Source organism: Campylobacter sp. US53 (genome assembly GCF_004378995.1).
Classification (GTDB): domain Bacteria; phylum Campylobacterota; class Campylobacteria; order Campylobacterales; family Campylobacteraceae; genus Campylobacter_D; species Campylobacter_D jejuni.
Genome location: NZ_RYYH01000008.1, coordinates 1 through 57,671, shown reverse-complemented (window position 1 = coordinate 57,671; position 57,671 = coordinate 1). Strand labels below are relative to the sequence as shown.

At 30.5% G+C, this 57,671-nt stretch carries 53 protein-coding genes, 1 other RNA gene and 1 pseudogene (1 of these 55 running past the window's edge); 30 read left to right on the top strand and 25 right to left on the bottom strand.

Translation table 11 applies throughout. The features are described 5' to 3' along the window. From rpmA to aspA, 9 genes are all read right to left on the bottom strand, one after another. Window positions 1-97: the 5' end (the start) of a 50S ribosomal protein L27 gene (gene rpmA, locus ELQ05_RS06810; protein ID WP_002800974.1), read on the bottom strand. 158 nt of this gene lie to the left of the window's left edge; the window shows 97 of its 255 coding nt (coding positions 1-97); its start codon is at window positions 95-97; its stop codon lies beyond the left edge, outside the window. A gap of 10 nt (window positions 98-107) precedes the next feature. Beyond that, complete coding sequence (gene rplU / locus ELQ05_RS06805) at window positions 108-416, bottom strand: 50S ribosomal protein L21 (RefSeq protein WP_070316460.1); 309 nt, start codon at window positions 414-416, stop codon at window positions 108-110. Window positions 417-574: 158 nt separating this feature from the next. Then, a complete protein-coding gene (locus ELQ05_RS06800) occupies window positions 575-1,765 on the bottom strand; it encodes a CsgG/HfaB family protein (protein WP_088303766.1) in 1,191 nt (396 codons plus the stop codon). A gap of 9 nt (window positions 1,766-1,774) precedes the next feature. Further along, window positions 1,775-3,127: a hypothetical protein gene (locus ELQ05_RS06795; protein WP_134224915.1), complete on the bottom strand. Its 1,353-nt coding sequence runs from the start codon at window positions 3,125-3,127 to the stop codon at window positions 1,775-1,777. An 81-nt stretch (window positions 3,128-3,208) separates the two neighbouring features. Further along, window positions 3,209-3,832, bottom strand: a complete 624-nt coding sequence (lpoB, locus tag ELQ05_RS06790; RefSeq protein ID WP_002851945.1) for a penicillin-binding protein activator LpoB — start codon at window positions 3,830-3,832, stop codon at window positions 3,209-3,211. Window positions 3,833-3,855: 23 nt separating this feature from the next. Beyond that, window positions 3,856-4,224 (bottom strand): YcfL family protein, encoded by a 369-nt coding sequence (locus ELQ05_RS06785; protein WP_002934140.1) that lies wholly within the window; start codon window positions 4,222-4,224, stop codon window positions 3,856-3,858. Between the two features lie 9 nt (window positions 4,225-4,233). Continuing rightward, window positions 4,234-5,595 (bottom strand): COG3014 family protein, encoded by a 1,362-nt coding sequence (locus tag ELQ05_RS06780; protein WP_070316456.1) that lies wholly within the window; start codon window positions 5,593-5,595, stop codon window positions 4,234-4,236. 107 nt (window positions 5,596-5,702) lie between these two features. Continuing rightward, window positions 5,703-7,040 (bottom strand): anaerobic C4-dicarboxylate transporter, encoded by a 1,338-nt coding sequence (locus tag ELQ05_RS06775; protein ID WP_070316455.1) that lies wholly within the window; start codon window positions 7,038-7,040, stop codon window positions 5,703-5,705. A 15-nt stretch (window positions 7,041-7,055) separates the two neighbouring features. Further along, entirely contained in the window at window positions 7,056-8,462 is a 1,407-nt protein-coding gene (gene aspA / locus ELQ05_RS06770; protein ID WP_002894249.1) for an aspartate ammonia-lyase, read from the bottom strand. Between the two features lie 272 nt (window positions 8,463-8,734). On the opposite strand from aspA, the gene ung reads away from it, so the two are divergent. Next, window positions 8,735-9,430: a uracil-DNA glycosylase gene (ung, locus tag ELQ05_RS06765; protein ID WP_070316454.1), complete on the top strand. Its 696-nt coding sequence runs from the start codon at window positions 8,735-8,737 to the stop codon at window positions 9,428-9,430. A gap of 119 nt (window positions 9,431-9,549) precedes the next feature. Beyond that, the gene (locus ELQ05_RS06760; RefSeq protein ID WP_070316453.1) at window positions 9,550-10,245 is read left to right on the top strand and encodes an aspartate/glutamate racemase family protein; all 696 of its coding nucleotides are present in this window, start codon (window positions 9,550-9,552) and stop codon (window positions 10,243-10,245) included. A 193-nt stretch (window positions 10,246-10,438) separates the two neighbouring features. Here the strand turns inward: ELQ05_RS06760 and cydB are convergent, their stop codons facing one another. Genes cydB through ELQ05_RS06745 form a run of 3 tightly spaced genes read right to left on the bottom strand, consistent with a single transcriptional unit; the run spans window position 10,439 to window position 13,359 of the window. Then, on the bottom strand, window positions 10,439-11,563 hold the full coding sequence (gene cydB, locus ELQ05_RS06755) for a cytochrome d ubiquinol oxidase subunit II (protein ID WP_070316452.1): 1,125 nt from the start codon (window positions 11,561-11,563) through the stop codon (window positions 10,439-10,441). Then, window positions 11,563-13,125, bottom strand: a complete 1,563-nt coding sequence (locus ELQ05_RS06750) for a cytochrome ubiquinol oxidase subunit I (RefSeq protein WP_002893388.1) — start codon at window positions 13,123-13,125, stop codon at window positions 11,563-11,565. The genes cydB and ELQ05_RS06750 overlap by 1 nt, the downstream gene beginning before the upstream one ends. Next, complete coding sequence (locus ELQ05_RS06745) at window positions 13,126-13,359, bottom strand: DUF4492 domain-containing protein (RefSeq protein ID WP_002851632.1); 234 nt, start codon at window positions 13,357-13,359, stop codon at window positions 13,126-13,128. 112 nt (window positions 13,360-13,471) lie between these two features. Between ELQ05_RS06745 and cdtA the strand changes: the two are divergent. From cdtA to ELQ05_RS06690, 11 genes and pseudogenes are all read left to right on the top strand, one after another. Beyond that, window positions 13,472-14,275: pseudogene (cdtA, locus tag ELQ05_RS06740) on the top strand (cytolethal distending toxin subunit Cj-CdtA). After that, complete coding sequence (cdtB, locus tag ELQ05_RS06735) at window positions 14,272-15,069, top strand: cytolethal distending toxin nuclease subunit Cj-CdtB (protein WP_070316451.1); 798 nt, start codon at window positions 14,272-14,274, stop codon at window positions 15,067-15,069. Before cdtA ends, cdtB begins: the two are co-directional and overlap by 4 nt. A gap of 10 nt (window positions 15,070-15,079) precedes the next feature. After that, window positions 15,080-15,649 (top strand): cytolethal distending toxin subunit Cj-CdtC, encoded by a 570-nt coding sequence (gene cdtC / locus ELQ05_RS06730; RefSeq protein WP_070316450.1) that lies wholly within the window; start codon window positions 15,080-15,082, stop codon window positions 15,647-15,649. 171 nt (window positions 15,650-15,820) lie between these two features. Beyond that, a complete protein-coding gene (locus tag ELQ05_RS06725) occupies window positions 15,821-17,503 on the top strand; it encodes an L-lactate permease (RefSeq protein ID WP_134240040.1) in 1,683 nt (560 codons plus the stop codon). Window positions 17,504-17,622: 119 nt separating this feature from the next. Beyond that, window positions 17,623-18,363, top strand: a complete 741-nt coding sequence (locus ELQ05_RS06720) for a (Fe-S)-binding protein (RefSeq protein WP_079862111.1) — start codon at window positions 17,623-17,625, stop codon at window positions 18,361-18,363. Then, window positions 18,360-19,799 carry a LutB/LldF family L-lactate oxidation iron-sulfur protein gene (locus ELQ05_RS06715; RefSeq protein ID WP_070316447.1) on the top strand — a complete coding sequence of 480 codons (1,440 nt, stop codon included), beginning with the start codon at window positions 18,360-18,362 and terminating at the stop codon, window positions 19,797-19,799. Before ELQ05_RS06720 ends, ELQ05_RS06715 begins: the two co-directional genes overlap by 4 nt. After that, a complete protein-coding gene (locus ELQ05_RS06710; RefSeq protein ID WP_070316446.1) occupies window positions 19,792-20,448 on the top strand; it encodes a lactate utilization protein C in 657 nt (218 codons plus the stop codon). Before ELQ05_RS06715 ends, ELQ05_RS06710 begins: the two co-directional genes overlap by 8 nt. A 178-nt stretch (window positions 20,449-20,626) precedes the next feature. Then, on the top strand, window positions 20,627-21,241 hold the full coding sequence (locus ELQ05_RS06705; RefSeq protein ID WP_079862110.1) for a bacteriohemerythrin: 615 nt from the start codon (window positions 20,627-20,629) through the stop codon (window positions 21,239-21,241). 184 nt (window positions 21,242-21,425) lie between these two features. Beyond that, entirely contained in the window at window positions 21,426-22,073 is a 648-nt protein-coding gene (locus tag ELQ05_RS06700) for a hemerythrin family protein (RefSeq protein ID WP_002871084.1), read from the top strand. Between the two features lie 2 nt (window positions 22,074-22,075). Continuing rightward, a complete protein-coding gene (locus ELQ05_RS06695; protein ID WP_070316445.1) occupies window positions 22,076-22,684 on the top strand; it encodes a bacteriohemerythrin in 609 nt (202 codons plus the stop codon). A gap of 60 nt (window positions 22,685-22,744) precedes the next feature. Continuing rightward, the gene (locus ELQ05_RS06690) at window positions 22,745-22,930 is read left to right on the top strand and encodes a hypothetical protein (protein WP_052793667.1); all 186 of its coding nucleotides are present in this window, start codon (window positions 22,745-22,747) and stop codon (window positions 22,928-22,930) included. Here the strand turns inward: ELQ05_RS06690 and ELQ05_RS06685 are convergent. The 3 genes from ELQ05_RS06685 to ELQ05_RS06675 form a co-directional block, all read right to left on the bottom strand. Beyond that, window positions 22,927-23,958, bottom strand: a complete 1,032-nt coding sequence (locus tag ELQ05_RS06685; protein ID WP_070316444.1) for a Cj0069 family protein — start codon at window positions 23,956-23,958, stop codon at window positions 22,927-22,929. The two genes, ELQ05_RS06690 and ELQ05_RS06685, sit on opposite strands and share 4 nt — an antisense overlap. Window positions 23,959-24,036: 78 nt before the next feature. Next, window positions 24,037-24,933, bottom strand: coding sequence for a signal peptide peptidase SppA (gene sppA / locus ELQ05_RS06680; protein ID WP_070316443.1), 897 nt, complete (start codon window positions 24,931-24,933; stop codon window positions 24,037-24,039). Then, window positions 24,921-26,150 (bottom strand): metal-dependent hydrolase, encoded by a 1,230-nt coding sequence (locus ELQ05_RS06675; RefSeq protein WP_070316472.1) that lies wholly within the window; start codon window positions 26,148-26,150, stop codon window positions 24,921-24,923. Before ELQ05_RS06675 ends, sppA begins: the two co-directional genes overlap by 13 nt. Window positions 26,151-26,241: 91 nt before the next feature. Between ELQ05_RS06675 and aroQ the strand changes: the two genes are divergently transcribed. The 10 genes from aroQ (at window position 26,242) to mnmA (ending at window position 34,175) form a co-directional block, all read left to right on the top strand. Further along, window positions 26,242-26,721: a type II 3-dehydroquinate dehydratase gene (gene aroQ / locus ELQ05_RS06670; RefSeq protein ID WP_002852001.1), complete on the top strand. Its 480-nt coding sequence runs from the start codon at window positions 26,242-26,244 to the stop codon at window positions 26,719-26,721. A 2-nt stretch (window positions 26,722-26,723) separates the two neighbouring features. Beyond that, on the top strand, window positions 26,724-27,197 hold the full coding sequence (folK, locus tag ELQ05_RS06665; RefSeq protein WP_002851803.1) for a 2-amino-4-hydroxy-6-hydroxymethyldihydropteridine diphosphokinase: 474 nt from the start codon (window positions 26,724-26,726) through the stop codon (window positions 27,195-27,197). A gap of 9 nt (window positions 27,198-27,206) precedes the next feature. Continuing rightward, window positions 27,207-28,661: a flagellar biosynthesis protein FlhF gene (gene flhF / locus ELQ05_RS06660; protein ID WP_070316442.1), complete on the top strand. Its 1,455-nt coding sequence runs from the start codon at window positions 27,207-27,209 to the stop codon at window positions 28,659-28,661. After that, the gene (gene flhG, locus ELQ05_RS06655) at window positions 28,654-29,520 is read left to right on the top strand and encodes a flagella biosynthesis ATPase FlhG (protein ID WP_002854691.1); all 867 of its coding nucleotides are present in this window, start codon (window positions 28,654-28,656) and stop codon (window positions 29,518-29,520) included. The genes flhF and flhG overlap by 8 nt, the downstream gene beginning before the upstream one ends. A gap of 18 nt (window positions 29,521-29,538) precedes the next feature. Then, the gene (locus ELQ05_RS06650; RefSeq protein ID WP_002854547.1) at window positions 29,539-29,895 is read left to right on the top strand and encodes a hypothetical protein; all 357 of its coding nucleotides are present in this window, start codon (window positions 29,539-29,541) and stop codon (window positions 29,893-29,895) included. Continuing rightward, a complete protein-coding gene (locus tag ELQ05_RS06645) occupies window positions 29,876-30,568 on the top strand; it encodes an RNA polymerase sigma factor FliA (RefSeq protein ID WP_002883199.1) in 693 nt (230 codons plus the stop codon). The genes ELQ05_RS06650 and ELQ05_RS06645 overlap by 20 nt, the downstream gene beginning before the upstream one ends. Continuing rightward, window positions 30,568-31,647: a flagellar motor switch protein FliM gene (fliM, locus tag ELQ05_RS06640; RefSeq protein WP_002851710.1), complete on the top strand. Its 1,080-nt coding sequence runs from the start codon at window positions 30,568-30,570 to the stop codon at window positions 31,645-31,647. Before ELQ05_RS06645 ends, fliM begins: the two co-directional genes overlap by 1 nt. After that, window positions 31,644-32,486, top strand: coding sequence for a flagellar motor switch protein FliY (gene fliY, locus ELQ05_RS06635; protein WP_052799639.1), 843 nt, complete (start codon window positions 31,644-31,646; stop codon window positions 32,484-32,486). The genes fliM and fliY overlap by 4 nt, the downstream gene beginning before the upstream one ends. Window positions 32,487-32,553: 67 nt before the next feature. After that, window positions 32,554-33,159 (top strand): TIGR00730 family Rossman fold protein, encoded by a 606-nt coding sequence (locus tag ELQ05_RS06630; protein ID WP_070316441.1) that lies wholly within the window; start codon window positions 32,554-32,556, stop codon window positions 33,157-33,159. Beyond that, window positions 33,159-34,175, top strand: a complete 1,017-nt coding sequence (gene mnmA / locus ELQ05_RS06625; protein WP_002933919.1) for a tRNA 2-thiouridine(34) synthase MnmA — start codon at window positions 33,159-33,161, stop codon at window positions 34,173-34,175. Before ELQ05_RS06630 ends, mnmA begins: the two co-directional genes overlap by 1 nt. 27 nt (window positions 34,176-34,202) lie before the next feature. Here the strand turns inward: mnmA and ELQ05_RS06620 are convergent, their stop codons facing one another. Together ELQ05_RS06620 and ffs are read right to left on the bottom strand one after the other, a co-directional pair. Then, window positions 34,203-36,011, bottom strand: coding sequence for a DASS family sodium-coupled anion symporter (locus tag ELQ05_RS06620; RefSeq protein ID WP_070316440.1), 1,809 nt, complete (start codon window positions 36,009-36,011; stop codon window positions 34,203-34,205). 190 nt (window positions 36,012-36,201) lie between these two features. Beyond that, window positions 36,202-36,299: signal recognition particle sRNA small type (ffs, locus tag ELQ05_RS06615), an RNA gene on the bottom strand. A 191-nt stretch (window positions 36,300-36,490) separates the two neighbouring features. Between ffs and ELQ05_RS06610 the strand changes: the two genes are divergently transcribed. Further along, entirely contained in the window at window positions 36,491-37,168 is a 678-nt protein-coding gene (locus ELQ05_RS06610; RefSeq protein WP_070316439.1) for a hemerythrin family protein, read from the top strand. Window positions 37,169-37,170: 2 nt separating this feature from the next. Further along, window positions 37,171-39,042: a flagellar assembly protein A gene (locus tag ELQ05_RS06605; RefSeq protein ID WP_134240042.1), complete on the top strand. Its 1,872-nt coding sequence runs from the start codon at window positions 37,171-37,173 to the stop codon at window positions 39,040-39,042. A 3-nt stretch (window positions 39,043-39,045) separates the two neighbouring features. Here the strand turns inward: ELQ05_RS06605 and ELQ05_RS06600 are convergent, their stop codons facing one another. The 4 genes from ELQ05_RS06600 to ELQ05_RS06585 are packed head-to-tail and all read right to left on the bottom strand — an operon-like array spanning window position 39,046 to window position 43,847. Further along, window positions 39,046-40,683: a flagellar hook-basal body complex protein gene (locus ELQ05_RS06600; protein ID WP_134240039.1), complete on the bottom strand. Its 1,638-nt coding sequence runs from the start codon at window positions 40,681-40,683 to the stop codon at window positions 39,046-39,048. 3 nt (window positions 40,684-40,686) lie between these two features. After that, entirely contained in the window at window positions 40,687-41,547 is an 861-nt protein-coding gene (locus ELQ05_RS06595) for a flagellar basal body rod modification protein (RefSeq protein ID WP_070316438.1), read from the bottom strand. A gap of 53 nt (window positions 41,548-41,600) precedes the next feature. Then, a complete protein-coding gene (locus ELQ05_RS06590) occupies window positions 41,601-43,508 on the bottom strand; it encodes a flagellar hook-length control protein FliK (RefSeq protein WP_134240038.1) in 1,908 nt (635 codons plus the stop codon). Window positions 43,509-43,523: 15 nt separating this feature from the next. Beyond that, complete coding sequence (locus ELQ05_RS06585) at window positions 43,524-43,847, bottom strand: hypothetical protein (protein ID WP_126263497.1); 324 nt, start codon at window positions 43,845-43,847, stop codon at window positions 43,524-43,526. A gap of 134 nt (window positions 43,848-43,981) precedes the next feature. On the opposite strand from ELQ05_RS06585, the gene typA reads away from it, so the two are divergent. From typA to ELQ05_RS06570, 3 genes are all read left to right on the top strand, one after another. Beyond that, window positions 43,982-45,790, top strand: coding sequence for a translational GTPase TypA (gene typA, locus ELQ05_RS06580; RefSeq protein ID WP_088303839.1), 1,809 nt, complete (start codon window positions 43,982-43,984; stop codon window positions 45,788-45,790). Continuing rightward, complete coding sequence (locus ELQ05_RS06575) at window positions 45,790-46,437, top strand: poly(A) polymerase (RefSeq protein WP_088303838.1); 648 nt, start codon at window positions 45,790-45,792, stop codon at window positions 46,435-46,437. Before typA ends, ELQ05_RS06575 begins: the two co-directional genes overlap by 1 nt. Window positions 46,438-46,615: 178 nt before the next feature. Continuing rightward, entirely contained in the window at window positions 46,616-47,650 is a 1,035-nt protein-coding gene (locus tag ELQ05_RS06570) for a c-type cytochrome (protein WP_096702926.1), read from the top strand. Between the two features lie 24 nt (window positions 47,651-47,674). Here the strand turns inward: ELQ05_RS06570 and ELQ05_RS06565 are convergent, their stop codons facing one another. Next, entirely contained in the window at window positions 47,675-49,024 is a 1,350-nt protein-coding gene (locus ELQ05_RS06565) for a DUF2130 domain-containing protein (RefSeq protein WP_134240037.1), read from the bottom strand. Between the two features lie 104 nt (window positions 49,025-49,128). Here ELQ05_RS06565 and ELQ05_RS06560 point away from each other — a divergent pair, with 104 nt between their 5' ends. After that, on the top strand, window positions 49,129-50,331 hold the full coding sequence (locus ELQ05_RS06560) for a multidrug effflux MFS transporter (protein ID WP_134240036.1): 1,203 nt from the start codon (window positions 49,129-49,131) through the stop codon (window positions 50,329-50,331). Then, window positions 50,328-51,029 (top strand): SIMPL domain-containing protein, encoded by a 702-nt coding sequence (locus ELQ05_RS06555; RefSeq protein ID WP_002842934.1) that lies wholly within the window; start codon window positions 50,328-50,330, stop codon window positions 51,027-51,029. Before ELQ05_RS06560 ends, ELQ05_RS06555 begins: the two co-directional genes overlap by 4 nt. Before the next feature lie 82 nt (window positions 51,030-51,111). Here ELQ05_RS06555 and ELQ05_RS06550 read toward each other — a convergent pair whose 3' ends face one another. Genes ELQ05_RS06550 through ELQ05_RS06540 form a run of 3 tightly spaced genes read right to left on the bottom strand, consistent with a single transcriptional unit; the run spans window position 51,112 to window position 57,497 of the window. Then, window positions 51,112-52,275: a protein kinase family protein gene (locus ELQ05_RS06550; RefSeq protein ID WP_134240035.1), complete on the bottom strand. Its 1,164-nt coding sequence runs from the start codon at window positions 52,273-52,275 to the stop codon at window positions 51,112-51,114. Further along, window positions 52,275-56,039, bottom strand: coding sequence for an Eco57I restriction-modification methylase domain-containing protein (locus ELQ05_RS06545; RefSeq protein WP_134240034.1), 3,765 nt, complete (start codon window positions 56,037-56,039; stop codon window positions 52,275-52,277). Before ELQ05_RS06545 ends, ELQ05_RS06550 begins: the two co-directional genes overlap by 1 nt. Window positions 56,040-56,099: 60 nt before the next feature. After that, complete coding sequence (locus ELQ05_RS06540) at window positions 56,100-57,497, bottom strand: PD-(D/E)XK nuclease family protein (RefSeq protein ID WP_134240033.1); 1,398 nt, start codon at window positions 57,495-57,497, stop codon at window positions 56,100-56,102. Window positions 57,498-57,671 lie beyond the last annotated feature (174 nt).

The following is a 57,671-nucleotide window of genomic DNA, read 5'->3' as shown; positions in this document are numbered from 1 at the left end:
CTCTAACAAACTCGCCACCAAATTTTTTAACACCTAAACGACGACCTATAGAATCGCGGTTATTTTGAGTTGAACCTTGACCTTTCTTGTGTGCCATTCTTTACTCCTTAAGCTTTGATATCTTTTACTACAACGCGAGTAAATTGTCTTCTAAAACCGCGTTTGAGTTTAGAATCTTTTCTGCGTCTTTTTTTGTAAATCACAACTTTTTTATCTTTTCCGTGATTGATCACTTCCAAAACAACTTTTGCACCTGCTACGAAAGGCGCACCTACCTTTAATTCTTTATCATTGATAGCAAGAACTTTGCTTACTTCAATACTTGCTTTGCTTTCAGCTTCAAAGTGATCTAGTTTTAGCTCATCGCCAACACTTACTTTGTATTGCTTTCCGCTGTGTTTGATAATAGCATACATTGCTTTTCCTTATAAATTGGTAGTACCATAAAGCACCGCAATAACGGATTTAAAAGCTTTAGTGGTTTAATAAAATTTCGATTTTACAAAATTTTTCTTTAATTTTTGATGAATTTAAGAAAGGATTTAGAGTTTGAGAAAAATCAAACTCTAAAAATTTAAAAGCCTAGATTTACTCCGCCGCCTTCTTGGGTTTGATAATTTGCATCACGACCTATAGTGTAGCCATTTCCACTATTGCTACCAATTAAAGGTCTACAAATATCGCCCACTTTTACACTACCTTCTGTGATTTTTGCATAAGAAAGTTTAGGGCTTGTGCGAGTGATTTCAATACTTCCTGTTTTGCTTTCTACTCTTCCTGTATTTTCTTTTGTATAAGTATCTTTTATAGCCTTGCCAAGAGCAAAACATTCATAAACATCACCTTGATTTAAGCTTTGAGAAAATACCACTTCATTGTTTTCAACAGCTGCAATCTTTAAAGGATAAATTGCATTTAAAATATCTCCTGCAATACGATTTGCAATTTGTTTGAGTGCAGCTTCATTGCCACTAAGACTATTGTCTTTAAGATTGACTTTCATACTTAAAGTATTAGAAAATTTAATTTGTCTTGTAGCAAATAAAAGCACACGATAATCTACGATAACTTCAATTTCAGTTTTGCTTTTTCCTGTTAAATTGCTTGTTTTTTGTTTACCTTCAAGTCCTGAAATAGAAAACAATAAAATATAATCTGTTGCTAACACATTTTTAAGTTTATAAACTTCATCGCTAGCTGCGTCGCCACTTTTGATTAAAGCTTTTTCCATTTCATAATAGCCACTAGAATCACGGTCTAAAACATTAAATTTACGACTTTGCAATAAATCAGAAATGATTTTTTGTTGCAAAGCTGAGCCTATACCTCTTTTTGCAGCATCTGGAGTAGAATCAAAAACAGTAATACTTCTTCTATTATCTGCACTTAAACCTGGAGCTTGATACTTTTTTGTTGTTGTGGTTTTTTTAATCACAACTTTAACATTAAACCCGTCATTGGTTTGGATTTTAGAAATCACTTCATAAGAGTCAAAACTACCTTTTGTAGCACGACGAATTTCATCATTGAAGCTTTTTTCTAAATTTTGTCCATTTTTGTCTTTTGTACTTTTAGTTTTAAAATTTGTACTTTGACTTAAACTACCACCATACATACGAGATATGGCATCAGCTAAAGCTTTACCCACGGCTTGTTCGTAAGTAACACCATAACCTTCTCCTTGTGCTTGTTTTGTCGTGCTAGTGGTGACAACTTTAGCATTTAAAAATGCAAAAAAAACTAGTGATACAAATAAAACTCTCATTGATTTTCCTTAAAAATCATCTACATCAAGGTTTGATGAGTGTTTTACACTAGGTATAACTTTTTTTGGTGTGCTAGATTTTGGTGTTGCCCCATAGTTTGGATCAAATCTTTTATTAGCAGCTTCTATACTGCCCATAGAATAATAACGTATCGCACCTACTACTCTATAATCCCCCTTATCCACACTCCAAATTCTAGCATCTTCAATTCCTAATAAACTCATACTTGAATCAGCACTGAAATCTTTTGACATTTCTTTTATTAATGAAGTTTGAGGTCCTGTTTTTTTTGTATTGTAATTAGTAGTATCTCCTTGGGCAACAGCTTTAATCATAGCTTTTTTTATTTTTTCTTTTGTTGAGCTATCTTTAATGTTTGCTGATACCGAAGAAGATAAAAACGATGATATGAAAGCATCTGCTCTGCCTTTAGCACGCTCTTCTTCCTCTTCTTGATAATCTGCATTCATTCCTTCTTCTTTTATGAAAGAAGACATACCATAAGCTAAAATTGCTGGACGACAATTTTCATTAAAAAAGTATTTTATACCCAAATGAGAAAGCAATGCATCATCATCCATAGCATCAGCTATATCATCAGGATTTTTGCATTGTTCTTTTTTATCTGTAGGTTTTGATTGATGTCCTTGTTTTAAATCTCTAGCAAGTTGTAAAGAATTTGGCGTAGTATAAGCTAAAACACCTACTTGATAGCCATCTTCATCATTTACTATAAAAGTTTCATAAGGAATTAATCCTGTAATTTCATCCATGGCAGTTTTTGTAAAACCTTGATTATAAGTGTTTTCAAAAATTTTATCTTCAAGTTCTGCTACAAATTTAGAATCTTGTTTTTCAGGTGGTAGTTTTTGCGCAAATTCAGATATAAGCTTACCTATAAAATCAAAAATTTTATCCGCATCTGCTTGTTTTTCTTGTAATTTTTTTAGTTCTACATCTGCTTTTTTTTGCATTTCTTGATTTAATTTATCATCAGGAATGGTTTTATGAAAATAAGATAAAGTTTCTTTAACAGCAATTATCCCTGCTTTTGATAAAACCATATTAGCTTTAAGCTTTAAAACAGCTTCGGAATAAGCAGTTGCTAAATAATCATAATATTGCGAATCATCAGGTCCTACATCAATAGAAGCTTTTGCAGTATAAACTACAGCTTCAGGATTTTTTCTTTTAAGAGCTTTGCTCGCTTTATTCATAAGATTTGATAAATTCTCTGTTTTAGGTTTTGTAACTGGTGTTTGTTCTGTTTGTTCTGGCTCAATAATTTCTACAGGCTGGGAACCTTGTGCATAAAGTAAACTTGCCATAACTAAAGAGCCGATAAATAATATTTTTTTCATTTCGTATCCTTTTAAAAATCATAAAAAAAGCCCAAGCTAAACACTTGAGCTAAAAATTTTATTCATAAATTAATTTTTATTTTACCAAGTAACTGATTTACTAGAACCGGTTTTATCGATAGTTTGTTCATCTTCCCAATAAACTAAACCTGATGTTAAATCAGTAAGTCTTAGTAAGAAAAAGTATTCTACTTGAGTTTTACCATTGCTAAGTTTTACATTATCTTGTCTAATTTTACCCGCAAGAGAAAAATCAGGCGATACCAATGTCCCTTTTTTTGCTATGGTTTTTTGATTAAACTCATCATTATCTCTTAATTCTCTTACATCTTCACTCATGCTATCAAGTGCTCCGCCTGCAGCAACTGCTGAAGTTAGAACAAATTTACCTGATTTTCTTAATGCAGAAGTGATTTTTGCGGTAAGTTTTTCAGTATCGATTCTTTGCGGGGTATCATTCACAACCCTACCAATAGCAATAACCTTTCTTGTACCTGGTTTAATATTTGCAAAAGCAGGATCGCTTAACATACTATTTATCATAGTTTCAGCTGCACTTTCAAAATCTTGTCTATCAAGACCCAAGGTTAAAGCATCGCCTTTTTTCACCTGACTTGCCTTTCCATCTGTATAAGCTGTTTGTGCACAACCACTAAAAAGCAAAGCTCCAATAAGAGCTGTTCCTAAAATTTTTGTTTTTTTCATGATTTATCCTTCCCAAAATGAGATTAATTTTTTACTTTAATTTCTAATCTAAAATCCTTCGCTCTTGTATCAGATGCAAGCTTACGAAGAATCACCTCTTGTCCTGCTGGAATTCTAAGGGCTTGATAGTCCTCATTTAAAACATCTCTTAGCACAAAACCATCTTTATCTAACCAATCCACTTTATAAATTAAATCTTTAGCAAAAGTACTGCGTAAAATCACTTCAAACTCTAAATAACCATTGCTATTTATACGCTTTTGAAACTGTTTGACTAAACTTTTTGGTAAATTTGAACCTAAAATTACAGTATTTTGATTTGAATTTATTTGATAACTTGGTGCACAAGCACTAAGTAAAAACATTAAAATAAATAAAATAATTTTTTTCATCTTTTAGCCTTATTTTTCCATGATAGCAACACTTGCAGGTAAATACGGAGCAAAAGAACGCACTATCACAAGAGCATTTTTATTTTTATCCAATGATTTTTGAAACAAAATATTGCCTTGTGGATCTTTGATTTCCAAATTTCCGTCGTTTTCTATTATTGCTATGGCAATACTTTTTGGCAAACCTCTCCAAGAACGCACATCAGCTTTGTTGGTTGCAGCAGTTGCTACTGCTGTTGCAAGACTTAGCCATCCACCTGTAGAGTCATTATTTGCAACAGCTACATTTAAAGTGGTTTTAATTATAGTTTGAGCTAAGGCTTTAGCAATCATTACAGGCATATTTATTTTAAATTCAGTAGCGACAATATTGTCTAAATCTACAAAATCATTTGTATTTTGACCATTTATATTTAAATTTGCAAAAGAAGCTTCCCTTTTTTTCAAGGTTTGTAAAGCAATATTTGTGCTAATAATTTTTTTATCCACTATAAAAGGTAAGGTTAAAGCAAATTCATCCTTAACTACACCAAATCCATTTTCATAAACTACAAAAACATATTTTTTAGCTTTTTTGACTTTTATTTTTGTGGCATATTCTTTAAAAATTTTAGCCTCTTTTTTGATAGTTTTATTTTTTGGATAAATAATAGCTACTTCTCTAAATAAATCTGCAGCTTTTCTATAATCTTTATCCATAAAGAAAAATATTGAAGCAAGATAAGTCGCATAAGGATTTATGAAATTTTTTGTTGTATCAAATTCTTTAAATAAGTTGTCATATTGCTCTTCTATAACTTTTGAATTTTCATTCATATTTTTATCATAATTTTTATCTTCTTTTGCCTTATCTAAATCAGCACGATTTTTTTCAATTTCTTTAGCAAAATATTCTTTTGCCTTATCTTGACGCATTAAAGCACGATTAAACTCAACTCTTGCATTTTCATAATCATCTTCTTCCATATAGTTTAGAGCTTTATATATATTAACCATAATTCTTTCATATAAAGAACCATCATAATCAACTATAGTATCATTAAGCAAGGTTGTACCAACAAATTTAGCTGCTTTAGAGCCTACATTTTCTAAATCCACATCATATTTATAAGATTCTTCCGCAGCATCAAAAAATACATTACTTTTGTTAAAATCACTACAATTTCTAGCAATCAAACCTGCATTTAATCCTGTATAAATGACATCATCATTTTTTTTAATTTTTTCTAAATTTTGATTGAAAAAATCATCACCACAATATTTTTGTGTTAAAGCATTTTCAAATGTTGTATTTTGTTTAACCTGATTAACACAGGCTGTTAAAAAAAGGCAAACAATACCTGAAAAAATCAACCCAACTTTTATCTTCATTAAATTCCTTTCTTAAAGAAAATTAAAAATGAATATTATAGCGTAGTATATACTTAAAAACTAATGAAAAAATTTTAACCCTAGGAGAGAAAAACCTAGGGTTTGATTTAAATAAGCATAGGAGCTAATACAAAGCCTAATGCTACAGCAATTGCAATAGCTAAAACTCCTGGTATAAAGAAAGAGTGATTAAATATAAATTTACCAATTCTAGTCGTTCCTGTATCATCCATTTGCACAGCACCAAGTAAGGTTGGATAAGTTGGAAGCACAAAAAGTGCCGAAACTGCTGCAAAACAAGCTACAAGCATATAAGAATCATGCGGATTTGCTGCTGAAATTCCTAAAGCGGTGATAATTACAGGTACAATGGCCTTTGCAGTTGCTGCTTGAGAATATAAAAGCATACTTGCAAAGAAAAATGCAACTGCTAACATAGCAGGGGTTTGTTTAACCCAGTCGCCTGCTACTTCTTTAATAGAAGCTTCGTGTCCTGCAACAAAAGTATTTCCAAGCCATGCTACACCAAAAACGCAAACACAAGCAGTCATACCGCTTTTAAATACACTAGTGTCAAGAATTTTACCTGGTTCAACTTTACAAAGCCAAGTGATCAAAGTTGCTGCAGTAAGTAAAAAGCTCATAATAGCTGCATCTCTTGGAACCACAACAGGATCAATCCATTTAATATTGCTTGAAATTGCAGTTGCATAAAGTACAACTGCCAAAACAGTGATCAAGAAAATTCCTACTGAAAGTTTAGCACCTGGTTTATCTTCACCATGTAAAATAGATCTTGCATCTTTAACAAGTCCTGCTTTTAAGCGTTCTTGATAAACACTATCTTTGCTTAAATCCATAGGAGTGATTAAACTCACTATAAAAGCTGCAAGTATGCAAGCTATAAAAGTTGTACTGATCCAAATTCCAATTAAAGTTGGATAATTCCATCCAAGCGGCTCTAAAACTCCGCTCATATAAACCACAGCTGCACTCACAGGAGAAGCAGTGATTCCAATTTGCGAAGAAACAACCATTAACGAAAGCGGAACACTAGGTTTTATGTTTTGAGATTTTGCAACATCGACTACAACAGGCATTAAAGAAAATACTGCATTTCCTGTTCCTGCTAAGATTGTAAGCAACCATCCACAAGCTGGAGCTAAATAATTTATAAATTTAGGGCTTGATCTTAAAATTTTTTCTGTCACCCTTACCATATAATCAAGTCCACCTGCTTGTTGCATAGCAGAAATTGCTGCAATAGCTGCAGCAATAATTAAAATAACATCCCAAGGAATATTACCAGGTTTCATACCTAAAACAAGTCCTAGTATAACTACGCCTAATCCTCCAGCATAACCTATAGCAATACCGCCTAAACGAATACCGATAAAAATCGCCCCAAGAAGGACGATTACTTGCAAAATTATCATTATATCCATATTAAATCCTAAGTGCTATTTTTTAGCTTCCATGTGAGGATTTAGCATATTTGATGGAGTTAAAATTTCATCAATTTGTTCTTTACTTAAAAGCCCTCTTTCAAGTACAATATCAGCCACTCTTTTTCCAGTATTCATTGCCTCTTTAGCTATAGAGGCTGAATTTTCATAGCCAATATAAGGATTTAAAGCTGTTACTATACCTACTGAATTATAGACAAAGTCTGAACAAATTTTTTCATTTGCAGTAATACCATCTATACATTTATCAGCTAAAGTATACATTGCTTTTTCTAGCATTACAATAGAATTAAATAAGCTATACGCTGCAACTGGTTCAAAAACATTAAGTTGTAATTGTCCACCCTCACAAGCAAAAGTTACAGTTACATCTGCTCCGATAACAAAATAACAAACTTGATTAACTACTTCAGGAATAACAGGATTTACCTTACCTGGCATGATAGAACTACCTGGTTGCATTTTTGGAAGATTAATTTCATTAAGACCACATTTTGGACCACTACTTAAAAGTCTTAAGTCATTACATACTTTAGAAAGTTTTGTTGCAACACGTTTTAAAACACCTGAAATTTGTACATAAGCTCCCGTATCTTGAGTCGCCTCAATCAAATCCTCAGCCACAGTATATTCAAAACCTGTCACTTCTCTTATTTTTCTTTCTACAACCTTGGGATAATCAGGATGAGAATTAATTCCCGTTCCAATAGCAGTTCCACCCAAATTGATCTCTAAAATCAATTTTCTAGCTTCTAATACTCTTTGTATATCTTCACCTATCATTACAGCAAAAGTTTTAAATTCGCGACCTAAAGTCATAGGTACAGCATCTTGCAGTTGGGTTCTACCCATTTTAAGAACATCTTTAAATTCTTCAGCTTTTCTCTCATAAGCTTTTTTTAGATGTTCCATAGCTTTTGCCAAATCACTTAAATAATCATGCAAGGCAAGGTGTAAAGCTGTAGGATAAGCATCATTAGTACTTTGGCTTAAATTAACATGATCATTTGGATGAAGATATTGGTATTCACCTTTTTTATGACCCATAAGTTCAAGCCCTATGTTTGCTATAACTTCATTAGCATTCATATTTGTACTTGTTCCAGCACCTCCTTGGATCATATCTACTACAAATTGATCATAATACCCGCCTTCTAAAATTTTATCGCACGCTTTAATAATCGCATCTTGAATATTTTTATCCAAAAGACCTAATTCATGATTTGCCATAGCTGCAGCTTTTTTTACTCTAGCCAAAGCTCTAACAAAGCGAGGAAAATCTTTTAATCTATCATGAGAAATATCAAAATTTTCAACAGCTCTAAAAGTTTGCACTCCATAATAAACCTCATCAGAGATTTCTAATTCCCCAATAAAATCATGTTCTTTTCTTGTTCCCATTTTGAACCTTTCATAAAAATATTTTAATTTAAAATCAAAAATTTTTGATTTAAATCATAAAATAATGATATTGCATTTTTAGTTAATAATTGGTTAATAAATAAACTACTTTCAAATACAATAAATTAAGTATTTTTATATCCTAATTATGTCTTTATATTTAATTTTTATTAATATAAAAAATTTTATTTACTTCAAAAAAAATTAATATATTTTTGTAAGCTTTTTTGTTAGAATAAAAATTTTTAATAATTTAAATAATTAGGAATAATATGGAAGAAATTACAATAAACATAGATAAGATTAAAATAAATGATGGCTGGAAAGAATTTTTAAGAGACGAATTTCAAAAAAAATATTTTCTAGAAATCAAAAAACAATACCTAAATGCGATTAATCAAAATATAGTTATTTATCCGCCTGCGAATTTAATCTTTAATGCTTTTAATTTATGTCCTTTAAAAGAAATTAAAATTATTATCCTAGGACAAGATCCCTATCATCAACCAAATCAAGCAATGGGGCTTAGTTTTTCGGTTCCAAAAAATATAAAAATCCCACCAAGTCTTAATAATATTTTTAAAGAATTGCAAAATGATTTAAACATCACTCCAGCAAAAAGCGGAGATTTAAGCTCTTGGGCAAAACAAGGAGTTTTGCTCTTAAATTCTATTCTTAGCGTTGAAGCAAATAAAGCAGCTAGCCATAGTTCGTGGGGTTGGCAAGAATTTAGTGATGCTATAATACATAAATTAAGCAATGAAAAATCAGGACTTGTTTTTATGCTTTGGGGAAATTACGCAAAAAACAAGGAGATTTTGATTGATAATACTAAGCATTTGATTTTAAAAGCAGCCCACCCAAGCCCTTTAGCTAGAACAGGATTTTTAGGTTGTAAGCATTTTTCAAAGGCTAATGAATTTTTAAAAAAAGTTGGTAAAATTCCTATAGATTGGAAAATAGTTTAAAAAATTATTTTAAATTTTAATAAAAATATTAAAATATATTTATTTATTTAAAAATAAATCATATTTCTATGAAATATATTGTAATAAAATAACTCAAAAATTAATTCTTAAGGAGAAAAATGAAAACCATTGGTATTATAGGCGGAATGAGTTTTGAAAGTACTATTACTTATTATAAAACAATAAATCAAGCTATAAATGATAAATTAAAATCTTTAAATTCTGCAAAAATTTTACTTTACAGTGTTAATTTTGAAGAAATAGAAAATTTACAAAGCCAAGATAAATGGCAAGAAGCTGCACAAATTTTAAGTCAGTGTGCTAAAAAATTAGAACTTGCGGGGGCTAGTTTTATAATAATTGCAACTAATACTATGCATAAGGTTTTTGATGAAATTCAACAAAACATAAATATCCCTATTTTACATATTGCAAAAAGCTCTGCTAAGGCTTTAAAACAAGAAAACATACAAAAAATTGGTTTATTGGGTACTAAATACACAATGACTCAGGATTTTTATAAAAAAATGCTGATTGAAGAAAATATTAGCGTTATTACTCCTAGTGATGAAGATATAAAAATCGTTAATGATATTATTTTTAATGAGCTTTGCAAAGGTGAAATCAAGCAAGATTCTAAAGAAAAATATTTAAATATTATAAATAAACTACAAGAAAAAGGGGCAAAGGGAGTGCTTTTAGCTTGCACTGAAATTGGTTTATTAATATCCAAAAATGATACAAATATTAAAATTTTTGACACAAGCCTTATTCACGCCCTTGATGCTGCTAATGAAGCTTTAAAAGATTTATGATTAAAAGATGCCCAAAAATGGGCAAATTGCAATATTTTGAAAAGATTTATACTTATATCGGTTTAAATCTTATCTTGCTTTATAGTTTGCTATCTTTTTCTAATTGATTGATATTTAGCATTATAAATTTATAGCTTAGATAAATTACTAAAGGCCAAGCCAATAAAAACAAAGCATGTAACATTTTTTCTCCTTAATATGCGTGATCATCGTTTGCGATTTCTTCGCGTGTGATTTTTACTTTATCCATTGCATTCCAAACATAGATAATATAAGCTAAAACAAAAGGTACAAGTAAAGACACATAAGCCATGACGCTTAGAGTATAATAGCTTGAACTTGCATTTTTTAAAGCTAAAGAACTTTGCAAATCACTTAAAGATGGGTAAAAAGCACTTTGACCTAAACCAATGCTTGATAATAAAGCAAAAACCGTTAAAACCGTTCCAAGTCCTAGGATAAAAATAGCTTTAGAGCAACCTTTTGCTCCTTGAACCATACCTAAAAGCACTAAAATCACACCGATAGCAAGCAAGATAGCAAAAATCATTTGATTTAAGAAATTATATAAATACAAATTCGCACTCATGCTTACAACCCCATTGGCATCTACGCTAAAACCATCTTTTAAAAAAATCCACGCTAAAAAACCTAAGAAAAAAGGTAAAAATAAAATACTATTGATCATAAGTTTTTTCATAGCTCTTATTTTGATATTCTCATCATTGATATTGTTCATAAAATACGCTGCGCCTAAAAGTCTTGCTAAAAATACTAAAGCTAAGCCTAAGAGATAATTAAAAGGATTGAGTAAAAGTTCTAAGCCGTGCAAAGGGTTTTGCCAAGAAACAAAATTATGCTCATTTAAGATAAATTCAGAACCGCTAAAAAAGCTACTTACTGCAACTCCGATTAAAAATACACCTAAATAACCATTGATTTTAAGAAAAATTTCATAGGTTTTAGAGCCATAAACATTATTTTCTTTTTTGCGATATTCATAAGCCACAGCTTGTAAAATAAAACAAAATAAAATACAAAGCCAAGCCCAATAAGCCCCGCCAAAACTTGTACTATAAAAAAGTGGAAAAGCTGCAAAAGCTGCTCCGCCAAAAAGTACGAGAGTCGTAAAACCAAGCTCCCATTTACGCCCTAAAGAATTGACTAGCATGGTTTTTTCAAGCTCATCCTTGCTAAGCTCATCGATTAAAGTTTGTCCACCTTGGACAAAAAACATAAAAACTAAAAGTCCGCCGAGCAAACTTAAAATCAACCACCAATAAATTTGCAAACCTTCAAGTTCTAAACCAAAAAACATTATTTTTCTCCTTTGCCCATAAGTGGAGTATGTCCTGCATGTGCATCAAAACCTTTTTTAATCTGAGTAAGTATGATTTTAACTTCTGCAATCAATAAAGCTGTAAAAAGTACTGCAAAAATCCAAAATGAAATTTGAACATTGATTTTTCCAAGTTGCGTTGCTGCGATATGTACAGGGAGTAAGTCTTGAATTGCCCAAGGTTGTCTGCCTACTTCAGCAACAATCCAGCCTGCTTCAGCGGCGATATAACCCAATGGAATGGATAACAAACACACCCAAAGTACTTTTCTAAATTTCTCAATATCATTTGCCATAGTAAGATAAAGTGTAACGATGAAAAGTAAAAAGAAAAAACTTCCTAAAGCAACCATGATGTGAAAGCTATAAAAAGTTAAAGCCACAGGCGGAATAGTATCACTTGGTTTTTCTAAATATCCATAACCAAAATCTTTAAAATGAGTTTCTAAAATGGATTTGTGATTTGCCATAGCTATTGTATCATTGTTTTCTTTAGCAAGTTTATAGTCTTTTAGAGCTTGTATAGCGATTTTTCCTCTATCGATACGATTTTGCATAGGTTCTATACCTTTGCTTTCATTTCCATAGATCAAATCTTCAATTCCTGGAACAAAAGAATTTGGATCACGGTTTCCTAGTATAGAAAGAGCGTAAGGTATAGTAATGTCAAATAAAAACACACTTTCGTTATTATCTATGGTTTTTTTAGGGTTTAAAATTCCAAAAGGCACAAGCCCTGCACGATGTTCGCCTTGATAAACCCCTTCCATAGCTGCAAGTTTCATAGGTTGAGTTTGAGTTACACGATAAGCACTTTCATCTCCACTGAAAAATAAAAAGATTGAACAAACCAAACCAAAACTAGCTCCTACAACTAAGCTTTTTTTAGCCTCGATAATATGGCGTCCCTTTAACATAAACCAAGCTGAAATTCCCATTACAAATAAAGCTGAAATCACATAACCACTGCCTATGGTATGTAAAAATTTTGAAATAGCTACAGGAGAAAGTGCTACTTCAAAAAAGCTTTGCATTTCATTTCTTGCTGTATCAGGGTTAAAGCTCATTCCTACAGGATATTGCATCCAACCATTTGCTACTAAAATCCAAAAAGCAGAAAGATTGCTTCCTATAGCCACACACCAAGTTGAAAGCAAATGAAAACCCTTACTTACTTTATCCCAGCCAAAAAACATAACTGCAAAAAAAGTAGCCTCTAAGAAAAATGCCATAATACCTTCAACCGCCAAAGGTGCGCCAAAAATATCGCCCACAAACCAGCTATAATTTGCCCAGTTTGTTCCAAATTCAAATTCCATTATAATACCTGTAGCTACACCGATAGCAAAATTTATGGCAAATAATGAAAGCCAAAATTTGGTGATTTTTTTCCATCTTTCATTTTTAGTTTTTACATAGATAGTTTCCATGATAGCAATCATAAAAGACAAGCCTAAGGTTAAAGGCACAAACAAAAAATGATAAAGTGCAGTTAAGGCAAACTGCGCTCTTGACCAATCAACGCTACTAAGTTCGTTCATTTATTTTCCTTCGAGTGTAAGATTTTTGAGTACAAAAGTGCTTTTTTCTTTGTCGCTTTTAAAAATAGAATTAAAATTTACATCAAAAACAAAAAGTTTTAAAATCACAAACATAACAAAAAGTTTGATAAAGATAATTTTCCAAAGGGTCTTTCCAAGAGTTAAATTTTTAAAACCTTCTTTGTAAAAATTAAAAATTTGAGAGATGCTAAAATATAAGTGTTTAAGATACATGTAAATTCTACCTTTAAAAACAACAAAATAAAACATTTTTAAAAAGCGGAAAATTATAATGAAATTTATGTTATTATTTTCTTAAAAATTTAAATACATATCAAGGTTTTTAATGCAAAAAATTATAGTTTTTATTTTATGTTGTTTTATGACTTTTTTCTTTATGCATGTTCTTCTAAATTTGAAAATGTAAATCCTTTGGGGCGTTCATTTGGAGAATTTGAAGATACTGATCCTTTAAAACTAGGACTTGAACCTACTTTCCTACCAATCAAGAAATTCCAAGTTTAATTAGCGGTGCTGATTTAGTACCTATTACTCCTATTACCCCACCTTTAACTAGAACAAACAATAGTGCCAACAATAATGCAGTAAATGGAATCAATCCTCGCTTTAAAAACGAAGCTTTTAATGATGTTTTAATTTTTGAAAATCGCCCTGTGGTTTCTGATTTTTTAACCATTTTAGGCCCTAGCGGAGCAGCTTTAACGGTTTGGGCTTTAGCACAAGGAAATTGGATTTGGGGTTATACTTTAATCGATAGCAAAGGATTTGGCGATGCTAGAGTTTGGCAACTTTTGCTTTATCCTAATGATTTTGCAATGATTAAAAATGCCAAAACCAATACTTGTCTTAATGCTTATGGGAATGGAATTGTCCATTATCCTTGCGATGCAAGCAATCACGCACAAATGTGGAAACTTATCCCTATGAGCAATACAGCGGTTCAAATTAAAAATTTAGGAAATGGAAAATGCATACAAGCACCTATTACAAATCTTTATGGTGATTTTCATAAGGTTTTTAAAATTTTTACTGTAGAGTGTGCAAAAAAGATAATTTTGATCAACAATGGTTTTTAACTACTCCGCCTTTTACCGCAAAACCTTTATATCGCCAAGGAGAGGTGCGATGAAAAAAATTATATGTTTATTTTTATCTTTTAACCTTGCTTTTGCGAATTTAGAAAATTTTAATGTCGGCACTTGGAATTTGCAAGGCTCATCCGCAGCCACAGAAAGCAAATGGAGTGTTAGTGTAAGACAACTTGTAAGTGGAGCAAACCCCTTAGATATCTTAATGATACAAGAAGCAGGAGCTTTACCAAGAACAGCCACTCCAACAGGACGCCATGTGCAACAAGGTGGAACACCTATTGATGAATATGAGTGGAATTTGGGAACTCTTTCAAGGCCTGATAGGGTTTTTATTTATTATTCTCGCGTTGATGTAGGAGCTAATCGTGTAAATTTAGCTATAGTTTCAAGAATGCAAGCTGAAGAAGTGATTGTTTTACCTCCACCTACTACAGTTTCAAGACCTATTATAGGAATTCGCAATGGAAATGATGCTTTTTTCAATATCCATGCTTTAGCCAATGGAGGAACAGATGTAGGAGCAATTATCACGGCCATAGATACACATTTTGCAAATATGCCTCAAGTTAACTGGATGATAGCAGGGGATTTTAACCGTGATCCTTCTACTATAACAAGTACAGTGGATAGAGAATTAGCAAATAGAATTAGAGTGGTTTTTCCAACTACCGCAACTCAAGCAAGCGGAGGGACTCTTGATTATGCAATTACAGGAAATTCAAATAGACAACAAACCTATACTCCACCGCTTTTAGCGGCGATTTTAATGCTTGCAAGTTTAAGATCTCATATAGTTTCGGATCATTTTCCAGTAAATTTTAGAAAATTTTAGGACATTTAATATGAAAAAAATTATTACTTTGTTTTTTATGTTTATAACTTTAGCCTTTGCAACTCCTACTGGAGATTTGAAAGATTTTACCGAAATGGTTTCTATAAGAAGCTTAGAAACAGGAATTTTTTTAAGTGCCTTTAGGGATACCTCAAAAGATCCTAATGATCAAAATTGGAATATTAAAGAAATTGTTTTAAGCGATGGGTTAAAACAAAAAGATAAATTAGCTGATGAACTTCCTTTTGGTTATGTGCAATTTATAAATCCAAAGGAAAGCGATCTTTGTTTGGCCATCTTAGAAGATGGAACCTTTGGAGCAAAATCTTGTCAAGATGATCTAAAAGATGGTAAATTAGAAACTGTATTTTCTATAATGCCAACAACAACTTCAGCTGTGCAAATTCGTTCTTTAGTTTTGGAATCTGATGAATGTATAGTAACTTTTTTTAATCCAAATATTCCTATACAAAAACGCTTTGGAATAGCCCCTTGCACCCTAGATCCTAATTTTTTTGCTGAAGTAAATGAACTAATGATTATAACCCCACCTTTAACAGCCGCTACCCCTTTAGAATAAGATTTTTATCTTGTTCTATTTTTATATTTATTTAATATTTATGATATTACTAAAATACACAAAATAATTAATAACAATACAATGTAATTTACTTTACTCTATAATTTTTTTATTTTAATTTAATTTTTTGTTACAATAAATTTATACATAATAATTATCAAGGAGGAAAAATTGGAGCAAATTTTAACATGGCAACAAATTTATGACCCTTTTTCAAACATTTGGCTAAGTGCTTTAGTAGCATTTTTACCTATACTATGTTTTTTAGTTTGTTTGGTTGTTTTAAAACTTAAAGGCTATCAAGCAGGTTTTTTAACTGTTATACTTGCTACTTTGGTAGCTTTATTTGCCTATAAAATGCCTTGGAATTTAGTGGGTGCAAGTTTTATTCAAGGCTTTACAAATGGTATGTGGCCTATAGCTTGGATTATCATCGCGGCAATCTTTCTTTACAAACTTTCTATCAAGTCAGGTTCTTTTGAAATCATTAAAAAAAGCGTGATGAGTATTACTCCAGATCATAGAATTCAAGTGATTTTAATAGGTTTTTGTTTTGGTTCATTTTTAGAGGGTGCTATAGGTTTTGGTGGTCCTGTGGCTATAACTGCTGCACTTTTAGCAGGACTTGGCTTGCGTCCTTTGCAAGCTGCAGGGCTTTGTCTTATCGCAAATACCGCTCCTGTTGCTTTTGGTGCGGTGGGAATTCCTATCATTGCTATGGCAAATCTTGTCGGCATAGAACAGCATTCAGTTTCTGCCATGGTAGGTAGAATGCTAGTTCCTTTAAGCCTTACTATACCTTTTTTCATAGTTTTTTTAATGGATGGATTTAAAGGCGTTAAAGAAACTTTTCCAGCTATTTTAGTTGCGGCGCTAAGTTTTACAACTACTCAATTTTTAAGCTCAAATCACTTAGGAGCAGAATTGCCTGATATTATTTCAGCTGTAGTTTCTTTAGCGGTTACAACTATATTTTTAAAATTTTGGAAACCAAAAAATATTTTTAGATTTGACAATGAAAGCAATTTCACTCAAGATAACACACTAAACTTTAATCAAATTCTAAAAGCTTGGTCGCCTTTTATTTTACTCATTGTTTGTATTATCATTTGGACACAACCTTGGTTTAAAGCTCTCTTTGATAAGGACGGAATTTTAAGCTATACAAGTATTACTTTACAATTTAGCAATATCACAGCTGGAATTTTAAGTCCTTCTATCACAGGCATAGGAGAAGCTAAACCTTTATCTTTGGCCTTAGGTGTAGATTTAATCAATGGAAAAACCGTAGCTCAAGCAGGAACAGCGATTTTACTTGCAGCTTTTTTGACTATAGCTATTTTAAAAATCAAAGCCGAAGATGCAGCAGAATGCTTTTGGGCTACTTTAAAAGAAATGGCCATACCTTGTATCACCATAGGTTTGGTTGTGGCTTTTGCTTTTATTTCTAAAAATAGCGGTATGAGTACTACTTTAGGACTTGCTTTTGCACACACAGGCGATGCTTTTTCTTTCTTTTCGCCAATCATTGGTTGGATAGGAGTATTTTTAACAGGCTCTGATACAAGCGCTAATTTACTTTTTGGAACCTTGCAGCAAGTAAGTGCTCAAAAACTAGGTATTAGTGAAGCTTTATTTTTAGCGGCTAATTCAGTAGGTGGAGTCGTTGGAAAGATGATCAGTCCACAAAGCATTGCTATAGCTTGCGCGGCGGTTGGACTTGTAGGAAAAGAATCTGATCTTTTCAAATTCACATTAAAATATTCTGTAGCTTTTATTGTTTTAATAGGAATTTGGACTTGCATTATAGCTTTTTTCTTACAAGGAATCATCCCTGAAGTTATAGTGAAATAATTAAAAATTTAAGTTTTATTTCAACAAATATTCGTTTTTAGAATATTTGTTGGAAATTTTACTTTGCTTTTATTTTTACAGGATTAGAATATTTATCCTAAATTATCCCAAAAGGAGAGATGATGAAAAAGGTGTATTTTTACGCCACATGCTTAGGAACCGCTGCTATGCAACAAAGCGTTTTAAATGCAATAAAACTTTTAAGGCGTGAAGGTATTGAAGTGATTTTCAAAAAAAATCAAACCTGTTGTGCTCAACCTTCTTTTAACTCAGGTTATTTCGATGAAAGTCGTGAGATTGCTTTATATAATGTAGATTTATTTGATAAAGATTATCCCATCGTTGTGCCAAGTGGTTCTTGTGCGGGTATGATGAGTCATGACTATAAAGAACTTTTTAAAAACAGACCCGAATTTTCTAAAGTCAAAGATTTTAGCTCTAGAGTTATAGAACTTTCACAATACCTTGATGAAGTTTTAAAAGTAGATTATGAAGATAAAGGTGCACCTATAAAAGTAACTTGGCATTCTAATTGCCATGCTTTAAGAGTGCAAAAAAGTATACAAGCAAGCAAGAATCTTATCAAAAAACTAAAAAATGTGGAATTAGTAGAACTTCAATACGAAGAAGAATGTTGTGGTTTTGGTGGAACCTTTTCAGTAAAAGAGTCTGAAATTTCAAACGCTATGGTAAGAAGTAAAATCAAAGATATACAAAATAGTGGTGCAAAATATCTCATCAGTGGCGATGGAGGTTGTCTTTTAAATATAGATGGTACAATGAAAAGAATGGGTTTAGATATAAAAGGCATACATTTATATGACTTTTTACTTAAACGCTTAGAAGGAGAAAGACTATGAGTCAAAAAATTCCTCACGAACAAATCGTTCAAATTAAACTCAATGACAAACAAATGCAAGAAAATTTAATGACTGCCATGCATACTTTACAAAAAAATAGACTCAATGTTATCGATGCTAGATTTAAAGATTGGCAAGGTTTAAGAGCTAAAGCTAAACAAGCTAAAAACAATGCCTTAATGAGTTTAGAAGAAAGGCTTTTAGAATTTGAAAAAAATGCTACAAAAAATGGCATTAAAGTGCATTGGGCAAGTAGTGATGAAGATGCCTGTGAAATCGTCTATGAAATCATGAAAGAAAAAAATATTACCAAGCTTTTAAAAGGTAAATCTATGGCAAGTGAAGAAATAGGCCTAAATCACTACCTAGAAAAAAAAGGTTTAAAAGCCATAGAAACCGATCTTGGAGAGCTTATTTTACAGCTTAATGAAGAGCCTCCTTTACATATAGTTGTACCTGCTATACATAGAAACCGCCATGAAATCGGAGAAATTTTCAAAGAAAAATTAGGAGCAAATTTAGAAAACGATGAACCTGAAAGTTTAAATGCGGTAGCTAGAGAACATTTAAGAAAAGATTTTGAAGGCTTAAAACTTGGACTTAGTGGAGTCAATTTTGCCATGTCAAGAGAAGGAGCTTTTTGGCTTATAGAAAATGAAGGAAACGGTAGAATGTGCACTACAGCACCTGATATTCATATCGCACTTTGTGGCATAGAAAAAGTCATGGAAAGCTTTGAAGATGCGGCTACTATGGTTTCTTTACTCACTCCTTCAGCCACAGGACAATTTATACCAACTTATAACAATATCATTACAGGCCCTAGAAAAAATGGGGATTTAGATGGTCCTAAAGAAGTGCATGTGATTTTATTTGATCACAATCGCTCTAAAATGTTAGCTCATGAGGATTATTATGAGGCTTTGCGTTGTATTCGATGTGGGGCTTGTATGAATTTTTGCCCTGTTTATGATCAAATCGGCGGACATGCCTATCAAACCACTTATCCAGGACCTATAGGAGAAGTAATCAGTCCTAATATTTTTGGTATAGATCATACAGGAGATATTTTGAATTTCTGTTCACTTTGTGGGCGTTGTTCTGAAGTTTGTCCAGTGCAAATTCCTTTGGCTGATCTTATTCGCAAATTAAGATGCGATAAAATAGGACAAGGTAAAAATCCACCTTTAGGAGCAAACAAAGTTCATTACAATGCCCTAGAAGCCTTTGCTTTTAAACAATTTAAAAATATCGCAACCAATGGCGATAAATGGCGTTTTTCACTTTCAAAAGCACATTATTTCAACTGGGCAGTGCAAAATTTCGCAAGCGTTTTGCCTGTGATTAAAAAATGGTACGCTTTTAAAGAATTACCTCAAATTAAAATGGATCTTTATAAAGAAGTGCAAAAACTAGAAGGAGTAAGCTATGAGTAAAATCGATGAAATTTCAAGCAAAAGTAAAGCAAGTATTTTAGAACATCTTAAAAAAGCTTACAAAGAAACAGACTTTACGCGTATTGAGAGTATAGATCCTGTAGAACATATCCAAACCACCCAAGATATGCTTGCAGAAATGAAGCAAAAAATGAGCGATAACAAATACATCGTTGAAAATGCCACTAAAGATACCTTAGAAGAAAAAATCAATGAAATTGTCGCAAAATATGGCTTTAAAAGTATGATTTATGGGGCGGATTTAAATTTAGATTTAGAACAAATCAAGGCAGAAAAGAAGATTTGCTTTGATAAAGAAATCGAAAATCTAAGATCTGAAGTTTTTCATAGTGATTTTTCCATTATTCATGCAAGAGCAGGAGTAAGCTCTCACGGAGTTGCACTTATACCTTCAAGTAAAACCCAACCTAGAATGCTAAGCCTTGCACCTAAACTTTGCATAGTATTACTTAAAAAAGAAAATGTTGTTAAAAGTCTTAGCGAAGCTTTAAATTTAGTAAAAAAAGAAAATGAAATTTTACCTACTAATATCTTATTTATAGCAGGGCCTTCAAGAACAGCAGATATAGAACTTATCACTGTTTTTGGTGTTCATGGGCCACAAATTGCACATATTATTATTTACTGATTCTAGTTTAGAATCAGTAAGTCTTAATTTTTAATATTAATTATATATATTTTTTATACTATACAAATATAAATAAAATAAATAATTTCTAATTAATAATATTTTAATAAAATATAATGTAATATTTCACTCAAATATATTAAATTAATTTTAAATACAAAAATTAAAGAAGGTGCTTTTGGATAAATTAATTCCAACTTGGAATGAAAAATACAGTATTCATGATACAATGATTGACATTCAACACCAAAAGCTTTTTGAACTTGCGGGTAAGGTAGAATATTTGATTGATAAACCCGTTTATAAGGATGAGATTAAAAATTTACTTGCTGAATTTTTTAATTATATGAAAGATCATTTTTATCAAGAAGAGCGATACATGGAACTGATTAAATATCCAGATATTGAAACACATAAAAAAATTCATAAACATATTATCCAATCCATGATAGAACTGATTAAAAATATTAAATCCGCTAATGATTTAAAAGAAAAACTTTATTTAGCTGTTAAAAAATGGCTTTTAGAACATATACTTTATGAAGATATGAAAGTTGAACAATATAGAAGATCTTCTTTAGCTTCTGAAGATGATAAAGAGGTAAGCTTTGAAGAAGAAGGCGATGAAGAACTTGAAAATGCTGTTTATCTTTATATTTGCAAGTGCTCAGGTGCTATCCATGATGTGCCTTTTGGAATTCATGAAAAAATCAAATTACAAGGTAAGAAATTCAAATGTAAAAAATGTAGAGAAGCTTTAGAATTTTATAAGGTTTATTCGGAGGGGTTTTAAAAAATATTTCAACTAAATTTTATTAATTAAAAAAGCCATTAATATATAAAAAATAGAAACTTTTTATATTTAATACTATTTATATCTTATTTAAAAATATTAAGTTTTTATTTTATTTTAAATTTAAAATGTGTAATATATCATTAATAATATATATTAAACTTTTGTTTTGGAAGTAAAGATCTTGGATAAATTAATTCCTGTTTGGGATGAAAAATATAGTATCAATGATGAGAAAATAGATGCTCAACATCAAAAACTTTTTGAACTTGCAGCAAAAATAGAAAATGCGGTTTATAAATTTGTTCAAAGAGATGAGTTAAAAGAAATTTTAACAGAACTTTTTAACTATATGAAAGAACATTTTAGTAATGAAGAAGATTATATGCAAGAAATTCATTATCCTTATTTAAATGAACACAAAATCATGCATAAAAATATCATTCATGATATGTCTTATCTTATACAAAACATAAAAACCACTAATGATTTAAAAGAAAAACTTTATACTATAATGTCAGAGTGGCTTTTAGAACATATATTACATCATGATGTTATGATAGGAAATTGGCTTTCGGATCAAATTTTAAGCAAACAAGAAGAAGAGCTTGAAAAAATCAATGAAGAAATATTATACGAAAACACTCCAACAACTCCTACCGCCAAACAGGTAAAACATAAAGAATATGAATTTATCTATTCTTGCCCTTGTAGAACAAATCACATACTTTCATATACAGAACATCTTGACATTCTTTGTCATAAAAAACAATTAAGATGTAAAAAATGTCAAAAAAATTTATTCTACGTTAAAAGTGAGTTAAAGGATTAAAAATGTTTCCAAAATGGGATGATAACTATAGCGTTCATAATGCAAAAATAGATGAACAGCACAAAAAACTTTTTGAACTTGCAGGTAAAGTAGAGTTTATGTTTGATAAACCTGTTTACAAGGATGATGTAAAAGCTTTATTGGCTGAATTTTTTAACTACATGAAAGATCATTTTAATGATGAAGAAAAATACATGAAACTTATAGGATATCCTGACTTAGAAGAACATAAAAGAATTCATAAAGAAATCATTCAATCCATGATAGATCTTATTAAAAATATAAAGTCCACTAATGATTTAAAAGAGAAGCTTTACACAGTTTCTAAAAAATGGCTTTTAGAACATATACTCTATGAAGATATGAAGGTTGAACAATACAGAAGATCTTCTTTAGCTTCTGAAGATGATGGGGAAGTAAGCTTTGAAGAAGTTAAAGAAGAAAAAGATGATGAAAATGCAGTTTATCTTTATACATGTGAGTGTGTGGGACAAATGCATGATGTGCCTTTTGGAATTCATCAAAAAATTCAACTTAAGGGCGTAAAATTCAAATGTAAAAAATGCAAAGAAGCCATACAGTTTTATAAAAAATATTCAGAAAATTTCTAATTAACTATTTATGCGTTAAAATAATAAATAAAGTATAAGTTAGACAAAGAAGGAAATTTAATGGATAAAAAAATAAAATATTTTATTTTGGATAAATTTAACTATTCCTATCCTATACTAACCAAAGATACAAAATGCTCATTTTGTGAAAATTTTTTCCCGATAGAATATAGCTCAAACTTAAAAACAATAGAAAAAGAATGTCCATTTTGCAATAATAAAATGGACATTAAACTTAAAGACTAAGCCTTAGTTTTACTTACAATATTAATAATATTTGAAGCTACTTCATCAGCAAGTTCTAAATGAGAAGTAAAACCTACACAAGAACAATTAATCTCACCTAAAACATATTTATCATTGCCCTTTTCATCAGTATCTAAAATAAAATCAGCCGTCCAAATCAATGGTAAGTCGTAATTGCCTAATTTTTCCCTTACCTTAGGAAGCTCGCCTAAAAACATATCCACCAAAGTTTTCCAATCTTCTGGCTTATCATAGCGATATTTTGCCCCACTAAAAAGCGTAGCAGAAAAAGCATCAGCATCTTCGGCTGGTTTTTTATGCACTACATTTACAGGGGTGTTATAAAGCATTAAAAGTCTGATTTCACCTTCTTTAATGCGCGGTAAAAAAGTCATATCCACAAGCATACCATTATCACCTATGATATATTGCTCACAAAAATCCATAAATTCCCCAAGCTCTCTATGTTCTACATGATTATCCTTAGCTTCTGTGCATTTGATTTTTGTGTTTAAAGGCAAACTATCTCCACTAACATTATCCTCTACACTCACACGCCAAATTCCCTCTCCTGTAGAGCCACGATTTTGTTTTAAAACCCTTTCACCTTTAGCCAAACTTTTTGGAAAATTTTCTTTAAAAGTCTTAATATCATAGTAAGCATAAGTATCGCTTGGAACAAGATCAGTATCTGCTAATTTTGTAAGTGCATCTTTAGCGCCATAACCTATCATAGCATCAGGATGAGGCATGCCTACAAGCTTATCGGTACAAAGTTTTCTTAACATATCAAAATACTCATTTTCTTCTTTAAGATTGCCAGGATTGATGCGAGAAACATAACCATCAAAATTTTCTTTCACATATTTGTAAATTTCATCTTTTTTACCCACTTCAAAAAAAATCACCTCAGCATTCCAACCCTTAGCTTTTAAGGCATTTACCATAGGCATGGTATCTTTTCTATAGCCATCTTCACCTTTATCACTCCCACCTTTAACTTCGAAAAAAACAATATTTTTTTTCATTATTTTACTCCTTATCTAAGATATAAATAATTATTGCATAAAAATATTACAAAAATTAAATAAAAATATTTATATATTTTATCTAGCGTTTATAAAACTGCTATTAGTCTTATAAGCGATTTCGATTAAGCTTTTACTTATCAAGCTTGATGTTTGTCCTTCTAGGCGATTAAGAAATTTATCAATCTTATCTTCTTCTTTCCAAGCAGGATTTGAAACATTAGCAAGTTTTTCAAGCTCCTTTTTAGCATTTTCATAATTACTAAGCTCATCTATAAGACCAAGCTCCTTAGCTTTGGCAGCTAAAAATACTCTTGCATTTGCCCATTGATCTTTTTTATTAAGATCTAATGCTCTTTCCTTGGCAACAAAACCTGTAAAAAGATCATAACTTTGATCAATTAAACCCTGTAAAAAATTTCTTTCATTCTCATTCCAAGCTCTTGCAAAAGTTCCAGCACTTTTAAATTCACCCGCTTGAATAGTTTGTTCTTTAATACCGAGTTTATTAGCCAATCCGCTTAAATCAGCTCCTTGCATAATCACACCGATAGAGCCTATAAAACTTGCTGGATTGGCTAAAATTTTATTTGCTCCAACTCCTGCTAAATAACTTCCACTTGCCATAGTTCCGCTTGCATAGACAAGCACAGGCTTTTTAATTTTTAAATCCTTTATAGCTAGAGCTAGTTCCATACTAGGAGCAAAAGCTCCACCAGGAGAGTCTATAACAAAAAGCACTCCTTTAATATTGCTATCATTTTTAGCATTGATAATTTTTTCCAAAACCGCAGAGCTGTCAAAAATTTCACCCTTTAAATCAATGCGTTCTAAATTTGCAAGATTGGAGCTTGAATTTGCACTAGGCATTAAAATCCATATAACAATCAACAATAAAACAAAGGTTTTAAAATAAGTATTGATAAATTTTATACCGCATCCTAAAGCCTTAAAAAATGATTTTAAAATTTGCATTCTTTTCCTTTTATAAATAATTTATCCACTTCCTTAGCATTTAAAATAAACTGCAAAGGAGCTTGCTTTTTATCACATTCTCCTAGCTCAAATACGCTAAAATCAGCAATTTTACCTTTTTTAAGCTCTCCTAAATTTAAATTTAAAGCCCTTGCAGGATAAAGCGTTGCCATTTGCAAAAGCTTAGAAGCTAACTCCAATAAATCAAAATTCTTATGTATAAGCAAATTCGCGCGCATTTCATCAAGTAAGGACAATGAAATATTTGAGCTAAGTCCATCGGTTCCTAAATGAATGTTTAATCCACTTTTTAAAGCCGTTTTTAAATCTAAGCTTTTTTGACTTAAAAGGCGATTTGAAAATGCACAGTGTGTAATAGAATGTAAATTTTTATCTAACCATTCATATTCTTTTAGATAAACACAATGCGTAAAAAGAGTCCTTGCTCCTTTAAAGAGTTTAGCAAAATCCTTTGGTGTATAAAGAGGCTTAGGATGAAGTGTGAAATTTTCAAGCCATTTTTTAAAACCCCCTTTAAACTCTCTAAGCCAGATATTTTCAGCCTTACTTTCTAAAAAATGCGTACTAACTAGTAAATTTTGCTTTTTAGCTAAATCAAGAGCAAAATAAGCCAAACTAGGATGAGTTGAATAAGGAGAATGAATCGAAATTGCTGGGATAAAAAAATCATTTTTAAATTTCGAAGAATTTTCAAATCTTTTTAAAAATTCTTGTTTTTTATCTTCAACTTGATTTTCATTTGTACCCAAAATTTCATTAAAAAATACTATACGCATACCCTTTTGACTAGCCTTTAAACAGGGATCTAAATCACTCCCAAAACTTGAAATTTCACCTATAGTACCTATACCGCTTTTTTGCATTTTTTTAATACTTTGAAGTATTAATTCTTCTTTGGCCTGTGCATTTAACATGGAACGAGAATTTATAACACTTTTAAGCCAAATTAAAAATTCTCCAAAATGTAAAGTTGTTGAATTTGCACTAAATTCTAAGTGTGTGTGAGGATTTATAAAAGCAGGTAAAATAACCGAATTTTTAGGTGTTTTAATGATTTTAGCCTTGGGATATTTTTTTCTTAAATTATCCAATTCGCCCAATTCTAAAATTTTATCTTCAAAAACAAAGGCTTGATTTTCTAGTATTGTAAAATCTTCATCGCATAAAAAAAGATATCTTGCAGCAGCTATAAACACGATTTTCCTTTCAAAAATTACATTGTAGCAAAAATTTATTTTTAAAATGTTATAATAAAAGGTTAAAAAATAAATTTTTAAGGTTAAATCCATGAAAATAATGATTATCCAAGGCCCAAATGTTAATATGCTTGGCGTAAGAGAAGTGGGAATTTATGGTGCTATGAAAATGGAAGAAATTCATGAGCAAATGAAACTTGCAGCATCGCAAAACAATGTAGAACTTGACTTTTTCCAAAGTAATTTTGAAGGTGAAATCGTAGATAAAATTCAAGAATGCCTTGGAACAGTTGATGGAATTATTATCAATGCAGCAGGCTATACTCATACTTCAGTAGCTATTCGCGATGCTATTGCAGCAGTAGCTTTACCTACAATTGAAGTACATATTAGCAATGTTTATCGCAGAGAAGAATTTCGTCAAAAAAGTCTTATAGCACCTGTATGTTCTGGAACTATTGTTGGTTTTGGTCCTTTTGGCTATCACTTGGCTTTAATGGGTATAATTCAAATTTGCGAACAAATAAAAAATTTGCGCGCGATGCAACAAGCACAACAAACGAATAAATAATAATGCTAAAAATTCAAGGAGTAAAACACTTTGAAAAAAGTCGTTTTTTTCCTTTTTTTAGTCAAAATATACGATCTTTTAAATATTTAGCTCTTATAGGCTTAGGAAGCAATATAGAGCCCGAAAAAAAAAGATTTGATATGCTTTTTCGAGTAATGATGGATGATAAAAGATTTAAAATTTTATCCACATCTCCTATGTTGATAAATGAAGCCTTTGGTTTTAAAGAGCAAAAAGATTTTACCAATGCTGTTATGTTGATACAAACTAATTTGCATGCACGAGCACTTTTGAAAGTTTTACTTTATTATGAAGTAAAATTTAAACGCAAGAGAACTTTCAAAAACGCTCCTAGAACGCTTGATTTAGATCTTTTATACTTTTCACAAAAAGTCAAGCGTGATAAGTGGTGTGAGGTGCCTCATAAAGGGGCTAAAGAAAGAGTGAGTGTAATTTTGCCTTTAGGCATGATATAAGGAATATAAATGGGACAACTTATACATACTTTTACTGTTGAAGATACAGAACAAATTATACCCAAAGTAAAAGAAGATTACGGAGATAAAGCTTTAATTATAACAAATAAACAAATTCGTCCTAAAACCTTAAATCGCAGTGCGCTTTATGAGGTTATGGTAGCCATAGAAGAAAGCGACTATGAAGAACACTTAAAAAAACAAGGAAAATCTTTACCTGCAAAAAAAAGCTCGCCAAAACCATCTTCTACCTCTCTTGCAGAAGAAAAAATTAGATCTCAAATCCCTCAAGAAGATGAAGATGTAGTCTTGGATTTCTCAAACACTCGCTTAAATACACATTTAAACACTGTAAAAAACAATGGCTTAACTAAAAAAACCCATCAAGATTTTCCACAAAACAAAATCAACCCTCATCAAAATAAGACTCTAGGCTTTGATGATTTTAAAGAAAAACTAAGTGAAGTTAGCAATGAAATTTCTAAAGTCACAAACACACCTTTAGAAAATTACACCCCTAATCCAAATTATAATAAAAAAATAGAAAATTTTGAAAAGCAATTTGAAAAACAAATCAACAAGCTTAACGATAAAATAGATCTTCTTGCAGATATGATGTGGGACGATAAAGCTGAAGCTAGAAAAAATCTTATGATACCTCCTGAATTTGCAAGTATTTATAAACAAGCCAAAGAAAGTGGAATGCTTGAAAATCATCTAGAAGCGATTATGAAAGCAACTATAGAAAATATGCCAGCTGCTATGAAAACCAACAAAGATGCGGTTCAAAGATATTTTCACTCACTTTTAAGAAATATCTTGCCTTGTCGCGTTGAAAGCGATATAAAAAAACAAAAAATCATGATGCTAGTAGGCCCAACAGGAGTCGGAAAAACAACAACATTAGCTAAGTTAGCTTTTCGCTATGCTTATGGAGATAAGCGTTATAAAACAGGTATTATTACGCTTGATACCTATAGAATCGGTGCGGTTGAGCAACTTTTTCAGTATGCAAAAATGATGAAACTTCCTATTATTGATAGCATAGAACCAAAGGATTTAGATGAAGCGATAAAAAGCTTAAATAATTGCGAAGTAATTTTAGTTGATACTATAGGAAATTCACAATACGATCAAAGCAAACTTGCTAAAACTAAAGAATTTTTAATGCACTCAAATGCAGAAATTGATGTAAATTTAGTGGTTTCTGCAAACACCAAACATGAAGATTTAATGGAAATTTATAAAAATTTTTCATTCTTAAATATTGATACTTTGATTATTACTAAATTTGATGAAACAAAGGTTTTTGGAAATATCTTCTCTCTTATTTATGAAACGAATATTCCTCTAAGCTTTTTCTCTACAGGACAAGAAGTGCCAGATGATTTAGAAGTAGCCAATAGTGATTTTCTAGTTCATTGTATTTTAGAAGGGTTTAATAAAGGAAAAAATAATGAATAACCAAGCAAATAAACTTCGCAATCTCATGAGTCAAAATGGAACCAAAAAATCCCAAAACACTCATTTTATAGCTATTACAAGTGGAAAAGGTGGCGTTGGAAAAAGTACGATTAGTGCAAATCTAGCCAATGTTTTAGCAAATAATGGCTATAAAGTTGGGCTTTTTGATGCTGATATTGGCTTGGCAAATTTGGATGTCATTTTAAATGTACGCATACAAAAAAATCTCTTGCATGTTTTACGTGGAGAATGCTCCTTGGAAGATATTTTAATAGAAGTTAAGCCAAATTTATGGCTCATCCCAGGCGAAAGTGGAGATGAGATTTTAAAATATAATGATAAAAATATTTACGAGAGATTTTTAAATCAAGCAAGTATTTTAGATGAGCTTGATTTTCTTATTATCGACACAGGTGCGGGTATTGGTGGAAATATTTTAAATTTTTTAGAAATGGCTGATGAAGTTATAGTAGTAACTGTTCCTGATCCTGCAGCAATTACCGATGCGTATGCAACCATAAAAACAACTTCTAAGACAAAAGAAAATTTACTAATGCTCTTTAATGTTGTAAAAAATGAAAATGAAGCTTTAAAAGTTTTTGAAAATATTAAAAAAGTTGCAGATGCAAACATTAAAAATCCTTTAAATTTAGAATTCTTAGGTCATTTAAGCGCTTCTAAAGATGTAAGTGGTAGTATTAAAAAAAGAACTTTATTTAGCGATGAAAACACAGCCTCAAGTGATGAGCTTAAAGCCCTAGCCTCCAAGCTTTTATATAGATTGGAACGGAAAGTGCTTGATAATGTTTCAAATCGTAGTTTTTCAAGTTTTTTTAGAAAAATTATTGAAAGATTTTAGCAATAAAGAGAAGAGATTATGAGGCCAGAAAATTACGTAGCATTTTTCACTGTTTGTGGATTTTTTATAGGACTTGCATTTAGCATTATTAGTATAGATGAAGCCTTTGATATACTGATTTTTACTTGTTTTATTACTTTTATGTTTTATGTTTTTGTTCATATTGCTATTATGAATTTTATAGATGTAAAGAAAATTAGTGGCAGAATCTTTAATAAACACGATTATGAAAAAACTAGCAATAATATTATCAACGATTTAGTTATTCGTGAAAAGAAAATGGATATAATTTTAGAAAAGCTCAATGAAGAAAGAGAAGAGCTAAAGAAAAATGAATCCAAAGAAAGACGAAGAAATGCTAAAAGAGCCGCCTAAAGCTTATGCACAAATGCTAAAGAAAGAGCAAGATGAGCTTGTGCTTTCTTACATGCCAGCTCTGCGCGCTATGGCTTTTAGACTAAAAGAACGCTTGCCTTCAAGTATAGATGTTAATGATCTTATTAGCATAGGCGTTGAAGAAATGATAAAGCTTTCACGCCGTTACGATAAAGAACAAAATGATAACTTCTGGGGTTTTGCAAGAAAAAGAGTTAACGGCTCTATGCTTGATTATCTTAGAAGTCTTGATGTAATGAGTCGCAATAATCGCAAAATTATTAAAGATATTGATGCAATCATGGATGAATATTTCCTTGAGAATGAATGCGAACCTGATGATGAGTATCTAGCCAAAAAACTTGATTTAGATGTAGAAAAAATCAAAGAGGTAAGAACAGCTCATGCTATTAGCTATACCCTGCCCATCGATGAGCAAATCGAACTTTATAACGAAGACAATACTTTAGAAAAAATTGAAAAAGAAGAACTTTTAGAAAAAATTCACGAAGTGCTAGATGATCTTAAAGAGCGCGATCAGTTAATTATTCAGCTTTATTATTATGAAGAATTAAGCCTAAAAGAAATCAGTGAAATTTTACAAATCAGTGAAAGCAGAATTTCACAAATTCACAAAAAACTTCTTAAAAAACTTAGAGAAAGGCTAGTGTAATGGCTGAGATACTTTCCCAAGAAGAAATTGATGCTCTACTTGAAGTTGTCGATGATAACACCGACACACCCATAGCCTCAAATTCAAAAGATGAAAAAGATGAAAGAAATATCGTTGTATACGATTTTAAGCGTCCAAACAGAGTTTCAAAAGAACAACTTAGGACGATTAAAGGCATACATGATAAATTGGCAAGAAATTTAGCCTCTCAAATTTCATCAATGATGAGAAGTATTGTTGAAACTAAACTTCATTCAGTCGATCAGATGACTTATGGAGAGTTTTTAATGTCTTTGCCAAGCCCAACAAGTTTTAACGTTTTTTCTATCAAACCTTTAGATGGAAACTGTGTTTTAGAAATCAATCCAAGCATAGCTTTTCCTATGATAGACAGGCTTTTAGGTGGTCAAGGCGATAGCTATGAAGCTTCGCGTGAGCTTACGGATATTGAGCTTAATTTGCTTGATTCTATTTTGCGTATCATTATGCAAAGACTTAAAGAAAGCTGGGCTACCGTAACTGAAATTTATCCTAGTATAGAAGCTAAAGAATCAAGTCCAAATGTTGTGCAAATCGTATCTCAAAATGAGATTGTTATCATGGTAGTAATGGAAATCATCATAGGAAATTCAAGCGGTATGGTAAATATCTGCTATCCTGTAGTGCATTTAGAAAGCATATTAAGCCGTTTGGCAAACCGCGACATTATGATGGGTGAAACCTCAGCCAAAAAATCACGCAACAAAGAACTTAAAACTTTAATCGGTCGTGCTGAAGTGGTATATGAGGCAATTTTAGGAAAAACCCTAATTAATGTTCATGAATTTTTAGAACTTAAACAAGGTGATATCTTAAGACTTGATAGAGAAGCAGATGATAAAGCTATAGTAAGCATCGATAAAAAAGATGTTTTCTTAGCACAAATTGGATTGCATCGTTTTAGAAAATCTATTAAAATTTTAGAACTCATACGCACAGATAAAGATGAAATCAAAGAAATTTTGGAAAAATACGAAGAAGAACGTAAAGCTAAAGCTAGTGTTTATGATGAGCCTGAAGAGGAGGATGAAGAAATATGATCAATGATTTTTTAAAAATGTTTACAAATGAATGCATCAGCACCATTGAAGGTTTAACAGGAAAAAGTGCTGAATTTAGCGAATATAAAGAATTTGATGTCAATGCAAGTGATACTTTAAAAGCACCTTTAGTGTATGCTATATTTGATATAGCAAATGGTGGAAAAATAGGAATTTTAGCCGGTGCTGTTTTAATGAGTGCTATTGGTGAATGGATGATGGGCGAAGAAGAGATCACCAAAAACGATAAACTAGGTCCTGATGAAATGGATGCAGCTAAAGAAGCCATCCAAAATATCGTTTCAGCGTTTTCTACAACTTTAGGAGCTCAAAAAGACATTCCAAAAATGGATTTTAGTATAGAATCTTGTGAATTTGTGCCTGAAAGCGTAGATTTTAAAGATTTTAAAAAATTATTTTTATATGATGTAAAAATAGGTGATTTAGAAGAACAAGTTTCTTTAGCCATGGATCAAACACTTCACAACATCCTAAGCGGAAAACCTGCTGAAACAGGAAATACAAGCACTGATTCTAATCACAACGCTGAAGAAAAAGCAATAATGCTTAGCGAAGAACTTAAAAATATCAATCTTATCATGGATGTTCGTTTGCCTGTGCGTGTGCGTATAGGCAATAAAAAAATGCTTTTAAAAGATGTTTTAACTATGGATATAGGTTCAGTTGTGGAGCTTAATCAACTTGCAAACGATCCGCTTGAAATTTTAATCGGAGATAAAAGAATTGCTTATGGCGAAGTAGTAATTGTCGATGGTAATTTTGGTGTTCAAATTACAGAAATCGGATCTAAAAAAGAAAGATTAGAGCAATTAAGATAAAATTACTCTATAAATTTAAAAAAATTAGCTATAATCATTTTTTATAGTTTTGCCAAAAAGGTATTTGATGGATACAAAAATCATAAAAGATGTTGAAAAATTTAAAAATATACCCGAGCTAGAAAAGGCTGTTACTTTTTTTGGTTCAGCAAGACTTAAAGAAGATAATTTTTATTATCAGCAGGCTAAAATTTTGGCACAAAAATGTGCTCAAAATGGTTTTTGTGTGATAAGTGGTGGTGGTGGAGGCATTATGCGCGCAGCCAACGAAGGTGCTTTTTCACAAAAAAATAATACAAATTCAATAAGTTCTGTAGGGTTTAATATATTTTTACCTCACGAGCAAAAACTTAATGATTTTGTAGAATATAATATTACTTTTGAGAGCTTAGCCATACGCAAAATGGCTCTTATTGAAAAGAGTCTAGCTTTTGTGATCTTCCCAGGCGGCTTTGGAACACTTGATGAATTGTGTGAAATTCTTACATTAAAACAATTAGAATTTAAAAAAGATGTTCCTATTATTTTGTTTGGGAGTGAATTTTGGCGAGGTTTTGATGAGTTCGTCAGAAATTCTTTACTCAAACTTGAAGTGATTTCTAAAGGAGATGAGTTAAAGTATAAGATCACTGACGACTTGGATTTTATAATTAATACTTTAAAGGAAATTTAATGAAAATTCTAGTCGCTATGAGCGGTGGAGTTGATAGTACAGTCACTGCTTATAAACTTAAAAATTTAGGTCATGAAGTTATAGGTTGTTATATGAAGCTTCATGGCAAACCAAATTACCACGAAGAAAATATCAAAAAAGTAGAAAAAGTTGCAAATTTTTTACAAATTCCTTATCATATTTTAGACTTACAAGAAGATTTTAAAAACAAAGTTTATATGCCTTTTGTGGATACTTATAAAGAGGGTAAAACACCAAATCCTTGCGCTTTATGCAACCGTTTTATCAAACTTGGAAAACTTTTGGAATTTGCTAAAAGTTTAGGTTGTGAAAAACTTGCCACAGGGCATTATGCAAGACTTGAAAACAACTTAATAAAAACCGCAGTAGATGAAAGCAAGGATCAAAGCTATTTTTTGGCTAGTGCAGATAAAGAAGCTTTAAAATATCTTATTTTTCCACTAGGCGAAATGAAAAAAGAAGATGTGAAAAAATTTGCTTCCACTATAGAGGTTTTAAAATCTTTTGCCACTCAAAAGGAAAGTTCTGAAATTTGCTTTGTTGAAGATACTTATGTGCAAGTTTTAGATCAGTTTATGGATACAAAAATTCCTGGAGAAGTATTAGATAGTAGCGGAAAAGTAGTAGGCAAACATGAGGGCTATATGCACTATACTATAGGCAAAAGAAGAGGCTTTGAAGTGCGTGGGGCACATGAACCACATTTTGTTTTAAAAATCAATCCTAAGCAAAATCAAATCATCGTAGGAACCAAAGAAGAACTTAAAATCAGTGAATTTAAGCTAAAAAATATCAATCTTTTTATAGATGCTAAAGAGCTTGATTGCGAAGTAAAAATCCGCTATCGTTCAAAATCTACACCTTGTAAGGTAGAAATTTATGAAGATAAAAGTGCAAAAATCACTCTAAAAGATCCTGTTTATGGACTTGCTAGCGGACAAATGGCAGTCTTTTATGATCATGATAAAGTCATAGCAAGCGGTTTTATAGAATAATTTCTAGGAATTAATTCCTAGAAATTATTAATAAAATCCTAAAATTTTCCACCAAACAAGCCCAACAGCTATCATCACTACTATATCAACTATGGAAATCACAAAACCTATACTCCACCATTTTTTAAGAGTTACATAGCTTGTTCCAAAAATAACAGGAGCTGTTCCTGTTGCATAGTGAGTTAATGCCATCATAACATTACCTGAAGCTATCATAATAAAAGCATAAAGAAGTGGTGGTGCTCCTAAGGCAAGTCCTGCACTATAAAAAACAAAAAACATTGCTGATATATGAGCTGTAGTGGAAGCAAAGAAATAGTGCGTATATAAAAAAGCAAGGCTTAAAAATATCATAATAGAAATTTCCCCAAATCCCATAGCAGAAGCAAATTCACCTAAAACTTCAGCTAAAAACTGAGTAACACCAAGTTTGCCAAGTAAAGTTGCCATCATTACAAGAGCCGAAAACCATACTAAAGTATTCCAAGCAGCTTTTTCAGCCAAAACTTCCCCAAAAGTTAAAACTCCACTAATCAACACCAAAGACAACCCAAGCAAAGCCACGCTAGTCGCATCAAGAGAAATTCCAAAAAACAAGCCCAAAGCTCCAGCCCATAAAAGTAAAAGCAAGACAAAAACACTGAGCATTATTTTTTCACTATTTTTCATTTTTCCAAGTTCTTTCAATTTATCTTTAGCAAAAGTGGAAGCATTAGGCGTGGATTTAATTTCTGGTGGAGAGAGAAAATAAAGCACCAAAGGCATCAAAAGCATAGCAACTATACCAGGTAAAAACATCCCTAAAGCCCATTGCCCCCAAGTTAAATGCACTTCTAAATTTGTAGCTTGTGCTATAAGATCAACCACCAAAGGATTTGGAGCTGTAGCTGTGATAAACATAGCTGATGAAATAGGATTAGCTTGATAATTTACCAAAGAAAGATAAGTGCCTATTTTATTTTGCGTTCCATCTTCAGGAGTGGATTTAAAACTTCTTGCAATAGCTTGAACTATAGGATTTATGATAGCCCCTGCTCTTGCAGTATTTGAAGGAGTAACTGGAGCTAAAATGGTTTCACAAAAAGCTATAGAATAAGCAATACCTAAGGTTTTTTTACCAAAAATACTGATAAAATGATAAGCTAAACGCTCTCCAAGTCCTGTTTTAATAACTCCACGAGCCACGATAATAGAAATAACTATAAGCCAAATAAGAGAATTTGAAAAACCACTTAAAGCGTCTTTTATACCCGTTTTAGATTTTAAATTTGATATAGCAGTATTTACCTTTTCATCTATACTCTTTTGAGATAAAAAATCAAGTGCTAAAGTATTTAAAGCTGAAATTTTAGTCTCATCAATAAGTTGTTGCGTAGAAGTTTTTGAAGTAGCTTTGGTATAAATTTTACTTAGATTTTCAATTTGATAATTTACATCTGTGCTTGATTTTAAATTTTCATCAACTTTTGCTTTTAAATTTCTACTTATATTAGCATTGATTAAAGCCTGCAAAGTAGCGGCTTCAACTGCCTCATCCATAGTTGTTTTATAGATATTAGAATTATCTCTTAAAACAATTCCCTCAAGAGTTTTTATATGCGTAGCACGCACAGAACTTTGGGTAGTGGTAATGCCGCTAAGAGCTATTATGGCAATAGCTATCATACAAACAGCCCCCAAAGGCATTACTTGTAAAATCACTGCCATAATCACAGCAATAAAAAGCCCAAGAAAATGCCAAGAATTATCTTCCAAACCTACAGGAGTAGGTATAAGCCAAAACACAGCTGCAATTAAAATACACAGCACCAACAAGGGAATTTTCTTTCTATCCATTGTTTATCCTTTGATATTGGTAATGTAATTTACAATGCTTAAATTCTAATTAACTAATATTTTAATAAATCTTAAAATTATAATTTTTAAATAAATTTTTAATTTATTGTTACAAACATACATAATTTTTTATGTTATAAAGAAGCTAGTCTAATTGAAAAATAAATAGAGAATTTTAAATGAATAAAACCCTTCCCCAGATAACTGCGGCACACACTAAAATCAAGTGCTCTGCTGTGTTCCCACCCTGAAGCGGTGCTTAAAAATAGCATTGCACAGGTCTAAGAAAAGGCAAAGAAATTATATCATAATATACTTAAAAAGTGTTGAGCTATAAAAACTAAATATAAAAATGTATAAATATGTAACAAATTGGCTATATTTTATTATAAATTTTTAAATTTAATTTGCAAAATTATTGTTTTTTTCAAGGAAATACGATTATATAGATATATTATATAAATTTTTAAGGAAAAATCATGGAAATCAAATGGAGTAAAGATTTTAGCATTAAAAACATACAATTAGATAAACAACACGAACTAATTTTTGAAATTGCTGAAATTGCAAACGATTTAGCTTTAAAAATTCAAGATAATGATGTGCAACACAAAAATGATTTAAAACAAATTCTTACAAAGTTATTCCAATATGTAAAAATTCATTTCAAAGATGAAGAAAAATTTATGGAAAGCATTGATTTTCCTTTGATTGAAGAACATAGAAAATCTCATCAAATATTATTAAAAAAGACTAAAGAACTTTTAGAGCATTCAGATAATATTGTAAAAATGTCTCAAGAACTTTCCATATTAACCAAAGATTGGATTTTAGATCATTTTGCTATTGAAGATTTATGGATAGCTAACTTCACAAAAAAAGCTCTACATCTTCAAGAGATTCATTATAATCTAGAGCAATACATAAAATTAAAATCAATTAGGCAAGATTTAAAGACTGAAAAAACCTATGATTATATTTGCAACTGTTATTTGCGTACTCATGCAGTTCCACAAACCATACACGAAGAACTTGTTAGCAAAGAAAATACTTTAAAATGTGAAAAATGTGGACAAATTTTAGTGCATTTAGATCATTTTGATTTAAATCAAAATTATGAAATGTTAAATCATATCCTAGAAAACATAGGAGTGTAATGATGAGCTATGAAATAAAAACTTTAGAAACTTTCAATCCTTTTGAAAGTTTAAAATATGAACAAGCCAGCACAGATCAAATTCTTGATTTTAGAATTATAGATTTTAAACTTCTGTGTTCTAATATAAAACCAGCAAAAACAAAAACTTATGAAAGAAAGGATTTTGACTTATTTTATGCGGATGATTTTTTTGTAAAAAATTACAATACCATGGTGCAAAAATTTCTTATAGAAATTTATCCAAAAACACAAAAAAACTGTTTCGTGGTTAAGCTTAAATCTAATCCTAGTTTAACTTATCTTAAGGTCAATATTAATTTTTTGGATAATTTTAAATACTATCCAAATTTAAAATTTGACATTTTACAAAATATTTATAAAGTAATGATCAAGCAAAAATTTTTAATCTTAAGACTTAATAAAAATTTATTTGACAAGATTGATGATTTTATCTTATCAATACAAAAAAATCCATCTATTAAAGAAATAGAGCTTGAAATTGCCAAAGGTGTAGATAAGATTGAACATAAAAGCGATGAAATTATTTATCATAGAGATGTTAACGAAGAATGTTTTGACGAAAATATTAGCTATGATGAAGGAAGCTACTGTAAACCTATTGAAAAAAATGAGCTACTTTTTGAATACATTTATAGAATTCTTGGAAAAGAAGGTAGAAATTTAAGAGGAGAAATCCTTCATTTAAACCCAATAGCTTTTTTTGATAATCCTTTTATCATAAAAGATGAAAGCATTTATACAGAAGAACTAGAAGATAGAATTAAATATTTTAGTGCAAATTATGGATTTTTAAATAAAGACCGATCAGGATGTAGTGTTACAAATAATTTAAAATTATCACAAGTAGGACTTAAAACAACCGGTTCAATCAAAACAAATACTGATGAAAATATAAACTTAGAAATCACTAATTTTGATATAAATGATGATGCTGTTAAATCAGGCATTGTAAATGTTCAAGCTTCAGACATAAAAGTAAATGGAAGTATTGGAGCGACAAAACTTTATGGAAGAAATATCAGCATCAAAGGCCTAACTCATGCAAAAAGCGAAATTTTTGCACAAGATATTTTTATTACAACACACAAAGGAACTTTGCAAGCTGATACTGTATATATAAAAAATTTAGAAAACGGGATAGTTATAGCCAAAAATGTATTTGTTGAAAACTGCATGGGTGGAAAAATAGAAGCAGAAAATATTTATATTTGCAATTTATTAGCAGATAATATCTTATATCCCAAAAAAAATCTAATCATAACAAATAATATAAAATTTAAAAATAATATTGTAATTTCTCCACTAGATTTTATTAACAATAAATCAAACTCAGAAACTGAAAATCTTACAAATTTAAGCCTTAAAACAAAGAGTAAACTTGATAATATCATAAGTCAAATGCAAAATTACCATGATTATCTAATCAAAAATCAAATCAAGATTATCAAACTTCAAAAAACTGAAAAACTTAATGCTATAGATATGAAATTTTCAAATCTTTATCGTGATATCATAAAAAAATATAATCATCTTAGTGTCTTGTATAAAAAACTTATAAAATTAAAATATCATATTGACGCAAAGCTAAATTTTTTAGATGAAATGGTTTATAATGTAAAAATATACATAAAAGCCGAAAATATTGGAGAGGATAATTTTTTAAAATTTTATCCTAAAACAAACACCGAGCTTGAACTAAAGCATCAAATAAATTTAAAAGATTATGAAAAAGTTTTATACCTTGAAAAAGGGCAACAAGCAAGCTATATTAAATCAAGTCATGATTATAGCGAAAGCGATATAGAAGAAATTAAAATTATTTTTGAAAAACTAGAAAAAGATAATTCCTAAAAATTATCTTTTCATATTAATAGCCTTTTGTATCATTTGATCGCTTGTGGTAATGCTTTTTGAGCTTGCATCAAAGGCTTTTTGAGTTACTATAAGATTTGAAAGCTCTACACTTAAATCAACATTAGATTGCTCTAAAAAACCACCTTTAAATTTAGCTGTATTAACAATCTGTCCATTTTTCATAATAAAACTTGCATCACCACTATTAGCTGTTGCAGCAAAGATATTATCGCCCATAGCAGCCAATCCTTGCTCATTGATAAAATTATATAAAGCAAGCTTTCCAACTATAGCATTTTTACCATTGCTAAATTGCGCTACAATACTTCCATCATCAGATATATCATATTGTTTAAAAAATCCTTCAGCTACACCATCTTGCTGTGTAACTACATTTTTTTCAACGCCTTCTTTAATATAAATCCCACTATAACCCGAACCAGGTTTATTAGCATCATAAGGAGAGCCTAAATCAATATTAATTGTTCCGCCATTTGGGTTTGCAATGCTTGTAATATTATTTTGAAGCAAAGCACCATTTTTATCAAAAACCATATTTCCTTCAGTTGGATTGCCTACGGCATTGCCATTAGAATCATAAATTTGGGCAATGGCTTTATATTGTATATTATCGCCTTCTTGCGGCAAAACCCTTTCAAGCGTAACCCTTAAAGTACTTTTACTTCCATCTGTATTATAAATAGGGGATTCTAAAATATCTTTATTGGCTTTTTGTTGTTCTGTTGAAATTTGAGCTGTATCAAGCTTGATGCTATTTTCATCCAAACCCTTTAAATCAAGCTCATTGCTTTTAAAATTAAGATTTTCATCTAAAGTTGCTTCAAAGCTTTTTTTTACGCCATTATCGTCAGTGAAATTTAAAATGATCCTATCACCCACTTTAGCACTAAACACATCTTCTTTGCTAACACTACCGCTAACTACATATTTTCCATCTTCGGTTTTTGTAATGTTAAATTTACCAGGATCAAGATCCACTTTGACCACTTCTGTTGTTGTGTTAGTATTTAAACTTCCACTCCATTTTACATTTTGAGTTACTTGAGGAGGTAAATACATATTCACAGGTACTTTAATAGCCCCTTGAGAAGCAGTTGTGCCTATACTGAAAGAATTATTTGAATTTACGGTAAAACCATTATTTACCGGAGTTCCTGTGTTAAGATAATCCCCCATAAGCCCCGCAACCCTATCGCTATAGTTGATACCGGTAAAAGCAGGGTTCATTGTTCCTAAAACAAAATTTCCATAAGAATCTACCAAATATCCATTTGCATCTCTTTTAAACGATCCATTTCTAGTATAGTAAGCATTACCATCCGCCCCCAAAACCCCAAAAAATCCTTTTCCTTGTAAAGCCACATCAAATTCGCTATCGCTTGCCACAAGAGAACCTTGTTCAAAAACCACATTAGAAGAAGCTGATCCTGAGCCATATCCACCTTGAGCAGGATTAGTTGATTGAGTAGTTATGGTGCTATAAAAAATATCTTTAAATTGAGCATCAGAATACTTAAAACCTGTAGTATTAACATTAGCTATATTATTTGCATAAATATCAATACCAAAACTATTTGTTTTAACTCCAGAAATTCCATTATAAAATGAATTCATCATGGCTTATGCCTTTTCCTCTTTGTCGCCTTCTTCTGTGGATCCAGAATTAGAAGAATCTCCATCACTTGAGTCTCCACCTGAACTATCTCCAACGGAAGTTGAAGATGAACCAAGTTTATAATCACTAATTTCACCAATATCATCAAAACTTACATATTGACCACCCATTTTTGCATAAGCAACCCCATCAACAAATTTAATACCCTCTATAGGATAAGTTCCATAATTTGCAGTGATCTTTTCCCCGTTTTTATTATTATAAACCACTTTAACACTATACTCTCCATCCCCAGCATAAACACCATCATTATTTCTACCAGGCCACTCTAATGTAAATAAACCTTTTGATACTTCTTTTCCCTCATTACTTTTTTCACTAAATACCAACTTATTATTTTTATCATAAACCTCTAAGGTGATTCCTTTATCATCCGAATCTTCAGGCAAATACATTTTTAGTGCAATAACCTCATCTGCGCCTGTTAATTTGACTTTGTTTTCATTTACCGTAGCCATTTTTCCTATAGCTCCCACTGCTGCAGTACTCATGCTCGTGCTAAAAGAATTGGAAAGTTTTTCCATAGTTTCAACCATTTTTTGCATAGTTGTATTGGTATTTTGCTGCATTTCAAGTGCACTAAGCTGTGAGGTTTGTGTAAGCATTTTATCACTATCCATAGGATCGGTTGGATCTTGATGTTGAAGCTCAATCAAAAGAAGTTTTAAAAATGCATCTTTATCTAAGGTAGCATTTGGATTGCTCACTATTCCTGAGCTACTGCTTGAATCTGTTCCAGTTGTTCCACTAGTACTTCCTGAAGTTGTAGCGGCAGTATTTAAATTCCAATCCGATGATGATATCATTATAAACTCCTTTTTATTTAGTTTTTTATTATTTAAGCAATAAGTGTTCCAACTTAGAAATACTTCGCTAAAACAAGCTCTAGATTGACTTTTTCACTTTCATTTTTTCCATCTAAAGCATCTTTAAAACCATATCCACTACGATTTTTTCCTTGATTTTGATTTTGCTCTCTTTTACCTTGATCGCTAAAATTCATTTCAAGTCCAGTAAATCCCATATTTACAAGAGAATTTTTAAACTCGGCTTGATTTTGAATAAATAAATTCATTGCATTGGTATTGGAGTTGAAATTGATATGAAGGTTATTGCCTCTTTGTATCAAAGTTACCTCCACTTCTCCAAGATTATTAGGATTTAAAGTGATGCTAAGTTTAGTAATAGGCGCTTTATATTGATCCACAGCCTCTTTTAAATCTTGTGAAAAATGTTGCAAAGTCTCTTTAGGAGTGATATTGCGAGCATTGTTTTGTGTTACTTTATTTAAGTCTTTGACTAAAGAATTTAACTCATCTAAACTATTTTTATCTACATTTTCACTGTGCGTTTTTGTTTGCTCTTGAGTAAAAGTTTCTTTATTGGTATTGTTATTAAAATTTGCATTATTCTCTTTGTTTTGAACTACTTGAGTTTTATTTAAATTTTCAAAATTTAATTTTTGATCAAAGAAATTCTGTTTTATATCTTTATTTTCTTTGTTGTTGTTTTTAGGCTCCTTATTTAAACTAAAATCTTTTTGTGTTAAATTTGAAACTAAATTCTGAGCATCTTTGACAATTTCTTTATTTAAATTTTTATCAAGATTTAAATTTTGATTATTACTCTTTAAATTTTTATTCTGATCTTGTATATTCTCTTGATTTAAATTGTTTTTTTCTTGATTTTTATTTAACTCTTTATTAAAATCTTTGTTTAAGTCTTTGTTTTCTTTATTTAAATCTTTAAGATTTGTAAGCTCCTGAGTGCTTGCATTGTCTTTTAACTCTTTGTTTAAATTTTTATCTTGTTTTGTACTATCTTTAATCAAATCTTTAAGATTGTTTTCTTTATTTAAATTATCTTGGTTTTTTTTATCTTTTATATTTAACTCTTCTGTTAAATTTTTTGCAAACTCATCATTTTTGATATTTTTTAAAGTATTTTTAGCATCTGTAACATCTTCTTCTATTTTTGATTTAACTTTATCATTTTTTTCGTGTTTGCTTTCTTTGGATGAAAGTATGGAGTCTAAATTTTTTAAAGTTTGAGAAAGCAAAGAACCGCTATCTTTAGAATTTGCTTTTTGCGTAGAATGAGTACTTGTAGTATGAGTTGTATTTTGTAAATTGTGATTTAAATTTTTACTCACATTGGAAATTTTATTATTGATGATTTCTTTAAAAACATTATCCACAGCACCCTTAAAAAAATCAGCCTTATCTAAATTTGGAAAAGTTGCTTTAAGATCAAGAAGACGATCTACTTTAATATTTTTTACATTTAAACCCAAATCTTTAGCTATGTCCAAAAGCTCACTAAGATTTAATGCACCTTTTAAAGCATTAAAATTAGCCTCTGTTTTAATAAGACTTGAAAGTTGAGTAGAAAGATTTGCCAGTTTAACATCTGCTGTATCTGTTCTTAGCTTATCTAACAAAGAAAGAATTTGCATAAAAGAAGCAGATTCGAAAATGCTTATCTTATCACTCTCATCAAAAGCTCCTTTTTGAAGTCTGCTCATCGCTTCATTAACAACTTCTTTTTGACTGATCTTCATATGATCAGGTAAAAATTCATTGGTTTCATCGATAGAATTAAGCAAAGAATTTAAAAAACTCTCTGTATCATCTTGAGTTGAATTTTTACTATCACTACTTTCATGTTCTTTATTTTTACTAGTTTTACTAAAAGAACTGCTAGTAGTAGAAGCTTTACTCGGCGTAAGATTTAAAACATCATTTTGCGGAGCTAAATTTGACATCATTTTTCCTTCAAAAAATTATTTTAAAAATTTATCTACCATTACATTAGGAAATTTTTCTTTCAAATAAGAATCTTCATATACTTTAATCATCTTGTCTTCATTTAAAGCAGTTAAGATATTTAAAAGCTCTTCTAAATTTTTAGCATTTAAAATTTTTTCTAAATTTTCTTCATTTTCTAAAATTTCTGTAAGCTCACTTGAAATTCTTGCCATTTTTTCGTTTTTATCTGATCTAAAAGTTTCTAAAAGTTCTAAAACTTGAAGCAAAACTTCATTTTTTCTTTTAGCTAGATCGCTTTTAAATTCAACAAAAATCTCTTCATTTAATGGTTTTGACATTTTAACTTCCTTTTTAAAATTTTAATTTCATAAGTTTTTAAAGCAAGAAGTGTTCCAAGTTTTGATGCTTTGTAGTTTAAGTTAAATTTTTGTATAATCTAAGCTTTTAAAAATTTAGCTTTGGAGAAGAAAATTTGGAAAATATTAGAAATATAGCAGTTATAGCTCACGTTGACCATGGTAAAACCACTATGGTAGATGAATTGTTAAAACAATCAGGCACCTTTAGTGAAAGAGAACAAATTTCAGAACGCGTTATGGATAGCAACGATATAGAAAAAGAACGCGGCATTACCATACTTTCAAAAAATACAGCGATCAATTATAAAGGTACAAAAATCAACATCATAGATACTCCAGGGCATGCTGATTTTGGCGGAGAAGTAGAACGCGTTTTAAAAATGATTGATGGGGTTTTGCTTTTAGTAGATGCTCAAGAAGGCGTTATGCCACAAACTAAATTCGTGGTTAAAAAAGCTTTATCTTTAGGGCTTAAACCTATAGTTGTAATCAACAAAATCGACAAACCAGCTGCTGATCCTGAAAGAGTGATCAATGAAATTTTTGATCTTTTTGTAGCCCTAGATGCAAACGATGAGCAACTTGACTTTGCTATAGTTTATGCTGCAGCAAAAAATGGTTATGCTAAGCTTGATCTAAACGATGAGAGTGATAATATGGAGCCACTTTTTAAAACCATACTTGAACGCGTTCCAGCGCCAAGTGGCACAAATGATAATCCTTTACAGCTTCAAGTTTTCACTTTAGGGTATGATAATTTCGTAGGTAAAATAGGCATTGCTAGAATTTTCAATGGGGTTGTGAAGAAAAACCAAAGCGTAATGCTTGCAAAAGCTGATGGCACCAAAGTAAATGGTAGAATTTCAAAACTCATTGGCTTTATGGGCTTAGAAAAAATGGATATTGAAGAAGCAGGAAGTGGAGATATCGTAGCTATAGCAGGTTTTGAAGCTTTAGATGTGGGCGATAGCGTTGTAGATCCAAACAATCCTATGCCACTTGATCCTTTACACATTGAAGAGCCGACTTTAAGTATAGTATTTTCTGTAAATGATGGCCCATTAGCAGGAACTGAAGGAAAACATGTAACTTCAAATAAAATCGCTGAACGCTTAGAAGCTGAAATGAAAACTAATATCGCTATGAAATACGAAAGCACAGGCGAAGGTAAATTTAAAGTAAGCGGTAGGGGTGAACTTCAAATCACTATTTTAGCTGAAAATATGCGTCGTGAAGGTTTTGAGTTTTGCATGGGAAGACCTGAAGTTATCGTAAAGGTTGAAGATGGGGTTAAAACAGAACCTTTTGAACATTTAGTTATCGATGTACCTGAGGAATTTAGTGGTGCGGTAATAGAAAAACTTGGCAAAAGAAAAGCTGAAATGAAAACTATGACACCAACAGGCGATGGACAAACAAGACTTGAGTTTGAAATTCCAGCACGCGGACTTATAGGTTTTAGAAGCCAGTTTTTAACCGATACTAAAGGCGAAGGCGTGATGAATCATAGTTTTTTAGAATTCCGTCCTTTTAGTGGTGCGGTTGAAAAGCGTAACAATGGAGCGTTAATTTCTATGGAAAATGGCGTGGCTTTGGGGTATTCTTTGTTTAACCTTCAAGAGCGTGGAGTGCTTTTCATAGAGCCTCAAACTAAAGTTTATACCGGTATGATTATAGGTGAGCACTCGCGTCCAAATGATTTAGATGTTAATCCTATCAAAGGAAAGAATCTTACCAATGTAAGAGCAAGTGGAAGCGATGATGCAATCAAGCTTGTACCACCTAGAAAATTAAGCCTTGAAAGAGCTTTAGAGTGGATAGAAGAAGATGAACTTGTAGAAGTTACGCCTATAAATGTGCGTGTTCGCAAACGCTATCTTGATCCAACTCAAAGAAAAAGAATGGAAAAAGCAAAATCTTAATGGATTTAAAAAGCTTAGAAAATAATAGACTTTATATACTTAAACGCTTAGGAATCTTAAAATTCCTAAGCATTATCGAAGCCTTACTTGTAGGCTTTTTAGCCTTTGTTTTTATAAGAGATGCCTTAATCGCAGTAATTTTAGCTGTTTTTGTAGGTGTTTTTTTCTTTCGTTTTACAGCCAAAAAACTAAAACTCGCACAAAAAGAATTACAAATTGATGCTTTAAATTTATTTTTGCGTCGTTTTGGGGCGAAATTTAAAAAGCAAAGTTTAAGCCAAAAAGACTTTTTAAAACTAGGGCTTACAAAGGATTTGAAAGAATTTAAAAGTCAAAACTGCTTTGAATTTAAGGATTTTAAAATTTATGATATTCAGTTTTTAGACGAAAACAAACGCTTTTTTTGCGGAATTTTACTCGAAATTTTAAGTGCAAACAAAAATCCTAGCTTTGAAGATGAAGAGCAAATTTATATCAAACTTAAAGATAAAAATTTTACCTTAAATCACATCTTTTCTAAAGAAAATCATTATCTTATCGCTACTTTAAGCAATCCTTTCTTTATAGATATAAAAAAAGATTTAGAAAATAATTTCAAAAATTTAGAAGAAAATCTAAACTCTATAAAAGATAAATTATTTAAATAATTAAAATAAAGTTAATATCATAAAAATTTTAATAAATATTAATTATATACCTTAAAAATATATTACTTTTAGTAACACTTTAAAATTTAATTTTATTTAAATTATTCTTATTATGCTTAATATTTAAGAAAAAATACATTAAAATCAATTTGAACTGCAAATAAAAAGGAGGAAAATCATGAAAAAACACATTTTATTGCTTGGTTTATGTCTTAGTTTGAGTCTTAGTGCTAAAAGCGTGAGTGATTACAAAGTAGGAGAAGAATTAAGCGACAAGGAAGGAGTAGAGTATTTTAAGGAACTTTCCAAAAGACCTGTGCAAGAATGGCCAAATAAAAATTTAAGCATCAATGATGTTCCAAAAGGTAAGCAAGGGGATTTAATCCGTTATGGCATAGAGCTTTTAAGCAAAACAGAAAGCACTCTAGGACCTTATGGCAAGCTAAAAAAGACAAACAATGAAATAAATTGTATTTCCTGTCACATGGATAATGACGGCAATGGTTTGCCAGGGACAAAAAAATATGTTCTTCCATTTTTAAATGTCTTAAACAGTTATCCAAAACTTGATATAGAAACAATGAAAATTGTCTCTGTTGAAGATAGAATTCGTGGAATGGGTGGAACTGATTCTCATAGACTTCCTGATGATTCTAAAGAAATGAAAGCAATTTTAGCTTATTTTAAATGGCTAAAAGAAGCTTATAATATCAAAGATGGCGTCAAACTTGAAGGAACTTTTCTTTCTAAAATGAATTTTCCAAATCGTCCAGCTGATCCCGTACGTGGCAAAAAACTCTTTGAAAAAAATTGCGTTGCTTGTCATGGCGAAAGAGGACTTGGAGTAAAAAATGATAATTACGAGCAAGGTAGCGGACATTTATATCCATCTTTACTTTATCCTGAAGGTGGTCATATGGTTATGATACCATTTTTAGCAAGATTTTTAAAATCAGCTATGCATTTTGGTACAAATTCTCAAAGCATAAATGATGAAGATATTGTAGATATAGCAGCTTATGTCAACACAGGTTTTGTAAGGATACCTATGCCAACCACAGAAAATCGCGATGGACCAGATACGGCTTATAGTAAAGCCCCATCATTAAAACCTGAGTATTTTGCTTCACCGCAACAAATTTTAGATCCTCAAAAATATATAAAAGCAAAATATGGACCTTGGAAAAATCCAAATCACTTCCCAGAAGAATGATACAATTTTGGGCTTAGCCCAAAATTAATCCTCATCTTTGGCTAAATTTTCAAGACTTTTAATCCCTTCTTCGCCTATCAAATTTCCACCTTGTAAGTCACTAAATATCGCATTTAAAGAACTCACTATGGCAGTGGAATTAAAACTTAGATTTTCTATAGCTCTTTCTCTTTTTTTCCATATATTTTGCAAAGCTCTTTTTTCAGCTTCTAACTCTTCTTTCATATTTTGGTAAGTTTTGAGTATAAAAGTAATTTGCGTGTTAAATTCCTTGGAATTTAAGTATTCGTATAAAATGTGATTTTTTTCATCTTTGTTTTGTAAGGCATTTTTGAGTTTATAAGCGTTGATAATACTTTCTCTAAGCACTGCTAAAACGCCTTTGAATTCATTAAAAGTACAAATCAAAATTCCTTCTTTAAAATGCGTTTTTTCTTTATCTTTTGGCATAGTTTTTGTGATCAAAACCGCTATATCACTTTTTGCGGCTATACTGTCTAGTTTAAGTTTATCAAGCCATTCTTTATTAAATTCTTTAGTGCGTTTGCTTTCATATAAAATACTTCCACAAATATTTCCAAAATTATCCTTTACTATATGCAGACAATCAGCTCCATTTACGCCCTTTGGCACTTCTTTTACTTCATCGCTTAAATACTCACTTTGTATGTATTCTTCTATGAGTAGTTCGGCTGCTTCGCCTTGGAGTTGCTGTGAGCCTTGTTCTATCCTGCGTTGTGCGTCTTCTAGCTTTTGGGCTACGCTTTTAAAATTCGTTTCTAGTTCTTTGTATTTAAGATCTTGCTCTTGAGTGCTTTTTTGAAATTCAAGACGCATTTTTTCTCTTTCAAATTCCAAATTTTTGCTTTCTTGTTCTTTAAATTCTTTAAAGGCCTCTTCTTTGGCTTGAAATTTCAGTCTTTCTTCATTTTCTTTTTGCTCTCTTTTTAGTCTTTCATTTTCAGCCTTTATGCTTAAAAACTCGCTAAGTTCTTTGCTTTTTTTCTCTAGTTCTTCTTGCATGATTTTCATTTCATTTTCATGCTCTTTGTTAAATTTCTCGCTGAATTCTTTTTGGAAATTTTGCTTTTGTGTGAGAAGTTCTTGTTCAAATTTTTGCCTTTCTAAAAGAAGCTTTTGGCTTACTTGCTCGCTTATGAGTTTTTCTTGTTCTATCTTTTGAGTTTTTAAATCATTTAAAGCTTTGGTGTATTCAGCTCTTTTAGCATTTACCTCATCATCAAATTCTTTTTTTTGTTTTAGCATTTCTTGCTTAGCTTTATCTAAAATTTGAGCATATAAAGCAGTGCTGATATCGATAAAACTTCCACAACTTGGGCATTTGATTTGTTCATTTTGGTTTAAATTTTGCATAAAAAATTTCCTTAGAATTTTTCTCTAAATTTAACATAGAAAAACAAAGATTATTCTAAGATTGACTTGTTAAAATCATTCTTTTAGAATAATTAGGATTACAAATGCAAAAACACACCAAAATTCACGGCTTTGCCAAATTTAAACTTATCATTATCCTTGCTTTGATGTCAAGCATAGCACCACTTTCTACAGATATGTATTTGCCTGCACTTTCTCATGTGGAGCAAAGTTTTCAAACCAACTCTTTTTTAACCCAACTTAGCCTTGCAAGTTTTTTTATCGCTTTTGCTTTAGGACAGCTTATATATGGGCCTTTAAGTGATATTTTTGGGCGTAAAATTCCAGCTTTGGTGGGGATATTTTTCTTCATCATTTCGAGTTTGTTTTGTGTGATCATTGATGATATTTATACTTTTATCGCTTTGAGATTTTTTGAAGCACTTGGGGGTTGTGCAGGTGTGGTTATCGCAAGGGCTATTGTCAATGACTTGTTTGAGATCAAAGAAGCTGCAGGGATTTTTGCTTTGATGATGGTTTTTAGTTCTCTTGCTCCTATGCTTTCGCCAACTTTTGGGGGAATTTTGCTAGAGTATTTTTCATGGCATAGTATTTTTGCGACTTTGTTTGCTTTGGGAATTTTGCTTTTTTTGATGATACTTTTTAGTTTAAAAGAATCCGCACCTCATCTTAAAAACAAAAAATTTTCCCATCATGAAGCGATGAAAAGCTACAAATTTGTTTTAAGCGATAAACGCTTTTTAGTTTATATACTATGTGCTTCTTTTGCTTTGGCGGCGATGTTTGCTTATATCACAGGATCAAGCTTTGTTTTTACGCAGTTTTTTGGCTTGAGTGAGCAAAAATTTGCTTTGCTTTTTGGGGCAAATGCTTTAGGTTTTGTCATCTGTGCAAATATCAATGCGAGATTGGTTTTAAAATACGAAAGCGAAAAGATCTTAACAAAAGCTTTGATGATAATGTTTATATCGACCGTGATTTTACTTGTAAATGCCTTTTTTCACCCAAATTTCTTGCTTTTTGAACTTAGTATTTTTACAAGTATCGCTATGCTTGGTTTCATCGCACCCAATACCACGACTTTAGCCATGGCAAGGTTTAAAAAACATAGCGGAACTGCTTCTGCGGTGCTTGGAACGGTGCAATTTGGTTTTGCAGGGCTTATTTCTTTTGTGGTTGGGGCTATTAACGCAAATACGCCGATAATCCTTGCTTTTGTAATGTGTGCTTGCGTATTGGTTGCAAATATGATATATTTTCTAATCAAAATAAAGGATAAAAAATGAAAACAAATAATATCTTTATGGCTTTAGCCATAGTTTTAGCAAGTTTGATTCTAGCTTTTGGATTTAACAAGGCTTTAAGTGATTTTAAAACACTTGAAAGAAGTGTAAGTGTAAAGGGTTTAAGTCAAAAAGAAGTCGAAGCGGATACTTTGATACTTCCTATAAAATTCACAAGATCAAACAATAATCTTACAAATTTATACGAAGAACTAGAACAAGATAAAGAAAATATCATCAAATTTTTAAAAGAACAAGGCGTAAAAGAAGATGAGATCAGCTACAACTCGCCAAACATCATAGATCGTTTAAGCGATCCTTATAGCAACGACACTCAAGCTACATACCGATACATAGGCACTGCGAATTTACTCATCTATACTCAAAATGTAAAGCTTGGAAAAAGCATACTAGAAAACATTTCAAGTCTTGCAAAATTTGGCATAGTAACGAAAATCGATAATTATGACATAGAATACCTTTATACTAAACTCAATGAGATAAAACCTCAAATGATAGAAGAAGCAACGCTCAATGCCAGAAATGCGGCGATAAAATTCGCACAAGATTCAAACAGCCATCTAGGCAAGATAAAAAAGGCTTCTCAAGGGCAATTTAGCATCAGCAACAGGGATAAAAACACCCCTTACATCAAAACCATAAGAGTGGTTTCTACTATAGAATACTATTTGAAAGACTGATGATAAATTTTCAAGCTAAGCTTTAAGGCTTAGCTTGGCACTATGGAATTTTTTCGTGCGGTTTTTTTGAGCGAGAATAAATTTATTTTTTACAAAAAGAAATAAAATCTTTTTTTAAATCATTTAAATTTTTATATCTATTTTCTGTATTTTCATCAGTTGCTTTTTGCAAAAAATTACATTTAGCTTTTTCCATATTTGTTTTTCCAGTGGCCACAAAATACAAAACTCTACTTAAAGCATAAATTTCATCACTTTTATCATAGTTTTTAAAACCCTTTTTCTGTAATCTAGAAATTTCATTTAAACTTCCTTTTACTTCTGTATTTTCACTTGTTAATTGACTACTAATTTCCTTTACGAGTCCGAAATCAGAAATTTTTACAACAGGGTAAATATCATCATATTTTTTTAATAGAACATTTGTAAGGCTTATATCTCTGTGTAATAAGTTATTATTCCATAAAATTTCAATACCTTTTATTATTTGACAGCCTAAACTAATCTTTTCATCAGATGAAAGTTTGGAGTTGTTTTGTTTTATATATTTTTCTAAAGTAAAATCAGCATATTCCATAATATATTCATTTCTATCTTTATTTAAAGAATATACTTTTAAAATATAAGGATTATTTATATTTTTCATTATTTCAAATTCTTTTAAAAATCTTTCAGTTTCTTTAGTATTTGCTTTTTTATTCAATCTTTTTAAAGCAAAATCACATTGATAAAATTCATCATAATATTTAAATACTTTCGCATAAGAACCATAGCCAATATTTTCTAATTGATATTCTATATTAGTTTTTGAATTTTTAATAAAATCTGATTTTTTAAATATAGGAATAATTTTATAAATTTCTATTTTTTCCATTCCAATAGGGATTGTGCTGCCTCCACTACTTTTTAAAAATTTAAGACATTTTGTAAAAATATCTGCATAATATTTATTTATCTCGAAAGATAAATTACTATCTTTGAGCTTTTTTTCTAAATTTAATGCTAACTCTATACTAGATTTTAATATTTTACTTTCATTAGCCCAATAGTGATTACCTTCTTCAATACTAGGAAGACGCTCATTCATTCTTTTAAAACAAAATATAATGTTTTCATGTAATGTTGAAAAAATCAATTGTAATTTTTCATTACCAAAGATAGAATATAAGTCAACAGATTTTGTATATATGTTATTTTTAATTTCATCAAAAGCAACCTCTATAGCATTGACAATTTTATCTTCCATTATTTCCCTTCTATGATTTTTATCTCATCTTCGGTGAGATTGTAAAGTTTATAAACCAAAGAATTGATTTTATTTTCTAGTTCTTGGGTGTTTGCGTTTTTGTCTTGTTCTTTGACTTTTAAAATCTCATCGACTAAATTTATAAGCTCATCAGCTATTTTTTGATTTTTGGAATTTATAGTTACTATAGGGATATTTAGTAAAGGCTCTTTGTCAATTTGATAATTATTGCCTTGCATTTTTCCTTTATGTTTCAACCAAAATGCTATAAGCTTTGAATTTAAAATAGCAGTTAAATATTTAACATTAATTCTTTGAGTTTTAATCACATAAAAAGTCGCTGACACATAACAATCAAAATCAACATAGCTAAATTTAGGCCCACCTACGCATTTTCTAAGTGCTACTATTCTAGGACTTCCTGTAAAAAATTTTTCATCTCTTGCTCGGTGCAAACCATAAGGTTTATTATCAGAAGTGATAACATTTTGAAATTTATCTAAATGTTTTTTCAAATTTGGATAATTATCCATAGAATTTGGATTTTTAAAAGATGAATTTGTATAAATAACCCAAAAATAATTATATCTTTTTACAAAATATTTTTGTATATTATCGCTTTCAAAAATTGGTTTTAAAAGTATTTTTTCATTTTTTAAAAGATTTAAATTTTCTACTTCTTCATTTGTTAATTTTTGAATTCCCTGTCCTAAATAAAAATTATTTCCTAAAATTTCTAAAGATTTTTTATTTATATTTTCTTGAGGATAAACTATTCCTTGTGCCACTTCCCTTTCTTCAAGATAAAATTTCCCATATTTTTGAATTTTATTGAAAAGTTCTTCATAATCACTTTTTGTAAAATTTAAAGTTTTATCTATGAATTTTTTTGGAGTTAAATTTATGCTTAAAATTTCATTGTTTTGGGTTTTTTCATTTTTTAAAAGATTTATAACATCTTCATAAATTGGAGTTTGGGTTGTGATTTTAGCAAAATGAAATTCGTAATTTTTAGGCGGTTTTATTTTTTGAAATTGCATTATCATCGTTTGTATACTTGCAGAATCAAACACCATAAAAGAACTAAAATCAACAAGGCTTAAAATTTGGGATTCTTCTAAAACTATATTGCGTAGTTTTTTAGCTCCTGAATTTGTAACCCAATTATTTGTAGCGATAAATGCTAAATATCCATTATTCTTAAGTATATCAAATCCACGCCCTACAAAATGATACCAAATATCCATTTTCCCTTGATAAGTTCTTAGCTTTTTTGTATTAGCAAAAAGTTCTTTATTTTCGGCTTCTTTTATATAAGGTGGATTGCCGATGATTAGATCAAAGCCTTTGAAATTTCCATCATCGTCCAAAATTTCAGGGAATTCAAAACGCCATTCAAAAGGATGATTGCTTTCTAGGTTGAAGATATTGTCGTATTCTTTTTTAAGATTTACAAATTCTTTTGTGGCTTCTTTTTCATCAAAGTCAAAAAGAGTCAAATTCGCACTAACAAAGAATTTCAAATTTTCATCATCTACGGCTAAGAAATTTCCGTATTTTTTAGAGTATTTTTCACATTTATCGTTAAAGCTTTTCATTTCTTTTTTAAATTTATCTGCAAAACAGAAATTTTTAAAAGAAATTTTGAGATTTTTTATCTCTTGGTTGATGTGGCTTTTATCTGTGTAAAAGCCTTCTTTATAGTCTTTTACTATGCGTTTGTATTTGTTAATGCGTTCTTTGATGTTAGGATAGTGGTTTAGGCTTTTGCCTGTTTCAAAGTAAGATACCAAAGAATTTCCGCATTTTATGTTTATATCGATGTTTGGCAGGGTTTTAAGATCGTGATAATTCCCATCATCAAAGCTTTGATAAAAACTATGTTTTAAAAGCTCTATCCAAAGCCTTAGCTTCGTGATCTCGCATGAGTTTGGGTTAATATCGACTCCAAAAAGGTTATTTTCTATGATGTCTTTTTTAGTGTGAAAAAGCTCTTGTTGGATAAGATGGGCTTTATCTTTAGGCGTACTTGGGCGTTTATACTCTATAAACTCACCTTTTCTACCCGTGATGAGAATTTCATCGTTTTGCACTTCTAGATAAAATTCTTCATCAAAAAGATTTAGCTCATCATAAATGCTTAACATAACATTTAAAGCAGAAACCAAAAAATGCCCGCTTCCCACCGCAGGATCGCAAATTTTTATGGAATTTAAAAGCTCTTTTTGTGCTTTTTTGTCTTCTTTTCTTAAAGATCTTCTTAACTCGCTTATATCTTTAGCATCAAGATCAAATTGAGCGTTGAATTTATCAAGCACAACTTTTGTGATGCTTTCTTTACACATATAAGAAGTGATAAAGCTTGGCGTGTAAAAGCTTCCTTCTTTGTAGCCATTGAGTTTTTCAAACACATTTCCTAAAACACTTGAACTTATGAGTTCTTTTTGGCTTAAAATTTCGCTTTGCTCATCATCGCTACCAAAATCAAAACTATCCAAAAATTCAAACAAGTATTCTAAAAGCCCCACTTGTCCTTTTTTAGCCTTGCATTTATCATCTTTTAGCACGGTGTTTTTATAGTAAAAAAGCTTTAAGTCATTGCTTAAGCTTGAAATTTCAAGCGTGTTTTCTATGCTTTGTTTTTCAAACAAAGAAGAATTTAAATAAGGCAGATAAGCAAATTCGCTTTTCTTTCGCGTGCTTTTTTCTTTGGCTAAGACTTCAAAGAAAAGTTCGCTAAGCTTGTCAAAATCAGGGATTTTTTTGAAATTTAAAAATTTCAAATTTTTATCATCATTAAAACGCACCAAATTTGACTCTATAAGCTTTAAAAACAAAATGCGATTAAGCCATAAGATCAAAAGTTTTAAGATGGTTTCAAAATTTTCTTCTTTAAGCTTAGAATTTATAGCGGTGTAGAAAGTGCCTTGCTCTTCTTCGCTCTCTTGGCTTTTTGCGATGATGAGTTTTGAGTTTTGTTTGCTCTCACAAAGCCCTAAGATATATAAAAGCTCTTTGTAAAAAGCGTTGTTGAGTGAATTTGCATCGTTGGGGTTAAACTCACTTAGCAAAAAGTCTCTATGAAAAGTTTTATAAATACTTGCTAGGTTTTTAAAATTTGATTTTTGTTTGTCTTTTAAAAACGTCAAGTCAATCAAAAAGCCTTTTAAGTTTTCTTTGGAATTTTCTATGAGTTTGGCTACTTCTTTATAGAATTCTTCAGTATTACCTTTGAAAAGTGAATTTGGATTACAAAATTCTTCAAAAAGTTTTTTAAAACTTGGATTTTTATAAAAAAGCTCTTCAAACTCACTAATTTTAAAAATGTAAAATTTATAAAAATCTGTGATGATAATAAATTTTAAGCTAAAACTATACTCTCTATTTCTAAAATAATATAAAATAGTCTCGTGTAAGGCTTTAGAATTTACCTTTGTATGAGTGATAAATTCTTTTGAATTTGGCTTTTTAGCCTCAATAAGAACTTCTAAGTCTTTACTAAACTCATCTTTAGAGATGGATAAGTCAATCTCACTTTTGCCTTTTTGCTTGGTTTTGATGTGGGTTTTGAAATTTAACATGGTTAAAAATGGACTAAGTGCATTAGCTACAAGATAATCTTCATTTTCACTTTGCGAACTTTCAAGTCTTTCTAGATATTGCATTAAAGCCTTGTTAAATATATCAAATTCATTTTGCATGATTTGCTTTTTGCGGTAGTATGGGTTGAAAAAATCTTTTTCATTTAGCAAAGTGAAATACATTTTTAACCTTTATAAAAAATATTTTGTATTTTATCAAATTTTACTTTTATATAAAATTTTTTAAGAATTTAATATATCATTAATACCTTTATATGCTTCCTGTATAGGTTTTTTAATAAAAAAATCATTTAAAATTTGAATAAAATCTTTTTTAGAATTTTGATTTTCAATCAACCAATAAATAAAAGCGTATTCTCCTTCTAATTTTTCATTGTTTATTAATTTATCACAATAATAGTGATTTTGATATTTTCTAACATTTTCTTCTTTTACATCTTTAAATAATTTTAAACATTCTTTATATTTTTCATTTTCTATATCTTCTTCATTATCATTTGAAATTTCAAATGTCAAACCAACAGTATCATAGTAATTTTTTCTAAAATAAATATATATACATGGATATATGCTTTCACTCTTATAATCTATAGGATAAAATATAAACACACCATGATTAACACGATTTTCTTCTATTTTATTGCCGATAAAAGTTATATCACCTATTTTAATTTCCTTATGTTTAAAACTATCAAAAAATTCTTCTATTATATATTCGCAGATGTTACTCCATTTATGCTGGATAATACCTTTAGCTTTCTTATATTTTTCTTCATTTAAATTTTTAAGCTCTGATTTATTTTTGTTATATCTATATAAAATCATAGCATTTTTTAAATTTTGCATTTTTATATTGTCTTGAAAAATAAATTCTAATACATCATCTCTTTGAGTATACTCATCTGTCATATACCATTGTAAAATACTTTTGTATTGATTTAGAGTAAAAATAATGTTTTGTATATCAAGAATAAATTTTTGATCTTTGGTTAACTTTTCTTCATATGTTTTTATACACTCATCAATCCATTCCTTAATCCATATGTAATCCATCTTCAAATAATAGCTAACATTATTTTCATTTTTATCTTTAATCAAATTTGTCTTTATGGTAAAATTTCCCAAACTATAATCGCTAGGACTAGCAAACTCGTCTTGATGCAAATATATAGTCAATATGTTTTTATAACAATCTTCTATATTTTTGATATTTTTTCTTACAAAATTAATATAATCTTTCAATTGATTTTTTTGATCTTTTGCATAAATTTTATTTTCTATTATGATATATCTTTTATCACTTAATGTTATTAAAATATCTATCCTTCTATTATCTTTTATGCAGGCTTCTGTTTCTACACTTTTTATATCTTCTATGTTTAAATTTTCAAATTTAGTATTTCCTAAACTTTTACCAAGTTTTTCTAAAAATACCTTTGCAAAATTTTTTTGATAATGATCCTTGTTTATATCAATTAAATAAGCTATAAATTTAGAATGATAATTTTCTTTTGTTTCAATATTCAAAGCATCAAATATATTTATATCACTCAAACCATTGTTTACATCTTTTTCAAATTTAATATCTTCTTCAAGCAATCTTTCAATAAATTTTTCCATGCATCACTTCCGAAATTTTATACAATTTTACATGTAAATAAATTTTTAATTACAAACTAAAAAACTGATTATTAATTTTATAAGCGAGTTAAGCAGAATTTAACAAGTCCGCAATGAGCTACTTTCCCCCTGCCAGTAAGGCGTAGTATCATCACCCACGATGTGCTTAGCTTC

What these genes read in the sequence shown, in the direction of transcription:
- ELQ05_RS06785 (WP_002934140.1), bottom strand. Translation starts at nt 4,224, where the DNA reads ATGAAAAAAATTATTTTATTTATTTTAATGTTTTTACTTAGTGCTTGT.
- cdtB (WP_070316451.1), top strand. Translation starts at nt 14,272, where the DNA reads ATGAAAAAAATTATATGTTTATTTTTATCTTTTAACCTTGCTTTTGCG.
- ELQ05_RS06650 (WP_002854547.1), top strand. Translation starts at nt 29,539, where the DNA reads ATGAGGCCAGAAAATTACGTAGCATTTTTCACTGTTTGTGGATTTTTT.
- ELQ05_RS06750 (WP_002893388.1), bottom strand. Translation starts at nt 13,125, where the DNA reads ATGAACGAACTTAGTAGCGTTGATTGGTCAAGAGCGCAGTTTGCCTTA.
- ELQ05_RS06560 (WP_134240036.1), top strand. Translation starts at nt 49,129, where the DNA reads ATGCAAAAACACACCAAAATTCACGGCTTTGCCAAATTTAAACTTATC.
- ELQ05_RS06545 (WP_134240034.1), bottom strand. Translation starts at nt 56,039, where the DNA reads ATGTATTTCACTTTGCTAAATGAAAAAGATTTTTTCAACCCATACTAC.
- ELQ05_RS06600 (WP_134240039.1), bottom strand. Translation starts at nt 40,683, where the DNA reads ATGATGAATTCATTTTATAATGGAATTTCTGGAGTTAAAACAAATAGT.
- ELQ05_RS06620 (WP_070316440.1), bottom strand. Translation starts at nt 36,011, where the DNA reads ATGGATAGAAAGAAAATTCCCTTGTTGGTGCTGTGTATTTTAATTGCA.
- ELQ05_RS06555 (WP_002842934.1), top strand. Translation starts at nt 50,328, where the DNA reads ATGAAAACAAATAATATCTTTATGGCTTTAGCCATAGTTTTAGCAAGT.
- ung (WP_070316454.1), top strand. Translation starts at nt 8,735, where the DNA reads ATGGAAGAAATTACAATAAACATAGATAAGATTAAAATAAATGATGGC.
- cdtC (WP_070316450.1), top strand. Translation starts at nt 15,080, where the DNA reads ATGAAAAAAATTATTACTTTGTTTTTTATGTTTATAACTTTAGCCTTT.
- ELQ05_RS06800 (WP_088303766.1), bottom strand. Translation starts at nt 1,765, where the DNA reads ATGAGAGTTTTATTTGTATCACTAGTTTTTTTTGCATTTTTAAATGCT.
- ELQ05_RS06570 (WP_096702926.1), top strand. Translation starts at nt 46,616, where the DNA reads ATGAAAAAACACATTTTATTGCTTGGTTTATGTCTTAGTTTGAGTCTT.
- ELQ05_RS06550 (WP_134240035.1), bottom strand. Translation starts at nt 52,275, where the DNA reads ATGGAAGATAAAATTGTCAATGCTATAGAGGTTGCTTTTGATGAAATT.
- rplU (WP_070316460.1), bottom strand. Translation starts at nt 416, where the DNA reads ATGTATGCTATTATCAAACACAGCGGAAAGCAATACAAAGTAAGTGTT.
- mnmA (WP_002933919.1), top strand. Translation starts at nt 33,159, where the DNA reads ATGAAAATTCTAGTCGCTATGAGCGGTGGAGTTGATAGTACAGTCACT.
- ELQ05_RS06720 (WP_079862111.1), top strand. Translation starts at nt 17,623, where the DNA reads ATGATGAAAAAGGTGTATTTTTACGCCACATGCTTAGGAACCGCTGCT.
- ELQ05_RS06575 (WP_088303838.1), top strand. Translation starts at nt 45,790, where the DNA reads ATGGATTTAAAAAGCTTAGAAAATAATAGACTTTATATACTTAAACGC.
- ELQ05_RS06795 (WP_134224915.1), bottom strand. Translation starts at nt 3,127, where the DNA reads ATGAAAAAAATATTATTTATCGGCTCTTTAGTTATGGCAAGTTTACTT.
- ELQ05_RS06610 (WP_070316439.1), top strand. Translation starts at nt 36,491, where the DNA reads ATGGAAATCAAATGGAGTAAAGATTTTAGCATTAAAAACATACAATTA.
- ELQ05_RS06590 (WP_134240038.1), bottom strand. Translation starts at nt 43,508, where the DNA reads ATGATGTCAAATTTAGCTCCGCAAAATGATGTTTTAAATCTTACGCCG.
- ELQ05_RS06645 (WP_002883199.1), top strand. Translation starts at nt 29,876, where the DNA reads ATGCTAAAAGAGCCGCCTAAAGCTTATGCACAAATGCTAAAGAAAGAG.
- ELQ05_RS06775 (WP_070316455.1), bottom strand. Translation starts at nt 7,040, where the DNA reads ATGGATATAATGATAATTTTGCAAGTAATCGTCCTTCTTGGGGCGATT.
- ELQ05_RS06780 (WP_070316456.1), bottom strand. Translation starts at nt 5,595, where the DNA reads ATGAAGATAAAAGTTGGGTTGATTTTTTCAGGTATTGTTTGCCTTTTT.
- ELQ05_RS06685 (WP_070316444.1), bottom strand. Translation starts at nt 23,958, where the DNA reads ATGAAAAAAAATATTGTTTTTTTCGAAGTTAAAGGTGGGAGTGATAAA.
- folK (WP_002851803.1), top strand. Translation starts at nt 26,724, where the DNA reads ATGCTAAAAATTCAAGGAGTAAAACACTTTGAAAAAAGTCGTTTTTTT.
- ELQ05_RS06760 (WP_070316453.1), top strand. Translation starts at nt 9,550, where the DNA reads ATGAAAACCATTGGTATTATAGGCGGAATGAGTTTTGAAAGTACTATT.
- ELQ05_RS06540 (WP_134240033.1), bottom strand. Translation starts at nt 57,497, where the DNA reads ATGGAAAAATTTATTGAAAGATTGCTTGAAGAAGATATTAAATTTGAA.
- ELQ05_RS06715 (WP_070316447.1), top strand. Translation starts at nt 18,360, where the DNA reads ATGAGTCAAAAAATTCCTCACGAACAAATCGTTCAAATTAAACTCAAT.
- ELQ05_RS06745 (WP_002851632.1), bottom strand. Translation starts at nt 13,359, where the DNA reads ATGTATCTTAAACACTTATATTTTAGCATCTCTCAAATTTTTAATTTT.
- ELQ05_RS06585 (WP_126263497.1), bottom strand. Translation starts at nt 43,847, where the DNA reads ATGTCAAAACCATTAAATGAAGAGATTTTTGTTGAATTTAAAAGCGAT.
- aspA (WP_002894249.1), bottom strand. Translation starts at nt 8,462, where the DNA reads ATGGGAACAAGAAAAGAACATGATTTTATTGGGGAATTAGAAATCTCT.
- ELQ05_RS06595 (WP_070316438.1), bottom strand. Translation starts at nt 41,547, where the DNA reads ATGATATCATCATCGGATTGGAATTTAAATACTGCCGCTACAACTTCA.
- ELQ05_RS06565 (WP_134240037.1), bottom strand. Translation starts at nt 49,024, where the DNA reads ATGCAAAATTTAAACCAAAATGAACAAATCAAATGCCCAAGTTGTGGA.
- flhG (WP_002854691.1), top strand. Translation starts at nt 28,654, where the DNA reads ATGAATAACCAAGCAAATAAACTTCGCAATCTCATGAGTCAAAATGGA.
- ELQ05_RS06630 (WP_070316441.1), top strand. Translation starts at nt 32,554, where the DNA reads ATGGATACAAAAATCATAAAAGATGTTGAAAAATTTAAAAATATACCC.
- lpoB (WP_002851945.1), bottom strand. Translation starts at nt 3,832, where the DNA reads ATGAAAAAAACAAAAATTTTAGGAACAGCTCTTATTGGAGCTTTGCTT.
- fliY (WP_052799639.1), top strand. Translation starts at nt 31,644, where the DNA reads ATGATCAATGATTTTTTAAAAATGTTTACAAATGAATGCATCAGCACC.
- aroQ (WP_002852001.1), top strand. Translation starts at nt 26,242, where the DNA reads ATGAAAATAATGATTATCCAAGGCCCAAATGTTAATATGCTTGGCGTA.
- sppA (WP_070316443.1), bottom strand. Translation starts at nt 24,933, where the DNA reads ATGCAAATTTTAAAATCATTTTTTAAGGCTTTAGGATGCGGTATAAAA.
- flhF (WP_070316442.1), top strand. Translation starts at nt 27,207, where the DNA reads ATGGGACAACTTATACATACTTTTACTGTTGAAGATACAGAACAAATT.
- ELQ05_RS06710 (WP_070316446.1), top strand. Translation starts at nt 19,792, where the DNA reads ATGAGTAAAATCGATGAAATTTCAAGCAAAAGTAAAGCAAGTATTTTA.
- fliM (WP_002851710.1), top strand. Translation starts at nt 30,568, where the DNA reads ATGGCTGAGATACTTTCCCAAGAAGAAATTGATGCTCTACTTGAAGTT.
- ELQ05_RS06605 (WP_134240042.1), top strand. Translation starts at nt 37,171, where the DNA reads ATGAGCTATGAAATAAAAACTTTAGAAACTTTCAATCCTTTTGAAAGT.
- ELQ05_RS06690 (WP_052793667.1), top strand. Translation starts at nt 22,745, where the DNA reads ATGGATAAAAAAATAAAATATTTTATTTTGGATAAATTTAACTATTCC.
- cydB (WP_070316452.1), bottom strand. Translation starts at nt 11,563, where the DNA reads ATGTTTTTTGGTTTAGAACTTGAAGGTTTGCAAATTTATTGGTGGTTG.
- ELQ05_RS06695 (WP_070316445.1), top strand. Translation starts at nt 22,076, where the DNA reads ATGTTTCCAAAATGGGATGATAACTATAGCGTTCATAATGCAAAAATA.